The organism is Knoellia terrae (assembly GCF_048606435.1).
In the GTDB taxonomy this organism is placed as follows: Bacteria; Actinomycetota; Actinomycetes; order Actinomycetales; family Dermatophilaceae; genus Knoellia; species Knoellia terrae.
In genome coordinates, this window is the sequence record NZ_JBMBWH010000001.1 from 1 (window position 1) to 56,313 (window position 56,313).

General features: G+C 72.0%; 54 protein-coding genes and 1 tRNA gene (1 of these 55 only partly in view). 36 read left to right on the top strand and 19 right to left on the bottom strand.

Annotation, left to right across the window (positions count from 1 at the left end; genetic code table 11):
• The first annotated feature begins 69 nt into the window (after window positions 1–69).
• From ACOJV9_RS00005 to ACOJV9_RS00035, 7 genes are all read left to right on the top strand, one after another.
• Window positions 70–783 carry an AIM24 family protein gene (locus ACOJV9_RS00005; protein WP_420183132.1) on the top strand — a complete coding sequence of 238 codons (714 nt, stop codon included), beginning with the start codon at window positions 70–72 and terminating at the stop codon, window positions 781–783.
• Between the two features lie 3 nt (window positions 784–786).
• Window positions 787–2,298, top strand: a complete 1,512-nt coding sequence (locus ACOJV9_RS00010) for a DUF7059 domain-containing protein (RefSeq protein ID WP_420183133.1) — start codon at window positions 787–789, stop codon at window positions 2,296–2,298.
• A gap of 91 nt (window positions 2,299–2,389) precedes the next feature.
• Window positions 2,390–2,905, top strand: coding sequence for a CHRD domain-containing protein (locus ACOJV9_RS00015; protein WP_420183134.1), 516 nt, complete (start codon window positions 2,390–2,392; stop codon window positions 2,903–2,905).
• 89 nt (window positions 2,906–2,994) lie between these two features.
• The gene (locus tag ACOJV9_RS00020) at window positions 2,995–3,210 is read left to right on the top strand and encodes a hypothetical protein (protein ID WP_420183135.1); all 216 of its coding nucleotides are present in this window, start codon (window positions 2,995–2,997) and stop codon (window positions 3,208–3,210) included.
• A 49-nt stretch (window positions 3,211–3,259) separates the two neighbouring features.
• Window positions 3,260–3,916, top strand: a complete 657-nt coding sequence (locus ACOJV9_RS00025) for a TetR/AcrR family transcriptional regulator (protein ID WP_420183136.1) — start codon at window positions 3,260–3,262, stop codon at window positions 3,914–3,916.
• Window positions 3,910–5,646: an ABC transporter ATP-binding protein gene (locus ACOJV9_RS00030; RefSeq protein WP_420183137.1), complete on the top strand. Its 1,737-nt coding sequence runs from the start codon at window positions 3,910–3,912 to the stop codon at window positions 5,644–5,646. The genes ACOJV9_RS00025 and ACOJV9_RS00030 overlap by 7 nt, the downstream gene beginning before the upstream one ends.
• Complete coding sequence (locus ACOJV9_RS00035) at window positions 5,643–7,637, top strand: ABC transporter ATP-binding protein (protein WP_420183138.1); 1,995 nt, start codon at window positions 5,643–5,645, stop codon at window positions 7,635–7,637. Before ACOJV9_RS00030 ends, ACOJV9_RS00035 begins: the two co-directional genes overlap by 4 nt.
• Before the next feature lie 87 nt (window positions 7,638–7,724).
• Here the strand turns inward: ACOJV9_RS00035 and ACOJV9_RS00040 are convergent, their stop codons facing one another.
• A complete protein-coding gene (locus ACOJV9_RS00040) occupies window positions 7,725–8,297 on the bottom strand; it encodes an NADPH-dependent F420 reductase (RefSeq protein ID WP_420183139.1) in 573 nt (190 codons plus the stop codon).
• Window positions 8,298–8,426: 129 nt separating this feature from the next.
• Here ACOJV9_RS00040 and ACOJV9_RS00045 point away from each other — a divergent pair, with 129 nt between their 5' ends.
• From ACOJV9_RS00045 to ACOJV9_RS00055, 3 genes are all read left to right on the top strand, one after another.
• Window positions 8,427–8,909 (top strand): MarR family winged helix-turn-helix transcriptional regulator, encoded by a 483-nt coding sequence (locus ACOJV9_RS00045; RefSeq protein ID WP_420183748.1) that lies wholly within the window; start codon window positions 8,427–8,429, stop codon window positions 8,907–8,909.
• Window positions 8,910–9,023: 114 nt separating this feature from the next.
• Window positions 9,024–10,775, top strand: coding sequence for a sodium:solute symporter family protein (locus ACOJV9_RS00050; RefSeq protein WP_420183140.1), 1,752 nt, complete (start codon window positions 9,024–9,026; stop codon window positions 10,773–10,775).
• A gap of 12 nt (window positions 10,776–10,787) precedes the next feature.
• On the top strand, window positions 10,788–11,087 hold the full coding sequence (locus ACOJV9_RS00055) for a hypothetical protein (protein WP_420183141.1): 300 nt from the start codon (window positions 10,788–10,790) through the stop codon (window positions 11,085–11,087).
• A 74-nt stretch (window positions 11,088–11,161) separates the two neighbouring features.
• On the opposite strand, the gene ACOJV9_RS00060 is transcribed toward ACOJV9_RS00055, so the two are convergent.
• The 6 genes from ACOJV9_RS00060 to ACOJV9_RS00085 all read right to left on the bottom strand — a co-directional run bounded on the left by ACOJV9_RS00060 (window position 11,162) and on the right by ACOJV9_RS00085 (window position 19,097).
• Window positions 11,162–11,950 (bottom strand): dioxygenase family protein, encoded by a 789-nt coding sequence (locus tag ACOJV9_RS00060; protein WP_420183142.1) that lies wholly within the window; start codon window positions 11,948–11,950, stop codon window positions 11,162–11,164.
• Between the two features lie 45 nt (window positions 11,951–11,995).
• Entirely contained in the window at window positions 11,996–12,985 is a 990-nt protein-coding gene (locus ACOJV9_RS00065; protein ID WP_420183143.1) for an NHL repeat-containing protein, read from the bottom strand.
• A gap of 88 nt (window positions 12,986–13,073) precedes the next feature.
• Window positions 13,074–15,023, bottom strand: coding sequence for a diacylglycerol/lipid kinase family protein (locus ACOJV9_RS00070; protein WP_420183144.1), 1,950 nt, complete (start codon window positions 15,021–15,023; stop codon window positions 13,074–13,076).
• 153 nt (window positions 15,024–15,176) lie between these two features.
• On the bottom strand, window positions 15,177–15,629 hold the full coding sequence (locus ACOJV9_RS00075) for an SCP2 sterol-binding domain-containing protein (protein WP_420183145.1): 453 nt from the start codon (window positions 15,627–15,629) through the stop codon (window positions 15,177–15,179).
• A 74-nt stretch (window positions 15,630–15,703) separates the two neighbouring features.
• The gene (gene topA, locus ACOJV9_RS00080) at window positions 15,704–18,568 is read right to left on the bottom strand and encodes a type I DNA topoisomerase (RefSeq protein ID WP_420183146.1); all 2,865 of its coding nucleotides are present in this window, start codon (window positions 18,566–18,568) and stop codon (window positions 15,704–15,706) included.
• A 115-nt stretch (window positions 18,569–18,683) separates the two neighbouring features.
• Entirely contained in the window at window positions 18,684–19,097 is a 414-nt protein-coding gene (locus tag ACOJV9_RS00085; RefSeq protein WP_420183147.1) for a zinc-binding dehydrogenase, read from the bottom strand.
• A gap of 26 nt (window positions 19,098–19,123) precedes the next feature.
• On the opposite strand from ACOJV9_RS00085, the gene ACOJV9_RS00090 reads away from it, so the two are divergent.
• The 6 genes from ACOJV9_RS00090 to ACOJV9_RS00115 all read left to right on the top strand — a co-directional run bounded on the left by ACOJV9_RS00090 (window position 19,124) and on the right by ACOJV9_RS00115 (window position 24,458).
• Window positions 19,124–19,750, top strand: a complete 627-nt coding sequence (locus tag ACOJV9_RS00090; RefSeq protein WP_420183749.1) for a TetR/AcrR family transcriptional regulator C-terminal domain-containing protein — start codon at window positions 19,124–19,126, stop codon at window positions 19,748–19,750.
• A gap of 81 nt (window positions 19,751–19,831) precedes the next feature.
• Window positions 19,832–20,641: a MerR family transcriptional regulator gene (locus ACOJV9_RS00095; protein ID WP_420183148.1), complete on the top strand. Its 810-nt coding sequence runs from the start codon at window positions 19,832–19,834 to the stop codon at window positions 20,639–20,641.
• A gap of 164 nt (window positions 20,642–20,805) precedes the next feature.
• The gene (gene tmk / locus ACOJV9_RS00100) at window positions 20,806–21,435 is read left to right on the top strand and encodes a dTMP kinase (protein ID WP_420183149.1); all 630 of its coding nucleotides are present in this window, start codon (window positions 20,806–20,808) and stop codon (window positions 21,433–21,435) included.
• Window positions 21,432–22,571: a DNA polymerase III subunit delta' gene (locus tag ACOJV9_RS00105; RefSeq protein ID WP_420183150.1), complete on the top strand. Its 1,140-nt coding sequence runs from the start codon at window positions 21,432–21,434 to the stop codon at window positions 22,569–22,571. Before tmk ends, ACOJV9_RS00105 begins: the two co-directional genes overlap by 4 nt.
• A 35-nt stretch (window positions 22,572–22,606) precedes the next feature.
• Entirely contained in the window at window positions 22,607–24,151 is a 1,545-nt protein-coding gene (locus ACOJV9_RS00110; RefSeq protein WP_420183151.1) for an alpha/beta hydrolase, read from the top strand.
• Window positions 24,152–24,381: 230 nt separating this feature from the next.
• A tRNA-Thr gene (locus ACOJV9_RS00115) sits at window positions 24,382–24,458 on the top strand.
• A gap of 169 nt (window positions 24,459–24,627) precedes the next feature.
• Here the strand turns inward: ACOJV9_RS00115 and ACOJV9_RS00120 are convergent.
• The 3 genes from ACOJV9_RS00120 to ACOJV9_RS00130 all read right to left on the bottom strand — a co-directional run bounded on the left by ACOJV9_RS00120 (window position 24,628) and on the right by ACOJV9_RS00130 (window position 27,893).
• The gene (locus tag ACOJV9_RS00120; protein ID WP_420183152.1) at window positions 24,628–25,980 is read right to left on the bottom strand and encodes a hypothetical protein; all 1,353 of its coding nucleotides are present in this window, start codon (window positions 25,978–25,980) and stop codon (window positions 24,628–24,630) included.
• A 241-nt stretch (window positions 25,981–26,221) separates the two neighbouring features.
• On the bottom strand, window positions 26,222–27,031 hold the full coding sequence (locus ACOJV9_RS00125; RefSeq protein ID WP_420183153.1) for a PRC and DUF2382 domain-containing protein: 810 nt from the start codon (window positions 27,029–27,031) through the stop codon (window positions 26,222–26,224).
• Window positions 27,032–27,083: 52 nt separating this feature from the next.
• Window positions 27,084–27,893: a mechanosensitive ion channel family protein gene (locus tag ACOJV9_RS00130; protein ID WP_420183154.1), complete on the bottom strand. Its 810-nt coding sequence runs from the start codon at window positions 27,891–27,893 to the stop codon at window positions 27,084–27,086.
• A gap of 159 nt (window positions 27,894–28,052) precedes the next feature.
• On the opposite strand from ACOJV9_RS00130, the gene ACOJV9_RS00135 reads away from it, so the two are divergent.
• Window positions 28,053–28,787: a TetR/AcrR family transcriptional regulator C-terminal domain-containing protein gene (locus ACOJV9_RS00135; RefSeq protein ID WP_420183155.1), complete on the top strand. Its 735-nt coding sequence runs from the start codon at window positions 28,053–28,055 to the stop codon at window positions 28,785–28,787.
• Between the two features lie 39 nt (window positions 28,788–28,826).
• Here ACOJV9_RS00135 and ACOJV9_RS00140 read toward each other — a convergent pair whose 3' ends face one another.
• The 6 genes from ACOJV9_RS00140 to ACOJV9_RS00165 all read right to left on the bottom strand — a co-directional run bounded on the left by ACOJV9_RS00140 (window position 28,827) and on the right by ACOJV9_RS00165 (window position 33,982).
• Window positions 28,827–29,990: a YibE/F family protein gene (locus tag ACOJV9_RS00140; RefSeq protein WP_420183156.1), complete on the bottom strand. Its 1,164-nt coding sequence runs from the start codon at window positions 29,988–29,990 to the stop codon at window positions 28,827–28,829.
• 109 nt (window positions 29,991–30,099) lie between these two features.
• Entirely contained in the window at window positions 30,100–30,762 is a 663-nt protein-coding gene (locus ACOJV9_RS00145; protein WP_420183157.1) for a lysophospholipid acyltransferase family protein, read from the bottom strand.
• Window positions 30,759–31,151 (bottom strand): thioesterase family protein, encoded by a 393-nt coding sequence (locus tag ACOJV9_RS00150; RefSeq protein WP_420183158.1) that lies wholly within the window; start codon window positions 31,149–31,151, stop codon window positions 30,759–30,761. Before ACOJV9_RS00150 ends, ACOJV9_RS00145 begins: the two co-directional genes overlap by 4 nt.
• The gene (locus ACOJV9_RS00155) at window positions 31,148–32,347 is read right to left on the bottom strand and encodes a glycoside hydrolase family 15 protein (protein ID WP_420183159.1); all 1,200 of its coding nucleotides are present in this window, start codon (window positions 32,345–32,347) and stop codon (window positions 31,148–31,150) included. Before ACOJV9_RS00155 ends, ACOJV9_RS00150 begins: the two co-directional genes overlap by 4 nt.
• A gap of 111 nt (window positions 32,348–32,458) precedes the next feature.
• Window positions 32,459–33,313: an aldo/keto reductase gene (locus ACOJV9_RS00160; RefSeq protein ID WP_420183160.1), complete on the bottom strand. Its 855-nt coding sequence runs from the start codon at window positions 33,311–33,313 to the stop codon at window positions 32,459–32,461.
• Between the two features lie 27 nt (window positions 33,314–33,340).
• A complete protein-coding gene (locus ACOJV9_RS00165) occupies window positions 33,341–33,982 on the bottom strand; it encodes an inorganic diphosphatase (protein WP_420183750.1) in 642 nt (213 codons plus the stop codon).
• Between the two features lie 87 nt (window positions 33,983–34,069).
• Here ACOJV9_RS00165 and ACOJV9_RS00170 point away from each other — a divergent pair, with 87 nt between their 5' ends.
• The 11 genes from ACOJV9_RS00170 (at window position 34,070) to ACOJV9_RS00220 (ending at window position 45,206) form a co-directional block, all read left to right on the top strand.
• A complete protein-coding gene (locus ACOJV9_RS00170; protein ID WP_420183161.1) occupies window positions 34,070–35,524 on the top strand; it encodes a D-alanyl-D-alanine carboxypeptidase/D-alanyl-D-alanine-endopeptidase in 1,455 nt (484 codons plus the stop codon).
• Between the two features lie 10 nt (window positions 35,525–35,534).
• Window positions 35,535–36,587, top strand: a complete 1,053-nt coding sequence (locus ACOJV9_RS00175; protein ID WP_420183162.1) for a zinc-dependent metalloprotease — start codon at window positions 35,535–35,537, stop codon at window positions 36,585–36,587.
• Window positions 36,588–36,594: 7 nt separating this feature from the next.
• Window positions 36,595–37,587, top strand: coding sequence for a tRNA lysidine(34) synthetase TilS (gene tilS, locus ACOJV9_RS00180; protein WP_420183163.1), 993 nt, complete (start codon window positions 36,595–36,597; stop codon window positions 37,585–37,587).
• Window positions 37,587–38,552, top strand: a complete 966-nt coding sequence (locus ACOJV9_RS00185) for an ArsR/SmtB family transcription factor (protein WP_420183164.1) — start codon at window positions 37,587–37,589, stop codon at window positions 38,550–38,552. The genes tilS and ACOJV9_RS00185 overlap by 1 nt, the downstream gene beginning before the upstream one ends.
• Before the next feature lie 236 nt (window positions 38,553–38,788).
• Window positions 38,789–39,340 (top strand): hypoxanthine phosphoribosyltransferase, encoded by a 552-nt coding sequence (hpt, locus tag ACOJV9_RS00190; RefSeq protein WP_474543805.1) that lies wholly within the window; start codon window positions 38,789–38,791, stop codon window positions 39,338–39,340.
• Between the two features lie 14 nt (window positions 39,341–39,354).
• Complete coding sequence (locus ACOJV9_RS00195; RefSeq protein WP_420183165.1) at window positions 39,355–40,071, top strand: MBL fold metallo-hydrolase; 717 nt, start codon at window positions 39,355–39,357, stop codon at window positions 40,069–40,071.
• Between the two features lie 184 nt (window positions 40,072–40,255).
• Window positions 40,256–42,376 (top strand): ATP-dependent zinc metalloprotease FtsH, encoded by a 2,121-nt coding sequence (ftsH, locus tag ACOJV9_RS00200; protein WP_420183166.1) that lies wholly within the window; start codon window positions 40,256–40,258, stop codon window positions 42,374–42,376.
• Window positions 42,377–42,416: 40 nt separating this feature from the next.
• Window positions 42,417–43,037, top strand: a complete 621-nt coding sequence (folE, locus tag ACOJV9_RS00205; RefSeq protein WP_420183167.1) for a GTP cyclohydrolase I FolE — start codon at window positions 42,417–42,419, stop codon at window positions 43,035–43,037.
• 32 nt (window positions 43,038–43,069) lie between these two features.
• Entirely contained in the window at window positions 43,070–43,867 is a 798-nt protein-coding gene (gene folP, locus ACOJV9_RS00210; RefSeq protein ID WP_420183752.1) for a dihydropteroate synthase, read from the top strand.
• Entirely contained in the window at window positions 43,864–44,748 is an 885-nt protein-coding gene (folK, locus tag ACOJV9_RS00215) for a 2-amino-4-hydroxy-6-hydroxymethyldihydropteridine diphosphokinase (RefSeq protein ID WP_420183168.1), read from the top strand. The genes folP and folK overlap by 4 nt, the downstream gene beginning before the upstream one ends.
• On the top strand, window positions 44,745–45,206 hold the full coding sequence (locus ACOJV9_RS00220; RefSeq protein ID WP_420183169.1) for a DUF3180 domain-containing protein: 462 nt from the start codon (window positions 44,745–44,747) through the stop codon (window positions 45,204–45,206). The genes folK and ACOJV9_RS00220 overlap by 4 nt, the downstream gene beginning before the upstream one ends.
• Window positions 45,207–45,310: 104 nt before the next feature.
• On the opposite strand, the gene ACOJV9_RS00225 is transcribed toward ACOJV9_RS00220, so the two are convergent.
• Together ACOJV9_RS00225 and ACOJV9_RS00230 are read right to left on the bottom strand one after the other, a co-directional pair.
• Window positions 45,311–46,480, bottom strand: a complete 1,170-nt coding sequence (locus ACOJV9_RS00225; protein ID WP_420183170.1) for an NADH-quinone oxidoreductase subunit D — start codon at window positions 46,478–46,480, stop codon at window positions 45,311–45,313.
• Window positions 46,473–47,417, bottom strand: coding sequence for an SAM-dependent methyltransferase (locus tag ACOJV9_RS00230; RefSeq protein ID WP_420183171.1), 945 nt, complete (start codon window positions 47,415–47,417; stop codon window positions 46,473–46,475). Before ACOJV9_RS00230 ends, ACOJV9_RS00225 begins: the two co-directional genes overlap by 8 nt.
• Window positions 47,418–47,544: 127 nt before the next feature.
• On the opposite strand from ACOJV9_RS00230, the gene ACOJV9_RS00235 reads away from it, so the two are divergent.
• From ACOJV9_RS00235 to nadC, 5 genes are read left to right on the top strand one after another with little or no spacing between them, the layout of a single operon-like run.
• Window positions 47,545–49,332 carry a DUF2520 domain-containing protein gene (locus ACOJV9_RS00235; protein WP_420183172.1) on the top strand — a complete coding sequence of 596 codons (1,788 nt, stop codon included), beginning with the start codon at window positions 47,545–47,547 and terminating at the stop codon, window positions 49,330–49,332.
• Complete coding sequence (panC, locus tag ACOJV9_RS00240; protein WP_420183173.1) at window positions 49,329–50,264, top strand: pantoate--beta-alanine ligase; 936 nt, start codon at window positions 49,329–49,331, stop codon at window positions 50,262–50,264. The genes ACOJV9_RS00235 and panC overlap by 4 nt, the downstream gene beginning before the upstream one ends.
• An 18-nt stretch (window positions 50,265–50,282) precedes the next feature.
• Window positions 50,283–50,708 carry an aspartate 1-decarboxylase gene (panD, locus tag ACOJV9_RS00245; protein ID WP_420183174.1) on the top strand — a complete coding sequence of 142 codons (426 nt, stop codon included), beginning with the start codon at window positions 50,283–50,285 and terminating at the stop codon, window positions 50,706–50,708.
• 32 nt (window positions 50,709–50,740) lie between these two features.
• Window positions 50,741–52,486, top strand: coding sequence for an L-aspartate oxidase (locus ACOJV9_RS00250; RefSeq protein ID WP_420183175.1), 1,746 nt, complete (start codon window positions 50,741–50,743; stop codon window positions 52,484–52,486).
• Entirely contained in the window at window positions 52,483–53,373 is an 891-nt protein-coding gene (gene nadC, locus ACOJV9_RS00255) for a carboxylating nicotinate-nucleotide diphosphorylase (protein WP_420183176.1), read from the top strand. The genes ACOJV9_RS00250 and nadC overlap by 4 nt, the downstream gene beginning before the upstream one ends.
• A gap of 99 nt (window positions 53,374–53,472) precedes the next feature.
• On the opposite strand, the gene ACOJV9_RS00260 is transcribed toward nadC, so the two are convergent.
• Complete coding sequence (locus ACOJV9_RS00260) at window positions 53,473–54,288, bottom strand: DUF3109 family protein (RefSeq protein WP_420183177.1); 816 nt, start codon at window positions 54,286–54,288, stop codon at window positions 53,473–53,475.
• A gap of 40 nt (window positions 54,289–54,328) precedes the next feature.
• Between ACOJV9_RS00260 and ACOJV9_RS00265 the strand changes: the two genes are divergently transcribed.
• The 3 genes in view from ACOJV9_RS00265 to ACOJV9_RS00275 are tightly spaced (each overlapping or abutting the next) and all read left to right on the top strand, a layout consistent with a single transcriptional unit that may run on beyond the window.
• Window positions 54,329–55,255 carry a Ppx/GppA family phosphatase gene (locus ACOJV9_RS00265; protein WP_420183178.1) on the top strand — a complete coding sequence of 309 codons (927 nt, stop codon included), beginning with the start codon at window positions 54,329–54,331 and terminating at the stop codon, window positions 55,253–55,255.
• Window positions 55,255–56,082, top strand: a complete 828-nt coding sequence (locus ACOJV9_RS00270) for a sugar phosphate isomerase/epimerase family protein (protein WP_420183179.1) — start codon at window positions 55,255–55,257, stop codon at window positions 56,080–56,082. The genes ACOJV9_RS00265 and ACOJV9_RS00270 overlap by 1 nt, the downstream gene beginning before the upstream one ends.
• Window positions 56,079–56,313, top strand: partial view of a TetR/AcrR family transcriptional regulator gene (locus tag ACOJV9_RS00275; protein WP_420183180.1) — the start only. Its footprint extends 374 nt past the window's final position; only the first 235 of its 609 coding nucleotides appear in the window; the start codon lies at window positions 56,079–56,081; its stop codon lies off the right edge, out of view. The genes ACOJV9_RS00270 and ACOJV9_RS00275 overlap by 4 nt, the downstream gene beginning before the upstream one ends.

Sequence of the window (56,313 nt, forward strand, 5' to 3'; positions counted from 1 at the left end):
GCCCTCAACGGCGCGTCACCAGCCGACCGCGTGCCCAACCTCTCCGGACAGAACACCTAGGCTGGCGGCATGCGCTCCTCGCTCTTCGACCAGACCAACCTCGAGCTCCAGTCGGAGCAGACCTTCGCCCTCCAGAACCCCCAGCTGCTCCGGGTGCACCTCGGCGGGGACGTGCTCGCGGTGAAGGGTGCGATGGTCGCCTACCAGGGGCAGATGCGCTTCGACCACGAGAAGGCCGGCAGCGTCGCCAAGCTGCTCAAGAAGGCCGTCACGGGCGAGGACATCTCCCTCATGCGCGTCTCCGGCGACGGCGAGGTGTTCTTCGCCAGCGAGGCCGGCTTCGTGCACCTCGTCGAGCTGACCGGCGACGGGATGAGCGTCAACGCGCGCAACCTGCTCGCGTTCGACTCCTCGATCGCCTGGGACATCAAGCGGGTCCAGGGTGCGGGGATGATGAGCGGCGGTCTTTTCAACACCACGCTCCAGGGCACCGGCACGGTCGCGATCCACACCGTCGGGCAGCCGGTCATCCTCGAGTGCGCGCAGCAGCCGACCTACGTCGACGTGCAGGCCTGCGTCGGCTGGTCGCTCGGTCTCACCCCGCAGATCGTGTCCAGCATGAACGTGCGCTCGATGCTTCGCGGCGGCAGCGGTGAGGCCTTCCAGTACGCCTTCCACGGCCCGGGCTTCGTCATCGTGCAGCCGAGCGAGTGGGTCCCGCCGCCCACGACCGGTGGAGGCGGCGCCGGAGGCGGCATGCTCGGCAACCTCTTCGACGGCTGAGCGGTGTCTGCACCCGTTCCTCGTCTCGACGGGCGCCTCGTCGCCCTTCTTCGGGCCGACCTGCTGGCGGCCGACTTCACCGTGGCCGGCGTCCTCGAGGTCCTCGGGCCGCTGGCCAGTGGTGCGCTCTCCAGGGAGCAGCCGCTGCCCGCCCGCCGTGTGGCCAGTGCTCACAGCTCGCCGGCGGCGACCCTCATCCGCCTCTTCACGCTGGGTGACCCGGTCGACCTCGTCGACGTCGAGGCGGCGCTGCCCACCCTGCGGGTGCGCGGAGCCGTCGCCCTCGGGCTCGTCGCGGAGGAGGGCGACGCCGTCGTCGCGCGGGTGGACGTGCGTCCGTACGCCGCGGACGACGCCCACTGGTGGGTCGTCTCCGACCTCGCCGAGATGGCCACGGGTGCCCCTGTGCGCGAGGACCACGTCCTCGGGCTCGGCGGCGCTGCGACGACGCTGGCGGCGTGGACGATCCGTCGCCCCGTGCGGCGGGCCCTCGACCTCGGCACCGGTTCGGGGGTCCAGGCCCTGCACCTCACCCGTCACGCGGAGTCCGTGGTCGCCACCGACCTCTCCGAACGCGCTCTCGCCTTCGCCCGCCTCACCGCCGCGCTCAACCAGTGCGAATGGGACGTGCGGCTGGGGTCGATGTTGGACCCGGTCGCGGGGGAGCGCTTCGACCTCGTCGTGAGCAACCCGCCGTTCGTCATCACGCCGCGCTCCGGCGAGGTGCCGCTGTTCGAGTACCGCGACGGCGGTGCGGCCGGTGACGCCGTCGTGGCCGACCTCGTCCGCTCCGTGGCCGAGCACCTCGAACCCGGCGGGGTCGCACAGATGCTGGGCAACTGGGAGGTCCCGCGCGGCTCGGCGTGGACCGACCGCGTCGCCTCGTGGCTCGCCGGGACCGGCCTGGACGCCTGGGTCGTGCAGCGCGAGGTCCAGGACCCGGCCGAGTACGCCGAGACGTGGTCGCGGGACGGCGGTCACCACGCCGGCACCGCCGATTTCGATGCGATGTATGCCGCGTGGCTCGACGACTTCGCGTCTCGCGACGTCGAGTCGATCGGCTTCGGGGTGCTCACCCTGCACCGTCCGTCCGCCGAGCGGGAGCCGTTCGTCGACCTCATGGACGAGCGTGGTCCGGTGCCCCCGGCCATGGGGGAGGCGGTCCTCGTGGGGCTCGAAGCGCGGGTCTGGCTCGCCGAGCACTCCGACGACGAGGTGCTCGACCTGGCGTGGAGGGCGGCGCCGGACGTCACCGAGGAACGCCACACCGCACCCGGGGCGAGCGACCCCTCGGTCATCGTCGCCCGCCAGGGCGGGGGGCTGGGACGGGTGATCCGGCTGTCGACGGTCACCGCGGCATACCTCTCCGTCGCGGACGGTGCCCTCACCCCACGGCAGGCGGTCGGCGCCATCGCCGGCATCCTCGACCTGCACGCGGACGAGACCACGCGAGAGGTGCTCGGCTTCGTCCGGGGGGCGGCCAAGGACGGGCTGCTGGTCCGCCCGACCCACTGACCCACGGCGCGAGGCATCCGGCGGGACGTCGGCAACGAATGACGCACAGGGCCGAGCCCCCGGCCCTCCTGCGAAAGTGAGTTGATCCGCAATGAAGCGCATTCTCATCGGCGCCGCCGGTGCCGCCGGACTTGCCGTCGGCCTCGTGCTGGCTCCCATCCCGGCCCAGGCCGGACACAGCAACACCCTCATCGGTGCCCACCTCACCGGGCGTGCGGAGGTCGCCGCCGACGGCTCGAAGAAGCTCGTCGGTGACCCGAACGGTCGCGGTGAGGCCTACGTCTTCGGCGTCGACGGCGACCCGACGACGCTCTGCTACATCCTCGAGGTGAGCAGGATCGCCGAGCTCGACCAGGCTCCTGGCGGCGGACGCATGGCGCACATCCACCGCGGAGCGGCCGGCAGCAACGGCCCGGTCGAGGTCAACCTCGCCTTCCCGCAGGGCGGCCAGGCCGCGGACTGCCTCACGGAAGGGGAGGCCGGCAAGGGCCTCGACCCGGGCGAGGTCCAGCAGATCCTCGGCAACCCGTCGGCCTACTACGTCAATGTCCACAACACCGAGTTCCCCTCGGGCGCGGTCCGCGGCCAGCTCCACGCCGACGACTGAGCGCCCGACATCGCCCGACGTCACCAGCCATGGGATGCCGGGCCGCCCACGCGCCAGCGAGGACGGCCCGGCACGCCTATGTTGGAGGCATGAGCCACCACCACGACGGCACCGACAGCCACGACGACCACGCGGACCACGACGACGAGGGCGGCACCGTCTCCGAGGCGGGCTCCAGCTCGCTCGGCACGGACACCTCCCTCGGAGGCGCCGACAGCGTGCCCGACACCCCGGACGTCAACGACCCGCTCACGGGTGGCGGGAAGGACGTCAACGTCGCTCAGGAGGCGACTCCCCAGGAGTAGCCGAGGAACGCACTTGTGAGTGAGTGCTCACTCACTCATACTGGAGCGCGTGTCTCCCCGCGCTCCCGCCATGACCCCCGACGACCGCCGGGCCGCGATCATCGCGGCCACCGTCCCGCTGCTGCGCGCGAAGGGGCGGGCGGCGAGCACCCGTGAGATCGCCACCGCCGCCGGCATCGCCGAGGGCACGATCTTCCGGGTCTTCGAGAACAAGGACGAGCTGATCGAGGCGTGCGTCCACGACGCCTTCGACAGCTCGACCCTCGTCGCCGAGCTGGCCGAGGTCGACCGCACCCTGCCCCTGCGCGACCGGCTGGCCATGGCGGTGACCATCATGCAGGAGCACCTCCAGGGCGTCTTCTCGCTGATGACGGTCCTGCACTCCCCGGGGCAGCCCCTGCGCCCCCCGACGCACGACGTGGAGGCACATCGTCGGCGCGAGCAGGCCACGGCCGAGCTCGACGGGGCCTTCGTCGAGCTCATGGGCGCCGACACGGAGCGACTGCGGGTCCCGGCACGCACGATCTCCGGGTACCTGCGGATGCTCACCCTGTCCAGCGTCCACCCGATGCTCGGCGGGACGCCGTCCACACCCGAGGAGCTCGTCGACGTGCTGCTCGAGGGCGCCCTCTCCCGCAGCACGGCTGCGCCCCCCACCGCGCCCCCCACTGCGTCCACCACCGGCCGGAGGCCGACGTCGTGCTGATCCGTCTGCTGCGGACCCACCTGCGTCCCTACCGCGGGCCCCTCACGGTCCTCGTGCTCCTTCAGCTCGTCGGCACGATCGCCTCGCTCTACCTGCCCAGCCTCAACGGACGGATCATCGACGAGGGCGTGGCCAAGGGTGACACCGGCTTCATCGTCTCGGCGGGCACCTGGATGCTCGCGGTCTCGCTCGTCCAGATCGCGGTGACCGTGGCCGCGACCTACCTCGGCGCCCGCACCGCGGCCGGCATGGGGCGCGACCTGCGAGCCGGGGTCTTCGCGCGGGTCGCCGACTTCTCCGCGCAGGAGGTCTCGCGGTTCGGGGCCCCGACCCTCATCTCCCGCAACACCAACGACGTCACCCAGGTGCAGAGCGTCGTCTTCATGGGCGCGGCGATGATGGCCTCGGCGCCGATCATGATGGTCGGCGGCGTCGTCATGGCGCTGCGCGAGGACGTCGGCCTCTCCTGGCTGGTGGCGGTCGCCGTGCCGCTGCTCGCGCTGTGCGTCGCGCTCGTCATCCGCCGGATGATTCTCAACTTCCGGCTCATGCAGGAGTCCGTCGACTGGGTCAACCGGGTGCTGCGCGAGCAGATCACCGGCATCCGCGTCGTGCGCGCCTTCGTCCGCGAGGACCACGAGCGGGCCCGCTTCGGCGAGGCCAACACCCAGTACACCGGAACCGCGCTCGCGGTCGGCCGGCTCATGGCGCTGGTCTTCCCCATCGTCATGCTCATCTTCAACGCCTCGACGGTCGCGGTCCTCTGGTTCGGGGCCCAGCGCGTCGACAGCGGCCAGATGCAGATCGGCGAGCTCACCGCGTTCATGGCCTACCTCATGCAGATCCTCATGTCGGTGATGATGGCGACCTTCATGTCGATGATGATCCCGCGGGCGACGGTCTCGGCCGGCCGCATCACCGAGGTCCTCGACACCGACTCCACCGTCGTCCAGCCGGGCTCGCCCGTGCCGATCCCGGTGGGCGGCACCCCGGTCGAGCTGCGCAGCGTGGAGTTCGCCTACCCCGGCGCCGACGTGCCCGTGCTGCAGGGCGTCTCGCTCGTCGCACGGCCCGGGCACACCACCGCGATCATCGGCAGCACCGGCTCGGGGAAGTCGACGCTGCTCTCGCTCATCCCGCGGCTCTACGACGCCACGGGAGGCGCGGTCCTGCTCGGCGGTGTCGACGTGCGCGACGCGGCGCTCGAGGACGTCTGGGCCCGCATCGGCCTGGTCCCGCAGAAGCCCTACCTCTTCACCGGCACCGTCGCGTCGAACCTGCGCTACGGCGACGCGGCCGCGACCGACGAGGAGCTGTGGGAGGCGTTGCGCATCGCCCAGGCCGAGGACTTCGTCCGGGCGATGCCCGAGGGGCTCTCCTCCTCCATCGCCCAGGGCGGCACGAACGTCTCCGGCGGCCAGCGCCAGCGGCTCGCCATCGCCCGGGCCCTCGTCGCCAAGCCCGACGTCTACCTCTTCGACGACAGCTTCTCGGCGCTCGACCTGTCCACCGACGCACGGCTGCGTGCGGCCCTGAGACCGGTGACCCGGCAGACGACGGTGATCGTGGTCGCCCAGCGGGTCTCGACCATCGTCGACGCCGACCACATCGTCGTCCTCGACGACGGGCTCGTCGTCGGTGCCGGCACCCACGACGAGCTGCTCGAGACCTGTGGGACGTACGTCGAGATCGTCGAGAGCCAGCGCAGCGCAGAGGAGGCGGCGGCATGAGCGAGGGGGTGAAGACGGCCGAGGAGAAGGCCGCCGAAGCGCGCCGCGGGCCCGGCTCCAGCGCGACGAACCGGCACGGCCCGATGGCGATCGGCATCCCCGCGGAGAAGCCCGCCAGCTTCCGTCCGTCGGCGAAGCGGCTGCTCGGTCTGCTGCGCCCGGAGCGGACGGCCCTGTATGCCGTCCTCGCCTTTGCCGTGTCCAGCGTCGCCCTCAACGCGGTCGGCCCCAAGATCCTCGGGCGGGCGACCGACCTCATCTTCGCTGGCGTCGTCGGCCGTCAGCTGCCGGCGGGCGTCAGCCGCGACCAGGCCGTCGCGGACCTGCGGCTGGACGGCAACGGCACCTTCGCCGACCTCGTCGAAAGCATGCCAGACCTCGTGCCGGGCGCCGGCATCGACTTCGGTGCGGTGGGCCGGGTACTGCTGCTCGTCCTCGGGATCTACGTCGTCGCGAGCCTCCTCCAGTGGGCGATGAGCTGGATCCTCACCGGCGCCGTCAACCGGACGATCTTCGAGCTGCGCTCCTCCGTCGAGGACAAGCTCAACCGGCTGCCGCTGCCCTACTTCGACAACCAGCCGCGCGGCGAGCTGCTCAGCCGGGTCACCAACGACATCGACAACGTCGCGCAGAGCCTGCAGCAGACGCTGAGCCAGCTGCTCACGTCCCTGCTCACGGTCGTGGCGATGGTCGCGATGATGCTCTGGATCTCGCCACTGCTCGCCGTCATCGCGCTCGTGACCATCCCGGTCTCGATGGCCGTCACCGCAGCGATCGGCAAGCGGTCGCAGAAGCACTTCGTGCAGCAGTGGAGGTCCACCGGCGAGCTCAACGGCATCGTCGAGGAGACGTTCACCGGGCACCAGTTCGTCAAGGTCTTCGGCCGGCAGGCGGAGGCCCGCGAGGCCTTCCGAGCCAAGAACGACGACCTCTTCGACGCCGGCTTCGGGGCGCAGTTCATCAGCGGCATCATCATGCCGACGATGATGTTCATCGGGAACCTCAACTACGTCGTCATCGCCGTGGTCGGTGGGCTCCGGGTCGCGAGCGGGTCGATGACGCTGGGGGACGTGCAGGCGTTCATCCAGTACTCCCGCCAGTTCACCCAGCCGCTCACCCAGGTGGCCTCGATGGCGAACCTCCTCCAGTCCGGTGTCGCCTCCGCCGAGCGGGTGTTCGACGTCCTCGACGCTCCCGAGCAGCAGGCCGAGAGCGCCTCGCCGACGATGCTCCAGGGGGCGCACGGACGCGTCCAGTTCGAGGACGTCTCGTTCTCGTACACGCCCGGCACCCCGCTCATCGAGCACCTCGACCTCACCGTCGAGCCGGGGCGGATGGTCGCGATCGTCGGACCCACGGGTGCCGGGAAGACGACCCTGGTCAACCTCATCATGCGGTTCTACGAGCTCGACTCGGGGCGCATCACGCTCGACGGGGTCGACATCACGGAGCTGTCACGCCACAACCTGCGCGGCCAGATCGGCATGGTGCTGCAGGACACCTGGCTGTTCGGCGGGACCATCCGCGACAACATCGCCTACGGCCGCCCCGACGCCTCCGAGGAGGAGGTGGTGGCCGCGGCCCGAGCGACCTACGTCGACCGCTTCGTCCACTCGCTGCCCGACGGCTACGACACCGTGCTCGACGCCGAGGCCGGCAACATCAGCGCCGGCGAGAAGCAGCTCGTCACCATCGCCCGGGCGTTCCTGTCCGACCCGGCCCTGCTGATCCTCGACGAGGCCACGAGCTCGGTGGACACCCGCACCGAGCTCCTCGTACAGCAGGCCATGTCGGCGCTGCGCCGGGACCGGACCAGCTTCGTCATCGCGCACCGGCTCTCGACGATCCGCGACGCCGACCTCATCCTCGTCATGGAGAACGGCGCGATCGTCGAGCAGGGCTCGCACGCGGACCTTCTCGCCCGCGGTGGTGCCTTCGCCGACCTGTATGCCGCCCAGTTCCGTTCCGCGGTGGCCGAGCCGGTCGAGTAGGTGCGCGGGACGGCATACGACGACGTCCGCAGGGGTGGTCGAGGTCTCGACCACCCCGCGGACATGTGGGGCTGGGGAGGCGCGGAGTCAGCGCACCACGCCGAAGCCACCGGTCCACGAGACCTTCTCGCCGGCGGCGAGGGTGATCTGGAGGAAGCCGAGCGCCTCGAGCTCACGGGCGCGCTTCAGGGCGCCGGCGTCGATGACGGTGAGGCCACCGGCCTCGATGACCTCGACGACGAGGGACTTGGCGTCCGCGTCGTCGCCCGCGATGAGGACGGTCGTGGGGAGGGGGCCGACCTCCTTGGCGACGAGGGTGCCGCCGAAGGTCGTGTTGAAGGCCTTGACGACCTTCGCCTCGGGCAGGGCCGCGGCGATCTCCGCGGCGGCGGAGGAGTCGGCGGGCACGACGAGCCCGTCGAAGGTCTCGAAGTTCACCGGGTTGGTGATGTCGACGACCACCTTGCCGGCGAACTGGTCGCGGCGCGCCTCGAGGATGCCGGCGACCTCGCCGTAGGGGACGGCGAGGACGACGACGTCCCCGGTGATCTCGGCGCTGTCGTCGCGGTCGAGAACCTGAACCTGGTTGTCGCCGCTGCCGACGATGCCGGCGATGGCCGAGCCCATGTTGCCGTTGCCGAAGATGGTGGTGCTGGTCATGACGTGTTCCTCCTGGTCGGGGTGCGGTGCTTTACTTGACGTTACAACTAAACCGATGGCGCGTCCATTCCCGATTACGATCGCCGGGTGAGCGACGACGGGGAAGTGCGCTGGCTCGACCAGGCCGAGATGACCGCCTGGCTGCGGCTCATCGCCGTGGCCGAACGCCTCCCGGGCATCCTCGACTCGCAGCTGCGGCGGGACTCCGGGCTGACGCACTACGAGTACCAGGTGCTGGCGATGCTGTCGGACGCTCCTCACCGGACCCTGCGGATGACCCATCTGGGCCTGCAGACCAACGCCACCCTCCCGCGCCTCTCGCACGTCGTGCGCCGGCTCGAGGAGCGTGGCCTCGTCGAGCGCACCGAGGCGCCGGAGGACCGGCGGGCCAGCAACGCCCGGCTCACCGACCAGGGGTATGCCGCCCTGGCCGCCGCCGCTCCGGGTCACGTCGCGACGGTGCGCGAGTTCGTCCTCGACCCCCTGTCGCGCACGCAGGTCGACGGGCTCGCCGATGCGCTCGGAGCCATTCTCCGAAGGGTGGACCCCTCCGGCGACGCTCCGCGGGACCCGCGAGACGCGGTCGCGGGGCAGCCGGGCGACGACGCCTAGCGTCCTCGTGCGGCGCTGACGGGGGCGCCGCTCGTCAGGCGTTCCGGGTGGTCGCGGCGGTACGTTGGTCGCGTTCGGGCTCTCGCAGCCGCGCCCACCCGGAGGATGCCGCCGATGTCATCGACCCTCGCTCCCGTCGCCCTCGCGGCCGCCGAGCCCCTCATCGACGCGAACGTCGTCGACTACCTCATGGTGGGGCTGTACTTCGCCTTCGTCCTCGGCATCGGCGTCGCCGCCCGTCGCGCCGTCTCGGACTCCATCGACTTCTTCCTGTCGGGGCGCTCGCTGCCGGCGTGGGTGACGGGCCTGGCCTTCATCTCCGCCAACCTCGGCGCCGTCGAGATCATGGGCATGTCGGCCAACGGGGCCGAGTTCGGGCTGCCGACGGTCCACTACTTCTGGGTCGGCGCGATCCCCGCCATGCTCTTCCTCGGCGTCGTCATGATGCCCTTCTACTACGGCTCCAAGGTCCGCTCGGTCCCGGAGTTCATGCTGCGCCGCTTCGGCAAGGGCGCGCACCTCGTCAACGCGATCAGCTTCGCCGTCGCCCAGCTGCTCATCGCCGGCGTCAACCTCTACCTGCTCGGGTCGATCGTCCAGGCGCTGCTCGGGTGGCCGATGTGGCTGGCCCTCATCGTCGCCGCCGCGATCGTGCTGTCCTACATCACCCTCGGTGGCCTCTCGGCGGCGATCTACAACGAGGTCCTCCAGTTCTTCGTCATCGTCGCCTCGCTGCTGCCGCTGACCCTCATCGGGCTCAACCGGGTCGGTGGGTGGAGCGGCCTGCAGGACAAAATCACGGCCGCGGCCGAGAGCGCGCCGCCCGAGGCGGAGGTGGCCTCGGCGGAGCAGCAGCTCAACGCCTGGCCGGGCCAGATCCTCTCCGGCTTCGACAACGAGCTGCTCTCGGTCATCGGCATCGTCTTCGGGCTCGGCTTCGTGCTCTCCTTCGGCTACTGGACGACGAACTTCGTCGAGGTCCAGCGGGCGATGGCCTCGAACTCGATCTCGGCGGCGCGCAAGACGCCGATCATCGGCGCCTTCCCCAAGATGTTCGTGCCCTTCATCGTCATCCTCCCCGGCATGATCGCCGCGGTCCTGGTCAAGGAGATGATCGAGCTCAAGGGCGGCGGCACGCCGACCGGTGGAGCCAGCGGCGACGTGAAGTACAACGACGCCCTGCTGCTGCTCATGCGCGACATCCTCCCCAACGGCCTGCTGGGGCTGGCGATCGCCGGCCTGCTCGCGGCGTTCATGGCCGGCATGGCCGCCAACATCTCGGCGTTCAACACGGTCTTCAGCTACGACCTCTGGGAGCGCTACGTCCGCAAGGACCGCAGCGACGACTACTACCTGAGGATCGGCCGGCTCGCGACCGTCGGGGCCACGGTCATCGCCATCTTCACGGCGTCGATCGCCGGCAGCTTCAGCAACATCATGGACTACCTCCAGACGCTGTTCGGCTTCTTCAACGCCCCCCTCTTCGCGACCTTCATCCTCGGGATGTTCTGGAAGCGGATGACCGCCACGGCCGGGTGGGCCGGCCTGGTGTCGGGCACGCTCTCCGCCATCATCGTGTGGCTGTGCGGCAACCCCGACATGCTCGGTCTCTTCGAGCTGCCCGGCCAGGGGCTGGCGTTCCTCGCAGCGTCCACCGCGTTCGTGGTCGACATCCTCGTGTCGGTCGCCGTCTCCCTCGTCACGGAGCCCAAGCCAGTCGCCGAGCTCAAGGGCCTCGTCTACTCGGAGACACCCAAGGAGGACCTCGTCGACCCCGACGAGGCGGGCCGCCCGTGGTACCAGCGCACCCTCCCGCTCGCGGCCATCGCGGCGGTCATGGTCCTCATCCTCAACTTCGCCTTCTAGGAGGTCCACGACATGGCTACCACCACGACCAAGAAGACCGCCGGCGCCTTCGACATCCGCAACTTCATCGGGATGCTGCTCGGGCTCTACGGGATCATCCTCACGCTCATGGGTCTGTTCGGCGACAAGGAGCTCGACAAGACCGGCGGCATCAACGCCAACCTCTGGACCGGGCTGGCGCTGCTCGTCGTCTCCGCCGGGTTCATGAGCTGGGCCCGCCTGCGCCCCACGGTGGTCCCCGACCACGTCGAGCCGGTCATCGACGACCCGACCCGCCCGGCCCCGCGCAAGAAGGGGCGCGGCACCCACTGACTCCCGCCCACTTCTTGCTCGTTCGGGTCAGGCTCGCTGCGCTCGCCTGACCCGAACGGGCAAGAAGTCGGGGGTCAGGCGAACTGCCAGGACCGTTTCGACAGGCCGAACCAGAACCCGTCGACGACGCTGCGGCCGTCGATGCCCCCGCCGGCGTGCGCGGCGCCGAGGCTGACGAACAGGGGCGCCCAGTGCTCCGTGCGCGGATGCGCCTCGGCGGCGGCCGGGGCCTTGTCGATGAAGTCGAGGATGGCGTCGACGTCACCGGAGTCGACCGCCTCAGCGGCCCAGTGGTCGAACTCGGCTGATGCCGCGGGAGGCGGGCTGTCGGCTCCGGCGCGGGGGTTGAACCAGCGCAGGTTGTGCGTCGTGAAGCCCGACCCGACGATGAGGGTGCCCTCGTCACGCAGCGGCGCAAGCCTGGTCCCGATGTCGAAGAGCTGCTGCGGGTCCAGCGTCGGCATCGACAGCTGGAGCACGGGCACGTCGGCCTCGGGGAACATCTCGACGAGTGGGACGTAGGCGCCGTGGTCGAGCCCACGACTCGGGTCCTGGTGCAGCCCGCCCGCGGTGTCACCGAGGTGGGCGGCCACGGAGCGAGCCAGCTCGGAAGCCGGCGGCGCGGCATACGTGACGTCGTAGTACTTCTGCGGGAAGCCCCAGAAGTCGTAGAGGAGGGGAGTGCCGGCCTCGGTGGAGCTCACCGAGATGGGCGCCTGCTCCCAGTGCGCCGAGACCACGAGGATGCTGGACGGCCGGGGCAGCTCGCCGGTCCAGGCGGCGAGCTCACCGGTCCATCGCTCGTCGTCGGCGAGCGGCGGCGCTCCGTGGCTGAGGTAGATGACCGGCGTGCGAGTGTCCACGACCCGACTCTAGGCCCGGAGGCGGGTCGTGGACCTCGGGTCGGCTCAGCGGGCCGGGAGCCGGGTGACCCAGTAGGACGCCGTGCCCGGCGACGCCACCCCGAAGCGGGCGTTCACCGCCCAGAGCCACCCCCCGGCCAGCGTGGCCGTCGAGGGGACGTCGAGCGTCTCGTCGGTGCACGCACCGCGCCACGCCGCCACCCAGGTGGAGCCGGTCTGCGTCAGCTCGACGACCGAGACCTCCCGCTGGCCGGACCCGCGCACGTTGTAGAGCGTTCGCCCGTCGAGCTCGAGGCCGTCGCCGCCGACGATGCCAGGCCCGCCCGTGACCGGGATGGGCACCGCCACGCCGGTCGTCGGGTCCACCTGCCACAGGCCGCCGGCGCGGGAGTTGTTGAGGATGAGCGAACCGTCCGGGAGTGCGCGGATCCCGTTGGCGTTGACGGCGACCCCGTCACCCTGGGGCCACGCCCCACCGAGCGGCACGAACGTCGGTGCGGCACCGGTCGGGGCGCCCGCCGGGGTGAGCTGAAGGCGGGTGAGGCGGTCCGGCTTGATCCGGGAGTCGGTGACCCAGACGCTGTCACCGGTGACGACGAGGTCGTTGAGGAACGCCGACCCGGGGACGACGGTGTCGGAGACGACCGCGCCGGTGGTGCCGTCGACCGCCCAGACGTGCCCGATCGCGTCGACGTTGCCGGCGGCCCAGACGAGGTTCGTGCGCGAGTCCCAGAAGAGGCCGCGCAGCTGGCGACCGGGGCTGCCCGGGAGCAGCGTCGCGGTCGAGGCGCCGGCGAGCAGGTCACCGGTGACGATGCGTCCGTCGGCGAGCGACCCGACGTAGAACCTCGTGCCGGGACCCGACGTGATCCCCTCGGGGCGGATGCCGTCGGGCAGGGCGACGGTCTCGGGAGCCGGGACGGCCCGGCGGGGCTCCGCGGTGGCCGGTCCGGCCAGGGCAAGCGAGGATGCGGCGATCGAGCCGGCCACCCCGGTGAGGAGGAGGCGACGGGTGGGGCTGGAAGAAGTGTCCATTCCCCATTCTGCGCAGGTCGTTGAATGCTTGTCTAGGGTTTGTTCGGGCCCCTCATCGCCCTCGTGGGCCGGCCGGCCGGGGGAAGCGTCAGTCGCTCTCGACGGCGCGGGCCCGCTCGAGGTCGCGCTCGAGCAGGGCGCGCGTCGCCCGCTCCTGCTCCGGCGACTCCCACGGGATCGTGGCGAGGTCGCGCTCGGCCGCCGCGACGACGGAGGCGAGGCCGGACGTGGACACGAGGTCCACGGCATGCGCCTCGAGGGCGCCGCCCACGGGGGTGTCGACGAGGACGATCCCCTCGGCCCGCAGCGCGTCGCGCTCGGCCTGCGGGGTGTCGACGACGTCGTGGATCAGCACGAGCCGCACGGCTTCGGGATCGGCGGCGAGCATGCGCCGGCCCACCTCGACGTCGCCTTGACCGCTGTCACCGAGGAAGACGACGTGCGTCTCGGGCATCAGGGACCGGAACCGGAGGAAGTTCTCGAGCTTCGCGCCGGCCATGGAGTCGTGGCTGCGCAGCCCGGTGAACGTGCCGGAGAGCACCGAGTGCGGCGGCAGCCCGAGCGTGCCGAGCCCGCGACGGGTGTGCTGCTCGACCAGCCCTGCCGGGTCCATCGGGCGGGCCGTCACGAAGGTGAGGTCACCGGGCGCCTCCGGGTCGGCGGCACGACCGGCGTCGAGGGCGCGGTAGAGCGCGACGACACCGGGGTAGACGGTCCCGCGGGGGTAGCGGTCGTCGTGCAGGGCGCACTTCAGCGTGTCGTCGATGTCGCTGAGGACGTGGAGGTCGGGCACCTCGATGCCGACCGCCTGGGCGCGGACGTGCTCGAGGATGTCGCCCCGGATGCCGTCGTCGTCGACGACGTCGAAGACGAGGTGCTCGAGGTCGCGGTGGTCCTGGCCGGAGTTGAGCAGGCTCTTGAAGCGGGTGAGGTCGGCTCCCTCGAGGGCGAGGAAGGCGTCGCGCACGAGGACCTCGTGGGCGTGACCCGCCCTCCACCGGCCGGGGCGTCGCAGGGCGTGCGCCAGCGCCTCGGGCGTCGGTTCGGCCAGCAGCTGCTCGCTGCTCGGTGGTTCGCCCGGGTCCAGTGCCGGGGTCGCGGGCGTGCGGACGAGGACCGCAGCCGGGCTGACGCCCAGCTCGAGGCGGACGGCCTCACCCACGGGGTCACCGTCGACGTGCACGGACGTCGGTGCGTCGAGGTCGATGACGACGTGGCGGGCGCGGTGGCTGCGCATGCCCGTCCACCTGCCGCGCTGGCGAGCGAGGACGCCCGCGGCCACGCCGACCCAGCCGACCACCGACCGCGGTGCGACGACGAGCACGTCGAGCCGGCCGTCCGTCATCGACGCCGTCGGCATGAGGGGGAGGCCGAGGGGCAGGACCCGGCAGTTGCCGACGAGCAGGGTGCGCACCTCCTCTGGCCCGGCGTCCCTGCCGTCGAGCCGGGCGGTCAGCCGGGTCTGGCGACCGACGGTCCGCCGCGCCAGCGCCGCGAAGTAGGCCGGCCAGCCGAGCCGGTGCTTCTCGTGCTCCTGGACGGAGGCGAAGGCCTCGGCATCCATGCCGACGCCGGCCACGACGGCCACGTCGTGGGTGTGGGTGGTGCCGTCGGCCCGCGTGAGGACGAGCCAGGCGAGGTCGCTGTCGCGCACGGGTCCCTCGAGCGCGACGTCCGCGGCGGCGTCGAGGGCCTGACCGTGGACTCCGATCGTCCGGGACCACAGGTTGGCGGTCCCGACCGGGACGACGCCGACGGTGACGCGGTCCGCCTCCGGACCGGACCGCGACAGGGCGGACGCGACCTCGCGGACGGTGCCGTCGCCGCCGACGACCACGAGCCGGTCCACCCCCTCGTCGAGGAGCTCGCCGACCTGGGTCCCTCCCGGTGACTCCACCGTGGTCTCGCGGACGACGGGTTCGGGCCAGCCCCGGCGCCGCGTGGCACGGCGCACCGCGGCCAGCGCCTCCCCGCTGCGCTTCTTGCCGGGGTGCACGACCACCCCCGTCCGGTTTCCGGTGGGCTCGGTCGTCGTCATCGGACACCGGCGTCGAGAGCGAGGTCGCGGGGGTCGCCCTCGAGGGGAACGTCAGGGAAGTGGTTCACGCCGGCCACCGTATCCATCCGGGGAGCGCAGCCTGCTCCGAGCGGGCCAGCACATCGCGACGGTCGGCGGGCTCAGCGCCGCGGGTCAGCCCTTCGGCGTGTCGAACCAGTTCTGGAAGGCCATCGCCACGCTGAGGTCGCCGCGGGCCTTGACCTTGCCGGTCATGACCATCATCGTCGGGTTGCCCGAACCGGTGATGAGCTTCGCGAACTCCGCCGGGCCGAGCATGATCGAGGTGGTCGGCTCCACGGTCGGGTCCTTCTCGATGGTGCAGGTCCCGTCCTCGACCACGACGGCGTAGGTGTCGCTGCTGTTGTCCGGGCCGCCGGTGATCCGCCAGTTGACGCGCGCGTCGGCGCCCTTGGCCTTCTCGGCGTTGAACAGGCTCGGGAAGCGGGCGAAGATCGCGTCGAGGATGGTCTCGCGGTGCGTGCCACCCATGACCGCGTTGATCTCCTTGTCGGAGGCCTTCTTCACGGTCTGGGCGAACTCGGACGCGCTCATGGTGGCAAAGGACGTGGGGTCGATGTCGGTCATCGCCAGGTTCCTCTCGGGTGGTGGGCGGGAAGTCAGCATCGACCCTACTCGTCAGTAGCGGTCGCCCGCGCAGGTCAGGCCTTCTTCGTGGCCTTCTTCGCGGCGGTCTTCTTGGTCGTCGCCTTCTTGGTGGCGGCCTTCTTCGTCGTCTTCTTCGCCGCTCGCTTGCGGGTCGTCGGGCCCTTCGCGCGCTTCTCGGCGAGCATCTCGAAGGCCCGCTCGGCGGTCAGCGTCTCGAGGTCGTCGTCGCGGCGCAGCGTCGTGTTCGTCTCGCCGTCGGTGACGTACTCGCCGAAGCGGCCGTCCTTGACCACCACCGGCTTGCCGGAGACCGGGTCGGGCCCGAACTCCTTGAGCGGCGGCTTGGCGGCGGCCCGACCGCGCTGCTTGGGCTGCGCGTAGATCGCCTCGGCCTGCTCGAGCGTGATGTCGAACAACTGCTGCTCGGACTCGAGCGAGCGCGAGTCGGTGCCCTTCTTGAGGTAGGGGCCGTAGCGCCCGTTCTGCGCCGTGATCTCGACCTGCTTCTGGGTCTGCGTGCCGTCCTCGGCGGTGGCGGTCTCGGTGACGACGCCGACGACGCGGGGGAGCGAGAGGAGCTTGAGGGCCGTCTCGAGCTCGATGGTCGCGATGTCCATGTCCGCGAACAGCGAGGCGGTCCGCGGCTTGACCTTGGCCTTGTCTCGCGACTTCGTCGCACCGGACGTCTCCTCGGTGTTCTCGGGGAGCACCTCGGTGACGTACGGCCCGTAGCGCCCGGCCTTGGCGACGATGTCGCGACCGGTGCCGGGATCCCGGCCCAGCACACGCCCGTCGTCGGCCGCGGTGTCGAGCAGCTCCCGCGCCTTCTCCGGCGTCATCTCGTCGGGGGCGATGTCGTCGTTGATCGTCGCGCGACGCGGTGTGGCCTCGCCGTCACCACCGGCGCCCGAGGCCGAGCCGGCCTCGGACGGCGCGCTCCCGGCATACGACTCGGAGACCTCACCGGTGACGGGGTCGACACCGGCGGGGGCCACCTCCTCGACGTACGGACCGTAGCGGCCGACGCGCACGACGATGCCGTCGCCGATCTCGATGGTCGAGATGGCGCGGGCGTCGATGTCGCCGAGGTCCGCGACGAGGTCGCGCAGGCCCTCGTGCGAGCGGGCCTCGTCGCCGAAGTAGAAGCGCTTGAGCCAGGCGGCGCGCTGCTCGTCACCGTTGGCGATCTGGTCGAGGTCCTCCTCCATCGACGCGGTGAAGTCGTAGTCGACGAGCCGGGTGAAGTGCTCCTCCATGAGCCGCGTCACGGCGAAGGCCAGCCACGACGGCACGAGCGCGTTGCCGCGGTTGGAGACGTACCCGCGGTCCTGGATCGTGCCGATCGTCGAGGCGTAGGTCGACGGGCGCCCGATCCCCTTCTCCTCCATGGCCTTGACGAGCGTGGCCTCGGTGTAGCGGGCGGGCGGCGAGGTGTCGTGACCGTCGGCCTCGGCGCGCAGGGTCTTCAGCGCCGTGCCCTCGCCGAGGCGGGGAAGGCGGCGCTCCTCGTCGGAGCTCGCGTTGCGCTGCTCGTCCCGACCCTCCTCGTATGCCGCGAGGAAACCCCGGAACGTGATGACCGTTCCGCTCGCGCTGAACTCCACCTGCTGGGCCGGGGCCCCGGGGGCCAGGGTGGCGCCGAGCCTCACCGTGGCGGTCGAGCCGCGGGCGTCGGCCATCTGCGAGGCGATGGTGCGCTTCCAGATCAGCTCGTAGAGGGCGAACTCGTCACCGCGCAGCTCGCCGGCCACCTGCGCCGGGGTGCGGAAGCGGTCGCCGGCGGGGCGGATGGCCTCGTGGGCCTCCTGGGCGTTCTTGACCTTCTTGGCGTAGTTGCGCGGGGACTCCGGGACGTAGTCGCCGCCGTAGAGGTCCCGGGCCTGCTGGCGGGCAGCGGTGAGGGCCGACTGCGACAACGCCGTCGAGTCCGTGCGCATGTAGGTGATGTAGCCGTTCTCGTACAGGCGCTGCGCGACCCGCATGGCGTTCTTGCTCGAGAGCCGGAGCTTGCGCGAGGCCTCCTGCTGGAGGGTGCTCGTCGTGAAGGGGGCGCTCGGACGGCGGGTGTAGGGCTTCTCGGTGACCGACACGACGCTGACGTCTGCGGCGAGGACCGCCGAGGCGATGCCGGTGGCAGCGGTCTCGTCGAGGTGGGCGACGTCGCCCTTGAGCCGGCCGTCGTCGCCGAAGTCGCGACCGGTGGCGACCCGGCGGCCGTCGACCGACGAGAGGCGGGCGGTGAAGGCGGAGGACTCGGCGTCGGGGGTGAACTCGCCCTCGACGTCCCAGTAGTTGGCGGAGCGGAAGGCCATCCGCTCGCGCTCGCGCTCGACGACCATCCGGGTGGCGACGGACTGGACGCGGCCCGCGGAGAGGCCGGCCTTGACCTTGCGCCACAGGACGGGTGACACCTCGTAGCCGTAGAGGCGGTCGAGGATTCGGCGGGTCTCCTGCGCGTCGACCAGGGCCGTGTCGAGGTCGCGGGTGTTGGCGGCGGCGCGCTGGATGGCCTCCTTGGTGATCTCGTGGAAGACCATCCGCTTCACGGGGACCTTGGGCTGGAGCGTCTCGAGCAGGTGCCACGCGATGGCCTCGCCCTCGCGGTCCTCATCCGTGGCGAGGTAGAGCTCGTCGGCGCCCTTGAGGAGGCGCTTGAGCTCGGAGACCTTCTTCTTCTTGTCGGCGTCGACGACGTAGTAGGGCTCGAAGTCGTTGTCGACGTCGACCCCGAAGCGGCCGAACGGGCCCTTCTTGATGTCGGCGGGCATCTCCGACGGGGTCGGGATGTCGCGGATGTGGCCGACGGACGCCTCGACGTCCCAGTCGGGTCCGAGGTAGCCGGCGATCGTCTTGGCCTTCGCGGGGGACTCGACGATGACGAGCTTGCGGCCCGTGCCTGACGTGGCGGTCGAACTCATGGCGCACCTGTCCTTTGCTGGTCACCTCGTGCAGCGGATTCGTCGCTGCTCCGACGAGGGGATCGCCAGTGACGGTACAGGTGGCCCGCCCGGGGCGAGAAACGACCGGTCGAGGTCAGGGAAGGACGACCGACTTCCCGCGGGCGTGGAACTCGCCCCGGCGTGGCAGCGCCTCCGGCACGTCCGCCAGGGCCCACCGCTGCTCGACCAGCGGTTCCAGGCGCCCGGCCGCGACCTGCTCGGCCAGCCAGGCCATGTCCTGCGTGCTTCGCGTCGCGACCTTGAAGGCCGGTGCGCGCTCGGGGCGACCGGCGAAGGCGACCGGGACGCTCAGCATGCGGGGCAGCGGCCGGACCCACCGGGACTTCGGCGCGGTGACGGAGACGTAGGCGCCGCCGGGCACGAGCAGCCGGCGGCAGTCCCGCAGCGACAGCGTCCCGGCGTTGTCGAAGAGGACGTCGAACCGGTCGCCGAGGGCGACCCGGTGGCCCTCGCGGAGGCCGCCCCAGTCGCGCAGCCCCTGCAGCACCGTCTGGGCGGCGTGGTGCCGTCCGACTGGCCGACTCCGAGGGTCTCGCCGCGGTCTCGATGAGACGCCTGGGCACCGAGCCGGGGGTCGAGGCCATGTCCCTCTACCACCACGTCTCGGGCAAGGAGGCCCTGCTCGACGCGATGGTCGAGCACGTGGGCGCCGAGCTCAACGCCGAGGTGGCCGGGATCGCCCTCCCCGACCGGGCCGACGACTGGAGGGCCGTGCTGCGGACCCGGGCGCTCGCCGCCCGCACGGTGATGCTGCGTCACCCGTGGATGCCCGTGGTGCTCCGGACCCGGACGACGATGAGCCTCGAGGTCGTCAGGTACTACGACGGCGTCGTCGCGGTCCTCGCCGCGGGTGGCTTCGACCACGACCTGACCCACCACGCGCTGCACGCCCTCGGCAGCCGGGTCGTCGGGTTCACCCAGGAGCTCTTCGACCCGGGCGACGCCGGTGGCGACACCTCCGAGGAGGTGCTCGCCCAGATGGCCGCGACCGTCCCGCACCTCATGGCGATGCTGGCCGCGGTGGCGCACACCGACGGGCCGGACCAGACGCTCGGGTGGTGCGACGACCGCACCGAGTTCGAGTTCGGCCTGGACGTCGTCCTCGACGGGCTCGAGCGGCGGCGCCCCCGCGACACCTGAGCGGCCCCGCCCGAGGTGGGCGGACGGCATACGGCGTCAAGGGCTTGACCCTCACGCGACGTGAGGCGCCACGGTGGGTCCATGACCGCAACGGGACCGATGCTCGCGAGGGAGCGGGAGACTGTCGACATGGACGAGGTGCTCACGGTCGGGCAGGTGGCCCAGACCTGTGGCGTGACGGTGCGAACCCTGCACCACTACGACGAGGTGGGGCTGCTGTCGCCCTCGGAGCGGACGCCGGTCGGCTACCGGCTCTACACCGGGGCCGACCTCGAGCGCCTGGCGACGATCGTCACCTACCGGCGGCTCGGGCTCTCGATCGACGAGGTCGGGTCCCTGCTCCGGGGTGACGTCTCGGTCGTCGAGCACCTGCGCCGGCAGCGCGACGTGGTCCTGGGCAGGGTCGACGAGATGCAGCGTCTCGTCGACGCCATCGACGCGAGACTGGAGAGAGAGATGAGCGAACGACCCGCCACGACCGAGGAGCTGAAGGAGATCTTCGGGGACGGCTTCACGGACGAGTACCAGGCCGAGGCGGAGGAGCGCTGGGGCGACACGGATGCCTGGAAGCAGTCCGCGGCCCGCACGAAGCGCTACAGCCCGGCCGACTGGGAGCGGATCAGGGCCGAGGGCGAGGCGGTCGACGACGCGTTCGTCGCGGCGTTGACGTCGGGTCGGCCCGCGACCTCGACCGAGGCGATGGACGCCGCCGAGGCGCACCGCGTGCAGATCGCGACGTGGTTCTACGACCTGGACCACGGCTTCCACCGCGGGCTCGCCGACATGTACGTCGCCGACCCGAGGTTCACGAAGACCTACGACGATCTGGCGCCCGGCCTCGCGGCGTACGTGCGGGACGCGATCCACGCGAACGCGGACCGCCACGCCTGAGCCTCGACTTTCGCTCCCATGCGGGAACCTGAGGGGTCCGGAGGGTTCGTTTCCCTCCGGACCCCAACGGTTCCCTCCGGATGAGCTGGCCCGCGAGATGCCGCCGTATGCCGGGTGGTCCCGCCGCGTCCAGCGTGTCCGCCCGCTCGCCTAGGCTCGGGGGCGTGACCGACGGACTTCTTCTCGCCTTCGAGGGCGGCGACGGCGCGGGCAAGTCGACCCAGGTGCGCCTGTTGGCCGACGCGCTGCGCGCGCTCGGGCGTGAGGTCGTCGTCACCCGCCAGCCGGGCGGGACGCCGCTCGGCGCGGCCATCCGCGACCTCGTCCTGCACGGCGACCACGTGTCCCCGCGTGCCGAGGCCCTGCTCTTCGCGGCCGACAAGGCGCACCACGTGGACCAGCTCATCCGGCCGGCGATCGAGCGCGGCGCCGTGGTGGTCACGGACCGCTACACCGACTCGTCGGTCGCCTACCAGGGGTCGGGGCGTGACCTCGGTGCCGTCGAGGTGCACGACCTCCAGATGTGGGCGGTGGGCTCGCTCGTGCCCGACCTCACCGTCATCGTCGACGTGCCCAGCGAGGTGGGCCGCCGCCGCCGCGGTGAGGTGCAGGACCGCCTCGAGTCCGAGGGCGACACCTTCCACGACACCGTCCGCCAGCACTTCCTCGCCATGGCGCAGGGGTCGCCCCAGCGCTACCTCGTCGTCGACGGGACCTCCTCCCCCGAGGGCATCCACGACGCCGTGATGGGGCGGCTCACCTCCTCGGGCCTGCTCGCGGTCGGCGCCCCGTGACCGTCTGGCGCGACGTCATCGGTCAGGAGGCCGCGGTCGCGACCCTCTCGCGCGCCGTGACCGACCCCGGGTCGATGACCCACGCCTGGCTGCTCACCGGGCCGCCGGGCTCGGGCCGTTCGGTCGCGGCGCGAGCCTTCGCCGCGGCGCTGCAGTGCCCGAGCGGCGGCTGCGGGGAGTGCCGCGAGTGCCGGACGGCCGCCGACGGCACCCACGCCGACGTCGACGTCATCGCGACCGAGGGCCTCTCGATCAAGGTCGAGCAGGCCCGCGACCTCGTCGCGCTGGCGGCGCACCGGCCCTCCGTCGGCCGCTGGCGCGTCATCATCGTCGAGGACGCCGACCGGCTCACCGAGCGGGCCGCCGACGCGCTGCTCAAGGCGCTCGAGGAGCCGGTGCCCCGCACCGTCTGGATGCTGTGTGCGCCGTCGGTCGAGGACGTCATCATCACCATCCGGTCACGCTCGCGGCAGGTCCGGCTGCGCACCCCCTCGGTCGAGGCGGTCGCGGACCTGCTCGTCCGCCGCGACGGTGTCGACCCCCCGATGGCCATGTATGCCGCCCGCGCGGCCCAGTCGCACGTCGGCCTTGCGCGGCGGCTGGCGCGCGACGAGCACGCGCGCATCCGACGCCACGACGTCATCTCGCTCGCCTCCAGGATCCGCACGGTGGGTGACGCCGTCGACGCCGCGTCGGACCTGTCGACGATCGCGACCGAGGAGTCGCAGGCCTCCTCGGCCGAGCGCGACGCCGCCGAGAAGGCCCGGCTGCTCGAGGTGCTGGGCGCCGACCTGTCGGCCCGCACCCAGCCACCGCACATCCGCTCGCAGGTGTCCTCCCTCGAGAAGGAGCAGAAGGCCCGGGCCACCCGCTTCTCGCGCGACATGGTCGACCGCGCGCTCGTCGACCTGCTGTCGGTCTACCGTGACGCCCTGGTCCTGCAGATGGGCGCACCCACCGCGCTCGTCAACGAGGACTCCCGCTCGGTCGTCCAGCAGGTGGCCCAGGTGCTGCCGTCGGAGCGCGTCCTCGTCGCGATGGACGCGATCGGCACCGCCCGGGAGCGGATCGCGGCCAACGTCCAGCCGCTGCTCGCCCTCGAGGCGATGGCGCTCGACCTGCGGCTGCCTCGCTGAGTCCACCTGTCGGCTCGGGAACGTAAAGTCGCTCCATGCGTCGCGCCTCCCTCACCGCAGCCCTCGTCTCCGTCGCCCTGCTGGCGTCGGGCTGCAGCACGGTCGAGGACCTGTTCGCCCCTGACGCGCCGGCGCCGTCGTTCTCCCCGCAGGCGCCGCCCGCCGGCATGGAGGGCCTCGACGCGTTCTACGAGCAGCGGCTCGCCTGGGAGGAGTGCGACGGCGGCCAGTGCGCGCAGCTCGAGGTGCCGCTGGACTACGCGAAGCCCGAGGGCGACACGATCGAGGTCGCGCTCCTGCGGGTGCCGGCACGTCGGCAGTCGCAGCGGCTGGGGTCCCTCGTCGTCAACCCCGGCGGGCCCGGAGGCTCGGGCGTCGACTACGCGCGGGCCGCGGACTTCATCGTCGGCGCGGGGGTGCGCCAGCGCTACGACGTCGTCGGGTTCGACCCTCGCGGGGTGGGACGGTCGGCGCCGATCGACTGCGTGAGCGACACCGAGCTCGACGCCTTCCTCGGCTTCGACCCGACCCCGGACGACGCCGGCGAGGAGGAGACGTTCGCCGCCAACGCCCGGTCGTTCGCGGAGAAGTGCGGGGCCAACGCCGGGCCGCTGCTCGGTCACGTCTCGACCGTCGACGCGGCCAAGGACATGGACGTCCTGCGCGCCGCGTTGGGCGAGGACACGCTCGACTACCTCGGCAAGTCCTACGGCACCTACCTCGGCGCCACGTACGCCGATCTCTTCCCCACGCTCGTCGGCCGCTTCGTCCTCGACGGGGTCGTCGCCCCCGACCTCACGTCGCAGGAGGTCAACCTCGGGCAGGCCAAGGGGTTCGAGACCGCCACCCGGGCGTGGGCGGAGTTCTGCGTCGACAAGGGGAACTGCCCCCTCGGCGACTCCGTCGACGAGGTCATGTCCGGCATCCGCGACTTCCTGGCCCGGGTCGACGACGAGCCGCTCCCGGAGACCGGTGACCCTGCCGTCACCCGGCTCACCGAGGGCTGGGCCTCCACGGGGATCGCCGCCGCGATGTACGACCAGGGCATGTGGGACACGCTCGTCGAGGCCATGCGCGACGCGCTCAAGGGCAACGGTGCCGAGCTCATGGGCCTGGCCAACAGCTACGCCGACCGCCAGCCCGGGGGCGGCTACGCGGGCAACATCATGGAAGTCATCTACGCGGTCAACTGCCTCGACAAGCAGGAGTCCGACGACGTCGCCGCCCATGCGGCAGCGGCCGAGGCGGCGCGCTCGGAGGCGCCGACGTGGGGACCGTTCCTCATGTGGTCCTCCCTCCCGTGCGGCTCCTGGCCGGTGGAGACCGAGCGGTCGTCGGAGCCCCCGGCCCCGGTGAGCGCCGAGGGTGCGCCGCCGATCGTCGTCGTCGGCACCACCCGCGACCCCGCCACGCCCTACGAGTGGTCGGTGCGGCTGCACGACCAGCTGGCCCAGAGCACGCTCATCACCTACGACGGTGACGGGCACACGGCATACATGCGGTCCAGCGACTGCGTGGACGAGCCGATCGACGAGTTCTACCTCGAGGGCACCGTTCCCCGCGACGGCCTCCGCTGCTGAACCCGGCTTCCGTGCGCGCGACCTGCGGACATGCACGGGGTATGCCGTCCGCTCCCCTTGCGTGCGCGCTGGGGTCTGCGGCCCGATCCCGCGTCGTGCTGTGCATGTCCGGCGGCCCGGTCCGGGGTCGGACGAAGGGCCGGTCGGAGGGGCCGCGGTGGCCGGTTTCGCGATGGGCCGGGAGATTTCGTATACTCGTGCGGCGTGCTCGAGCACCACTCGCGCACCACGCCGCTTTAGCTCAGTCGGCCAGAGCGATTCACTCGTAATGAATAGGTCATCGGTTCGATTCCGATAAGCGGCTCCACGCACCACCGCAGGTCAGGCCCTCGGGACATCGCTTCCGGGGGCCCTCTGCATGTCCCGGTCGGCACGGGGAGGTGACGACGGAGGTGCGCCGCCCGCACCCGGGCGGACGGCACACCTCTGTCACGTGCTGCGCGCCTGAGCGGCGCGTCGGTTCCTCGCAGCGGTGGTCAGCCGCGTTCGATGCGCACGGCCGCAGGGGCGGGTGAGGTCGGCTCCTTGCGGGACTGCCGGCCGCCGTCGGAGACCGGCTCCTCCCACACGAACTCGAAGCTGCCGAAGACGTCCATGATCAGGGGCGCCTGTCCGGCCGCGTTGTGGACGCGGAACAGCTCCTCGAACCCGAGCGGCACGAAGGTCGAGTTGGCTGCTGTCTCACCGAGCGCCGCGTTGACGTTGCTGATGGCCGGCTTCGGCATCTCGTTCTCGTACGCCGTCACATACGTGGACGCCGTCGGTCCGGCAATCGTCGTGTTGGCCACCAAGGCATAGGTGTCGATGCCGGCGACGGTCGCGGGCGCAGCGTGGAGCCGGGCCTCGTTCGCGCCGAGGGGCTTGGCCGGGCCACCGATGCCCGATCGCGTGTCGATGATGCGGCGCGGGGGCAGCGCCCGGAACCGCAGACCGTCCATCTCGGTGGCGTACAGCCCGACGACGTCGATGATCACCTGGACGGAGCCCGGGCCACCGTTCTTGACGCTGAAGCCGACCTCCGTCCCGGACACGCCGGACGAGCCGACGCTCATGTTGGCGATCACCTGACCCTGTCCGTAGTTGACCGTGGAGAACGTTGCCGGCTCGTGGCTGAAGGCGGTGCCGGCGGACACGAAGCCGGGACGGCTGCCCTGCAGAACCGTGATGTTCGTGGCGAGGGCGGTGATGTTGGAGGCGTAGGGGCCGAAGTCCATCCAGATGGTGACGTCCTCGCCGGAGGAGAGAGCCCCACCATCCTGGCGGGAGTCGAACGCCCGCTCCGGTTCCAGGGTGAAGTACCCGGCTCCCGGGCCGGTGGTGGGCGCCACCTCTCCGTGGTAGTAGCCCATGACGTCAGCCAGGATGTGCGTGGTCCCGGTGCTGTTGTAGATCCGGACCCGCCCGTCGCTGCCGACGGGCACGGTGACCATGTTGGCGCGGTTGCTCCGCGCCACGACGTTGAGGTTCGACGTCGCCGGACGGGGCGTCCCGGACGGGTATGCCGTGAGGAACGTCTTGGTGCTCGGGGCGACGGCCGTGAGGTTGAGCACCACGGCGGAGACGCCGCTCGGGACACCTCCGCGGCCGGCGACGAGCAGCGAGACCTCGCCACCGGCACCGACGAGCGCCTTGGGCGCCCCGTTGCCGGTGCGCGTGTCAAGGATGCGAGTCGGGTTGATCCCGACGTACGTGCCCTGCGCCCCCTCCAAGCTCGATGCTGCGGACGTGCTGGCAACCTGCGCGGGCTGTGCCGCGGCGGTTCCCCCCATACCTGCTCCCACCATGGCAGCGGCGGCGATGCCGACCACGACCGGGGTCCTTGCGAACATGCTGTCTCCCTCGACTCGAGCCACGGACGTGTGCGTGGCTGGACGAACGTAGCTCCTCCTCCGCACCGCAACCCTCCGAATGGGCCATATCCGGCCCGCTGGATGCGACGGTCACGGCATTGACGCGCTGGCCGGCCCGCGCCGAAGGCGGCAGCCGTGGGCAGGCGACCGACAGCACCGACCCCCGCCTCCCCTGACGGGGAGACGGGGGTCGGAAACCTCGAGGTGGTGCGAGGTCGAGTCAGCGACTGCGGTCGGACTCCTCGACGCCGTCGGCCTCGATGTGCTCCTTGCGGACCTCGCCGGAGACCTCCTGCTGCTCGGTCACCTGCTCCTTGCCGAGACGCACCCGCTCGACGGGGACGGCCTCGGTCGTGACGACCGGGCGCTCCTCGTGCAGGGTGACCTCGTGCTCCTCCTCGGAGATCTCGGGACCGGACATCGCCTCACCGCGGTTGCCCTCGGTGATCGGCTCACGCTCGAGTCGGACCTCCTCGCGGGTCACCGGAACCGTGATCTGCTGCTCCTCGGTGGTCACGTACTTGCGGAGCCGGGCGCGACCCGTCTCCCGGGTCTCGGTGCCGACCTTCAGCTGCTCCTCGGACCGCGTCATCGCGCTGTCCGTGTCGGGGCCGGAGGTGTCGCCACGATCGCCCTGGTCGGTGCGGTCACGGACCTCACCGCCGTCGTACGCGGTCCCGGTGTCGTCGAGGCCGCCGTCGTCGGCACGGCCGGCGTCACCGACGCCGTAGTGCTCGTAGAGCCGCTGCTCCTCGTCCGGGCTGAGGTGTCCGTCGTCCGGGCTCACGTGGGGGGCGTCCTTGACGACGTCCTTGGTGAACGGGACGGTGACCCGACCCTCACCGAGGTCGGCCGAGCCGAGCGGGACGAAGCTCTCGTTCATCCCGAAGAGGCCGGTGTTGACCGTCACCCACTCGGGGCGACCGGTCTGGTCGTCGACGTACACCTGGCCGGCGCGGCCGATCTTCTCGCCGTCGCTGCCGTAGACGTCGCTGCCCATCACGGACTGGATCTGGTTCTCGTCAAACATGAGTCCTCCTGTGGTGCGTGGTGCTGTGGGTGGGATCGGTGTGCGGGGTGAATCAGTACTGCGTGGTGGTGCTGCCACTCGAGCCGGTGCCCTGGTCGTAGACGCGGGTCTGGTCGTCGCCGGCCTCGACCCTGGCCGCCGCCCTGGCCTGCTCGGCCTGCGCGCGCACGCTCGGGGTGTCGGCCGCCTCGGCCTTGACGCGGGGCAGCTCCTCCTCGGCCTTGACGAGGTAGGACTCCCAACGGGCCTGCATCGGCTTGATGAGGCCACCACCGACGCCGACGATGAGGATTCCGCTGATGGTCGCCAGGACGGCGACGAGCACCGGCAGCGTGACCGTGGTGGCGATGCCCACCTGGTTGAGGGCCGCGATGACGCCCAGGCCGATGATGAAGAACGCGGCGATGTTGGCCAGGGTCCGGCCGTAGGAGAGGCCGCCGAGGGTGTTCGAGAGCAGCTCACGGACCGCGGTGGCGATGGCTGCGGCGACCACGATGATGATGATCGCGACGATGGCGCGGGGCAGGAACGCGATGACGCTGGCGAGCAGGTCGCTGATCGGGTTCGGTCCGAAGACGCCGAAGGCCATCTGCAGCACGAACAGCAGCAGCATGTAGTAGACGAGCTTGCCGACGATGTCGGAGGCGTCGTACTTGCTGTTCGCGAGTGCCTTCTTGATGCCGCCGCGCTCGACGGCCCGGTCGAAGCCGACCCGCTCGAGGATCTTGTCGACGGCCTTGCCGATCGCCTTGGCGACGAAGATCCCGATGATGAGGATCAGCAGGAACGCGACGAGCTTGGGCAGGAAGACGGCGATGGTGCGCAGTGCGTCGCCGGCTGCGTCTCTCAGTTCGTCAGTCATGTGTGTGGGGTTTCCTTACAAGGTAAATTTTCTCGGACCTGAGGGACGCTACCCGGACTGAACAGCGGAGATGTCGATGAGCGCCAGGGCAAATTCCATCGCCCGGGTGAGGCGGGACCCGGCGACGTAGGCTGAAGCGTCAGACCCAGGGAGGCAGACATGGAGGACATCGCCAGCGCCGACGCGGTGGGGGAGGGCCCCGAACGACGGTGGGGCCGACTCAACCGTCGGCTCATCATCGACCAGGCCGTCGCCATCATCGACGCCTCCGGACCGGGGGCCCTGACGATGCGGCGACTCGGCCAGGACCTCGGCGCCGAGGCCATGTCGCTCTACCGCTACGTCAACGGACGGGAGGACCTGCTCGAGGCGGTGGTGGAGCAGCTGGTGGGTGAGCTGAGGGTCGATCCGGGCGGGCACATGCAGCCGATGGACGGATGGCAGGCCTTCCTCCAGTGGATGGCTCACGAGGTTCGCCGGCTGGCCCTGGCGCACCCGAACGCCTTCCCGCTCATCGCGACCCGTCACCCGGCGGCACCGTGGTTGCGGCCGCCGCTGCGAAGCCTCCGGGTGGTCGAGGACTTCCTCGACGGCCTGACGTCGCGGGGTTTCACCGACGAGCAGGCCGTGGCCGCCTACCGGTCCTTCACCAGCTTCCTGCTGGGTCACCTCCTGCTCGAGTCGGCCACCCGGGGCGCCAGCACCGCCCCCGTCGAGGAGCCCCTCAACGAGGGCGACGCCGACGTGCCCAACGCCGACGTCGACGTGGACCTGACCGACTACCCGGCGGTGGCCAGGCTGCGCGGCACGCTCTCCGAGGACCACACGGAGGACGAGTTCGAGAAGGCGCTCGAGGCGCTGCTCGAGCGGATGGACCTGTCCCTCAGCCAGTGAGGTGCCCGGCGGCATCCCGCCGGGGAGACGCCGCGGAGGTCAGGCCGTCCGGGCCTGCACCCGCTGCTGCGTGAAGGCAGCCAGGGCCGTCGTGATGGGGACGGCGGCCACGAGCCCGAGGGTCGCCACCGCGCTGCGGACGATCTCCTGCGCGACGACCTGGTCGGTGACGACCCCGCCGAGCGAGTCGTCGCCGGCCACGATGAGGATGAGCAGCGGCAGGGAGGAGCCGGCATACGCCAGGACGATCGTGTTGACGACCGAGGCGATGTGCGACCGGCCCACCCGGCTCGCGGCACCGTAGAGGTCGCGAAAGCCGTATGCCGGGTTGGCCTGGGCGAGCTCGGTCACCGTGGCGGCCTGGGTGACGGTCACGTCGTCGAGGACACCGAGGGAGCCGATGACGATCCCGGCGAGCAGCAGCCCCTGCATGTTGATCCCCAGCGACATCCCCACCGAGGTGGAGATGTCGTCGGTCATCCCGGTGAGGTGCAGCGCCGAGACGGTGACCGCTGAGAGGATCCCGGTCAGCGTGAGGCAGGTGAGCGTGCCCAGCACGGCCACCGTCGTCGACAGGCTGAACCCGTGGGTGAGATAGAGGACGGTGAGCATGATCGCTGCCGAACCCACGATGGCGACGAGCAGGGGTGACTCGCCGCCGAGGATGGCAGGGACGACGAAGAGGACCAGCAGCGCGAACGTCACCCCGAGCCCGGCCAGCGCGGTCAGTCCCCGCCACCGCCCGAACGCCACGAGCGCCAGGGCGAAGGCGATGGTGAGGACGGTGAGGCCGCGACCGCGCTGGTGGTCCACGATGGCGTACTCGACGCCCTCGGGGGCCTCGAGCCGCAGCAGGACGACGTCCTCGCCCTCGGCGATGGGCGGCGCGCCCTGCCCGGTGGGGAGCGGCGCCTCCACCACCTCGGCGTCGGCGGCGTCACCGAGACGGACGCGCGCCGTGCCGCACCGCTGGTCGCCGGCCGGCTCCTGATCCGGTGGGCACGGCTCCGTCTCGACGGAGGTCACCCGGCCATTGAGCTGCTCGGCGCTCGACTGCTGGTCGACAGGGGCGACGTCCTCGGTCGGCCACAGCCAGGCCAGGGCGGCGAGGGTGATGACGGCGATCGGCACGATGACGGCCAGCGCCAGGCGACGCATCGAGAGCGACTCCTCGACTCCGTGCCGCGCGTGGTGTCCGCCCATGGCCGCCGTCCTCGTGGGGAAGCGCCGGCCGGGTCGGTCGACGTCACGCCGATGCTATGCTGACGTGGGCGCGGATCGGCGGCGCGGCAGCGCAGCGCAGGTCAGCGACTCAGCGGGCCTGCCACATCGTCTGGGCGGCGGCGACCTGCTCGCGGATGGCGGCCATGATCGCGTCGGTCGCCTCCCGCGCCGCCACCTCGTCGGTGCGCCCGGCCCATCGGGTGAGGTCGACCGGCTGGCCCACCGAGAGGCACGCGGTGTGCCGGTGCCAGATGTGCTCGGTGCCCTGCTTCGGGCCCCAGGTCCCCACCGGGATGACCGGCGCCTCGGGGTGCCGCAGCGCCAGGCGCGCCGCCCCGGTGCGTGCCGGTCCGGGCATCTGGTCGGGCTCCCGCGTCAGCCGGCCCTCCGGATAGAGCGCGACGAGCTGCCCCTTGCCGAGCCGCTCGGACGCCCGGTCGAGCGCCTCCCTGGCCGACGCGGAGCCGCGCGCCACGGGGATCTGACCGGTCGCCCGGGCGAGCGCCCCGACACCGGGCCACCCGAAGACCTCCTGCATCGCCAGGAAGTGCGGGAAGCGACGGTGCCCGATGACGACGCGTGCCACCGCCAGCGGGTCGGTCATCGTCAGGTGGTTGGCGACGACGATCACCGGCCCGGTCGCCGGGACCGAGCCGGCCGTCCGGAACCGCACCCGGTGCGCCGCCTTCGCCGCGACCCAGACCAGCGCGAACCCGGCGGCGTTGCGTGCGTGCTGTCGCGGCGTCGTCACGCGAACCTGCCGAGGTAGCGGTCGACGTCGACGACGACCCGCGTGATCTCACCGGTCGCGACGAGCGTCCCGTCCGTATGCCGTCCGCTCACCCGGAAGCGCTGGAGCCGCCCGTCGGAATAGGACGGGTCCGACGTCACGGTCACCTCGGCGCCGACGGGCGAGGCGGCCAGGTGCTGGAGGTCGACCCGGGTGCCGACGCTCGACTGGCCCTCACGCAGGACCGGCTCGACGGAGGCACAGGCCGCCTGCTCGAACCAGGCGAGCAGCCGGGGCGTGGCGAGCACGGGCAGGCTGCCGGAGCCGAGCGCCTGCGCCGTGTTGGCCGGAGTCACCGTGAAGGCCAGCTCGACCGAGACAGGAGCCGCCGGCCCACCGGTCGTCCTCACGGTGCCTCCAGCTCGTCGAGGGTGAGCAGCACGAGCGCGGCGGTCCAGAGCAGGGGAGCGGGCCCGGCCGGCTGGCCCGACCGGTTGACCTTCTCCGGGAGCGAGCCCCAGGGCGTGCGGTGGGAGTCCAGCCAGTCCAGCCAGTGCTCGGCGGTCTCGTGGCGGCCCACGGCGGCCGCGGTGTAGGCGACGAGGGCGGTCTCGGGCGTCCAGGACGTCCCGTCCTGCTTCCACCCGACACCCGGGGCCAGCCCACCGGAGGTGCGTATGGCCTCCCGCTGGTAGGCCAGCCACCGCTTGGTGGTGCGTGGGTCGTCGGGTCCGAAGGGCGGCATCATCATGGCGATCGCGGCGTCGAGCCCGCCACGGTCGCCGAAGCGCTCGAGCGAGGGCCCCATCGACGAGAAGACCCGCTCGGTGAGGCGCTTGGCCGCCTGACCCGCGGCCCAGCGCTCGGCCGAAGGCCCTCGGTCGGCCGTGGCCCGGAGACCGGCGACCATCGGCGCGACCGTCCCGAGCGACGTCTCCGACACCCAGATCTCCCAGTAGTCCGGCGAGGGCGGCGGCAGTCGCCACCCGCTCCACGTCAGCTGGAGGAGGTTGGTGAGGCATCGTGACCGCAGCTCGTCCGCCGAGGGGGGCAGCGCCGCGGGCGAGAGGGACCCCAGGGCCCACAGGACCCAGCCGCACCCGTCGGACTGCGGACCCCGGGGGACATCGACGACGCGCTCGCCGGTGAGCAGGTAGCGCGCGTCGAAGCCCTTCTTGGGGTCGAAGGGCAGCCGGGCCAGGAAGTCGACGATCGCCCCGGCCTCCTCGGAGTGCCCGGTGCGGTCGAGCGCGAGCGCGATGAACGCGCCGTCGCGCGGCCAGAAGTAGTCCCACTGCAGGGCCGCCCCTGCCGCCGGCGCCTTGCCGGAGTCGAGGCCGCTCATCGCCTGGTGCAGGTCCATGAGGGCCCACCGGCCCATCGACTCCCACTCGGTGCCCGCACCCGGAACCGTCCCCAGCGCGACCCACTCACGGGCCGCCCGCACGAGCGAGGCACCGCGGGGGTCTCCGTCGACGATCCGGTACTGCGGAGGTGTCGCCAGCTGGGGCTCGGCCCAGACCTTCTCCTCCGAGGGCCGGGAGCCGCAGGCGACGAGGAGGGCGCAGCAGAGTGCGGTCAGCACCACCTGCACGGCACGGCGCACGTTCCCACCTCCTTGGTCTGCGAGGAACCTACGCTGCCCGCTGCGTGGTGTCCCGGGAACGTGCGCGGACGGCAGACGAACGCCGTATGCCGTCCCGCGCACGTCCCGTCGCTACATCTCCTCGTGCGTGTCCGGGTCGCCGTCGAAGAGCCGGCCGTCGGGGCGGCCGAGGGCGGTGATGGCCGACATCTCGTCGTCGGTGAGCGCGAACCCGAAGACGTCGAGGTTGGCCAGCTGGCGCGAGGGCGTTCCGGACTTCGGCAGCGGGATCGCCCCGAGCTGGAGCTGCCAGCGCAGGATGACCTGGGCCGGCTCGACGCCGTGGGCGGAGGCGGCGGCCGCGACCGGGTCGGCTTCGAAGGGCGCCTGGCGCTTGCCCAGGGGGCTCCACGACTCGGTGCGGATGCCGAGGCGCTCGTGCTCGGCCCGCAGCTCGGCCTGAGGGAAGAGCGGGTGCAGCTCGACCTGGTTCACTGCGGGCACGACGCCGGTGTCGTCGATGATGCGGGCGAGGTGCGCCGGCGTGAAGTTGGAGACGCCGATGCTGCGCACGAGCCCTCGCTCGCGGCAGTCGACGAGCGCGCGCCACGCCTCGACGAAGCGGCCCACCGACGGGTTGGGCCAGTGGATGAGGCCGACGTCGAGCTGTTCGAGGCCGAGCTGCTCGAGGCTCGACTCGACCGACGTCACCGCCTTCTCGTAGGCGTGGTCGCGGCCGGGGATCTTGCTCTGCACGACCAGCTCGTCGCGGGCCACGCCCTCAACGGCGGCCCGGCGGATGGCCTCGCCGACCTCCGACTCGTTCTCGTAGTTGACCGCCGTGTCGAGGAGGCGGTAGCCCCCGGTGATCGCCGACGTGATGGCCGCGATGCCCTCCTCACCCTTGAGCGGGTAGGTGCCGAAGCCGATCGCGGGGATCGTCGTGCCGTCGTTGAGCTCGTGAGTGCGCGGGATGTCGGAAGCCATGCCGCCCAACCTACGACGCGGGAAGGGTCAGCTGTCGGGGTTGTCGCTCAGCGGCCGGTCCTTGGTGGCGAGCTCCTCCTTGGCCTTCGCGGCCGCGTGGGCGTGCTCCTCCTGGGTGCGGGCCGCGGAGGCCGCACGCGCGTCGGACTCGTGGGCGGCCGGCATGCGCCAGCGGGCCGTGGACAGCCCGGCCTCCCTGGCCCGCTCGACGGCCTCGGTCACGCAGCGCTCGGCGTCCTCGCGGCCGGCCCAGTGGGCGCCCTCGACGGACTTGCCGGGCTCGAGGTCCTTGTAGGTCTCGAAGAAGTGCTGGATCTCGAGGCGGTCGAACTCGCTGATGTGCTCGAGCTCGGTGATGTGCGCCTTGCGGGGGTCACCCGCGGGGATGCAGAGGATCTTGTCGTCGCCACCGGCCTCGTCGCGCATGTGGAACATGCCGATGGGCCGTGCGCGGACGAGGCAGCCGGGCCACGTCGGCTCGTCGAGCAGGACGAGGGCGTCCAGCGGGTCGCTGTCCTCACCCAGCGTGTCCTCGACGTAGCCGTAGTCCGACGGGTACGCCATCGACGTGAAGAGCATGCGGTCGAGGCGGATGCGGCCGGTCTCGTGGTCCACCTCGTACTTGTTGCGGTGTCCCTTGGGGATCTCGATGGTGACGTCGAACTCCACGGTGGTGGCCTCTTTCGGATCGGTGGTCATGACCTACGCTCGGGCCAGTGTCCCGCATGCACGAGCGGGCACGCGGAAAGGGGTCGGATGCGCCGGGCGGTCGTGGCAGTGGTCACCTGCCTGCTCGTCGGCAGCGTCGGCTACGCCGCGGCGGACGTCGTCGACCTCGCGCCGGGCATCCTCACCTACGACGGGGCACCGGTGAACCCCCCGACGCCGACCGGTTCGCCCTCGGCCACGCCCACCTGGCCCCCGCTGCCGAGCGCGTCTGGAGGCCCGACCGCCACCGGCCCCAGCGCCTCCCCCTCGTCGACCCCGCCCGCGCCGACGACGGCCGGGCTCACCGCCGCCCTCGCGAACCTGGCCAAGGACCCGCGGCTGGGTCCCAGCGTCGGCATCAGCGTCCGCGACGGGCTGACCGGCGAGGAGCTGTATGCCGTCGACCCCTCGACCGCCCGCGCACCCGCCTCGACGCTCAAGGTGCTGAGCGCGTATGCCGTGACCGAGCACCTCGACCTCGACGCCCGGATGACGACGAAGGTCGTCACCGGGGACGACCCGAACGAGCTCGTGCTCGTCTCCGGCGGTGACACCCTCCTGCGCGACGGGGCCTCCGACGAGTCGCTCGTCGCCGGTCGCGCCGGCATCGCCACCCTCGCGGACGAGGTGGCGACCTCGCTCACCGGCCGCAAGGTCGGCGCCGTCACGCTCCGGGTCGACGCCACCTACGCCGCCGGCCCGAGGTACCCGACCACGTGGAAGAAGGAGGACGTCGCCGCCGGGTTCACCCAGTCGGTCTCCATGCTCGACCTCGTCTCCCAGCGTGCCGGCGGCGGACGCGCCGCACCGGCCGTCCCGGAGGCCGGGGTCGCCAGGGCCCTGGCCAAGGCCCTGACCGCACGCGGCCACGCCACCACCGTCGTGCCGGTCACCGGCCCGGGCACCCCGGCGCCGGCGGGCGCGGAGGAGCTGGGGGCCGTCGAGTCCGCGACCTACGGGCAGCACCTCGGTGTCGCCCTCGAGCGCAGCGACAACGCCCTCACCGAGAACCTCGTCCGGCAGGCGATGGTCGCGCAGGGCCAGTCGGCGGCGGACCCGCTGGGGCCCGCGCGCTTCGTCGTCGCCACCCTCGCCGCCGCGGGCGTACCGACGGCAGGGCTCCGCGTCCTCGACACGAGCGGGCTGTCGCCCGGCCAGACCGTCACGGCGACCGCCATCGCCGACGTCCTCGCCCTCGCCACGACCAACGCCGAACCGGAGCTGCGCGAGGCCATGGCCTCCCTGCCCGTCGCCGGGCTCAGCGGCAGCCTCGCCGACCGCTACCGGTCGACGGAGACCAAGGTCGTGGCCGGCATACCGCGGGCCAAGACCGGGACGCTGAGGGGCATCTCCAGCCTCGCCGGGACGACCGTGGACGCCGACGGACGCCTCCTCGCCTTCGTCATCCTGGCCGATCGTGTGCCACCCTCGGCAGGAACGCTGGGCGCACGTGCGGCGTTGGATCGCTTCGTGACCGCGCTGACCCGGTGCGGCTGCCCCTGAGGAGGACCGCGTGAGCAACAGCTACGTCGACTGGGAGTTCGCCAAGACCACCGGCCGGACCCTCGTCCCCGCCGGCCCGGCCGTGTCGGCGGAGGAGGCCGCGGCCGAGGTCGGCGCCATCCGTGCGACCGCACACCGCGCCCACGGGCCGGTGGCCGAGACCTCCCGCCTGCAGACGCCGGACGACGCCCCCGAAGCCCTCGTCGTGGACCGCCCGACGTGGATCGCGACGAACGCGGACTCCATGGGAGCGATGCTGGGCCCGGCGTTCGAGCAGATCATGACCAAGGGCGGGTCCGCCTCACCGCCGAGCGGCTTCGCGACCGCGATCGGCGGCAAGGTCACCGGCGCGGAGGCCGGGGCGCTCCTCGCGTTCCTGTCGAGCAAGGTGCTGGGACAGTACGACCTCGCGCCCGGTGGGAGCCCGGCACTGCTGCTCGTCGCCCCGAACATCGTGCAGGTCCAGCGAGAGCTCGACGTCGACCCCGAGGACTTCCGCGCCTGGGTCTGCATGCACGAGGAGACGCACCGCGTGCAGTTCACCGCCGTCCCGTGGCTGCGTGACCACATGGTCGCCGGTGCGCGCACCCTCGCGACCGAGATGGCGCCTGACCAGGACCGGCTGCAGCAGCTCTCGAAGTCGTTGCGCGAGAAGCTCCCCGAGCTCCTCAGCAGCGGGTCCGGGGGCATCACCGACCTCGTCATGACGCCCGAGCAGCGCGAAAAGCTCGCCGAGCTCACCGCGGTCATGTCCCTGCTCGAGGGACACGCTGACGTCGTCATGGACGACGTGGGTCCGGCCCACATCCCGACGGTCAGCGAGATCCGCGCGAAGTTCAACGAGCGGCGCAAGGGCGTCGGCGCCTTCGACAAGCTGCTGCGCCGCCTGCTGGGGCTCGAGGCCAAGATGCGACAGTACCGCGACGGCGCCGTCTTCGTCCGGGGCGTGCAGGACAAGGTCGGCGTCGACGGCTTCAACGCCATCTGGACCTCGCCCGAGACGCTGCCGCGCCCGCTCGAGATTACCGACCCGGCTGCCTGGGTCACGCGCGTCCACGGCTGACCCGACCATGTCCGGTCCGCACCCCGCGACCGCGAAGGTCCGGCGTGCCGTCCGCGCCGCCCTCGCCGACCTCAGCCTGCCCGGCACCGTGGTGCTCGTGGCGTGCAGCGGGGGTGGGGACTCGATGGCGCTCGCCGAGGCGGTCGCCCACGAGCAGCGTCACGCGGCCTGGCGCGCCGGCGCGGTCGTCGTCGACCACGGGCTGCAGGCCGGGTCCGGCGAGGTGGCGGCACGCACCGTCGACCGGCTGACCGACCTCGGGCTCGCGCCGGTCGAGGTGGTGCGGGTCGAGGTCGCGCCCGACGGGGCGGGCCTGGAGGCCGCGGCCCGGGCCGCGCGCCACGCCGCCCTCGAGGAGGCGGCCACCCGGCTGGGGGCCGCGGCGGTGCTGCTCGGCCACACCCTCGACGACCAGGCCGAGCAGGTGCTGCTCGGCCTCGTGCGCGGCTCCGGTGCACGCTCCCTGGCCGGTATGCCGTTCGCCCGCGGCCTGCTTCGACGTCCGCTTCTCGGGGTGACCCGGGCGGAGTGCCGCGAGTCCTGCACCGCCGAGGGGGTCGGGTGGTGGGACGACCCCATGAACGAGGACACCCGCCATGCCCGGGTGCGGGCCCGCCGGGCCGTGGCGGACCTCGAGGCCGACCTGGGGCCCGGGGTGGTGGCGGCCCTGGGGCGGACTGCCGACCAGCTCCGCGAGGACGCCGACCACCTGGACGCCCTCGCCGACGCGGCCGCCCGCGACCTCGGCCCGGGGCCGTGGGCCGCCGAGGACCTCGCGGCCCTGCCCCGGGCGGTCCGCACCCGCACCTGGAGGAGGCTGCTCGTCGCGGCGGGTGCGCCGGCCGGACAGGTGAGCACCCGGCATACGGACGCCTGTGACGCCCTGGTCACGCACTGGCACGGGCAGGGGCCGGCGCACGTGCCGGGGAGGCTGCGGGTGGTGCGGCGTGAGGGGAACGTCGTCGTGCAGACCGCACCGGACGACGAGGACGGCGCCTGATGGTGAGCTACCGGATCACCGAGCGGGACCTGACGACCGCGACGTTCGGCGTCTCGGTCCTCAGCGAGACGACCCTGTCGCTGCGCGCGGTCTGGCGGCCGAAGGTCTACCCGCACATGGCGCCGTGGCGGCGGGCCGTCGAGCCGCGCCTCGCGCAGGTCGACCTCGAGATGCTGCTGGCGCTCGTGGCGCCGGACTACTCCACGCCGGAGTTCCTCAACCCACGCCCGGTGGCCGCGACGACGGAGTTCGCCGACGAGCTGGCCACGGTGGCACGCACGTCCTCCCGGATCGTGGACCGGGACCTCGACGACCTCTACCCCTCCGGGCGTCCCGCCGCCCTGACCGGCCCGGCGGCCCGGGTGCTCGAGCGGGTTGTCGCGGCCCTCGACGGCTACTGGCACACCTGCGTGCGCCCCTGGTGGTCGCCGATGAACGCGAACCTGTGGGGCGACATCACCATGCGTGCGGTGACGAGCAGCCGCATCGGACTGCGGCCCATGCTCGAGGAGCTGAGCCCGGCGCTGACGATCGGCGAGCACGAGATCCACGCCTGGAACCCCAGCGGCCCGCACTTCGACGCCGACGCGCGGGACCGCGGGCTGGTGTTCGTGCCCACGCATTTCACGCCGCACGCGTCGTACCCGTTCAACGCGGACGCCCCGCCCTACATCCTCTACCCGGCGCTGGGACGAGGTCGCCTGCACCAGCCGCCGTCCGCCCCGGAGCGGGCGGCGAAGCTCCTCGGTGCGACGAGGGCGAGGCTGCTGACCACGCTGGGCGAGCCCATGTCGAGCACGACGGTCGCGTCCCGCCGGGGGATCAGCGTCTCCGCGGCCAACCAGCAGCTGCGCTGGCTGCGCGACGTGGGACTGGTCACGAGCATCCGCGACGGCCGGTCGCTGCTGTACTTCCGGACCTCGGCGGCGGAGGCGATTCTCGGCGACCTCGGTCCGCCGACCTGAGCACCCCTCCTCGCCCAGGTCGGCGCGAGGGCCAGGGCACGCCAAGGCTTCACCCCCGGTCCACCGTTGGCCAATTCTGAAGCAAAAGTCTTCATCGTCCCTGCTCAGAGGGTCGCGACGAGAGCCGCCCGACGAGGTGGGGTCGAGAACCGGGCTCCCGGGTGTCCGTCCCGTCGGCCGGTCCGGTTGACTGTCCCCACGACGGACCGTCGCCGACACGACAGGGAGAGTGCACCGTGGACGCTGCCCACATGGGGGCCGACCTCGAGCGGGTCCTCATCACCGAGGACGAGATCCATGCCCGGCTCGCCGAGCTGGCGGAGGAGATCGCCGCCGAGTACGCCAACAAGGACGTCCTGCTGGTCGGGGTCCTCAAGGGAGCCGTCATGGTGATGGCCGACCTCATGCGGGCCCTGCCGATGACGGCCCCGGTCGACTGGATGGCGGTCTCGTCCTACGGCTCCGGCACCAAGAGCTCAGGTGTGGTCCGCATCCTCAAGGACCTCGACGCCGACATCTCCGGCAGGCACGTCCTCATCGTCGAGGACATCGTCGACTCGGGCCTGACCCTCTCGTGGATTCGGGCGAACCTCGAGTCGCGCAACCCCGCGTCCGTCGAGATCGTCACGCTGCTGCGCAAGCCGGGGGCCGCCAAGGTCGAGGTGGACGTCAAGTGGGTCGGCTTCGACATCCCGAACGAGTTCGTCGTGGGCTACGGCCTCGACTACGCGGAGCAGTACCGCGGGCTGCGCCAGGTCGGGACGCTCGCACCGCACGTCTACAGCTGACCGACGGGACCGCCATGGCTGCCGAGCTCGTCGTCCCCCTCGCTCCCGGCGTGTGGCGCATCCGGCTGCTGCGCGACCTCGTCAACGGCTTCATCTTCCGCGACGACGACGGCCAGGTGACCCTTGTCGACATGGGGCTGAGGTCGCACGGCCCCAAGGTCATGGCGGCGCTGACCTCGATCGGCTCCGGCCCGGGCGACGTCACGCGCCTGCTGCTCACCCACGCGCACCCGGACCACGCCGGCGGGACGGCGCACGTCTCGCGCGAGACCGGGCTCCCGGTCGACATCCACGAGGCCGACGCCGAGTTCGTCCGCGCGGGTCAGGCTCCACCGCGCGACGAGTCGCTGCGGATCGGCGCGCTCGCCAACCGGATCGGCCGCGGACGTCGTGACTTCGAGCCGATCGAGGTGGGCGAGACGTTCGTCGACGGGCAGGTGGTGCCCGTCGCCGGCGGTCTCGAGGTGGTCCACACCCCGGGGCACTCACCCGGCCACGCGGCATACCTCCACCGCGACAGCGGCGTCCTCATCACCGGCGACTCGATCTTCAACGTCCGTGGCCTGCGCTGGCCGATCAAGGCGTTCTGCACGAACTTCGTCATGACGACGCAGACGGCGGAGCGGCTGACGACGCTGGACTACACGACCGCGGCGTTCACCCACGGCGCCGAGCTGCGGGACAACCCGCGGGTCGCGATCGGTGACTTCCTCGCCCGAGCCCGCCGCTGAGCGTCCGCCGGGCCGTCGTCGGACCCCGGAACACCGCGCATCCGCCGCTCGTTGTCCCGTCGGACGCGCCCCGTGCAGCCGCCCTGGTGGCGGGTAGCGTGTACCCCCAGGCCTGTGGCGCGCGAGCGCGCACGGAGAGCTCGTCGATCAGGAGGACATGGGGCTTTCGGCCCCATCCACATTCATGAATGCCAAGCGCGTGTTCAAGACCCCACTCTTCTGGGTCCTGGCGGTCATCGCCATCACCGTCGTCATGTTCTCCCTCGGGGGCGACGGCGGCTACGCGACGATCGACACGGCCAAGGCCGAGAAGCTCATCACCGACAACAAGGTGGACAAGGCCGAGCTGACGAGCGACAACATCCTGCGGCTCGACCTCAAGGCCGACTCGCCCTACAGCGACGCCGACGCCAGCATCTCGGGCGCCGACAAGGTGCAGGCCGAGTTCGTCGAGGCCCGCGCCGAGTCGCTGGTGGAGCTGGTCAAGGCGAACCCGCCGGCGGACGGCTACAACGACAAGCGGGAGACGCAGAACCCGTTCTGGACGCTGTTCATCAGCATCTTCCCGATCCTGCTGCTCGTCGGTCTCTTCTGGTTCATGATGAGCCAGGCCCAGGGCGGCGGCTCACGCGTCATGCAGTTCGGCAAGTCCAAGGCCAAGCTGCACAGCAAGGACACGCCCAAGGTCACCTTCGACGACGTCGCCGGAGCCGACGAGGCCGTGCAGGAGCTCCACGAGATCAAGGAGTTCCTCGCCGACCCGGCCAAGTTCCTCGCCGTCGGCGCCAAGATCCCCAAGGGGGTCCTGCTCTACGGCCCGCCCGGGACCGGCAAGACCCTGCTCGCGCGCGCCGTCGCCGGCGAGGCGGGGGTGCCGTTCTACTCGATCTCCGGCTCGGACTTCGTCGAGATGTTCGTCGGTGTCGGCGCCTCGCGCGTCCGTGACCTCTTCGAGCAGGCCAAGGCCAACGCCCCCGCCATCGTCTTCGTCGACGAGATCGACGCCGTCGGTCGCCACCGCGGCGCCGGTCTCGGTGGCGGTCACGACGAGCGCGAGCAGACGCTCAACCAGCTCCTCGTCGAGATGGACGGCTTCGACGTCAAGACCAACGTCATCCTCATCGCGGCGACCAACCGCCCCGACATCCTCGACCCGGCCCTGCTCCGTCCCGGCCGCTTCGACCGGCAGATCGCCGTCGAGGCCCCCGACATGCTCGGTCGCCACCGCATCCTCGAGGTCCACTCACAGGGCAAGCCGATGGCGCCGGGCGTGGACCTGCTCGCCGTGGCCCGTCGCACCCCGGGCTTCACCGGTGCCGACCTCGCCAACGTCCTCAACGAGGCGGCGCTGCTGACCGCCCGCTCCGACCAGAAGCTCATCGACGACTCGACGCTCGACGAGGCCATCGACCGCGTCATCGCCGGTCCGCAGAAGAAGACGCGGATCATGTCGGCCAAGGAGCGCAAGATCACCGCCTACCACGAGGGTGGCCATGCGCTCGTCGCCTCGGCGATGAACCACACCGACCCCGTGACGAAGGTGACGATCCTGCCGCGCGGCCGGGCGCTGGGCTACACGATGGTCATGCCGCTCGACGACAAGTACTCGACGACGCGCAACGAGATCCTCGACCAGCTCGCGTTCGCCCTCGGCGGCCGCGTCGCGGAGGAGATCATCTTCCACGACCCCACCACCGGCGCCGCCAACGACATCGAGAAGGCCACCGCGATGGCCCGCAAGATGGTCACCGAGTACGGCATGAGCGACCGGGTCGGCGCCATCAAGCTGGGGCAGAGCCAGGGTGAGGTCTTCCTCGGCCGCGACATGGGTCACCAGCGCGACTACTCGGAGAAGGTCGCCGGCATCGTCGACGAGGAGGTGCGTGGCCTCATCGAGGCGGCGCACGACGAGGCGTGGCACGTCATCAACGACAACCGCCACATCCTTGACCGTCTCGTCCTCGACCTGCTCGAGAAGGAGACCCTCAACGCGGCGGAGCTCGCCGACATCTTCTCCGGCATCTCCAAGCGGCCGCTGCGGCCGACCTGGCTGTCGAGCGAGCACCGGGCCATCTCCGACCAGCCCCCCGTGCTCACCCCGGCCGAGAAGGCGGCGCTCAACGGTCACGACCGGTCCGGCGCCCCGGCAGGGGCCCACGTCAACGAGGGCGACCCGTCGACGACGGCGGCGATCGACCGTGCCGCGACGGACGGGGCGCACCCGGCCGCCGAGGCGGCCGAGCACCCGCCCACCCAGGTCATCGAGGTGCCCGAGGGCCAGCGTGTCGACCCCGACGCCCACTGAGGGCGGGGCGGACGCGGTGGGCGAGTCCGTGAGGTCCGGTGTGCCCGACCTGACGGAGCTGGCCGTCGAAAGCACCAGCGTCCCCCCGAGGCAGGTGGACCACGAGCGGGCCCGCGCCGCGGTCCGCGAGTTCCTCGTCGCGATCGGGGAGGACCCCGACCGTGAGGGCCTGCTCGACACCCCCGACCGCGTCGCGCGGGCGGCCACCCAGCTGTTCGCCGGCCTGTCACAGGACCCGGTCGAGATCCTGTCGGCGCGCTTCTCGATCGACCACGAAGAGCTCATCATCGTGCGCGACATCGAGATCTACTCGACCTGCGAGCACCACCTGCTGCCCTTCCACGGTGTGGCGCACGTCGGCTACATCCCGGCGCCCGACGGCACCGTCACCGGCCTGTCGAAGCTGGCCCGGCTCGTCGACGTCTTCGCCCGGCGCCCGCAGGTGCAGGAGCGCATCACGACGCAGGTCGCCGACGCGCTCGTCGACCACCTCGGCGTGCAGGGCGTCATCGTCGTCATCGAGGCCGAGCACCTCTGCATGTCCATGCGGGGCGTGCACAAGCCCGGGTCGCGCACCATCACCTCCGCGGTGCGTGGCCAGCTGCGCGACCCCGCCACCCGGGCAGAGGCGATGTCGCTCCTGCTCGGCGGCAAACGGTGATCCCGCTCCACGCCGGTCCCCGACCGCTCGTCATGGGCGTCGTCAACGTCACCCCCGACTCCTTCAGCGACGGCGGTGAGTGGTTCGAGCCCGAGGCGGCCATCGGCCACGGGCGCGAGCTGCTCGCCGCGGGCGCCGACCTCCTCGACATCGGTGGTGAGTCGACCCGTCCGGGTGCCGAGCGTCCCTCGGTGGAGGAGGAGCTGAGACGGGTCCTGCCGGTCGTGCGCGAGCTCGCCTCGGCCGGTGCGGTCGTCTCGATCGACACGATGCGCGCCGAGGTCGCCGGCGCGGCGCTCGACGCCGGCGCCTCGCTCGTCAACGACGTCAGCGGTGGCCTCGCGGACGACGACATGGCCGGCGTCGTGGCGGACGCCGGCGCACCGTTCGTCGTCATGCACTGGCGCGGACACAGCGCCGACATGCAGTCGCGCGCGATCTACGCGGACGTCGTCACCGAGGTCTGCGCCGAGCTCTTGGAGCGGTTGGACGCCCTGCAGGACAAGGGCATCCGTGGCGAGAACCTCGTCGTCGACCCCGGCTTCGGCTTCGCCAAGACCGCGGCACACAACTGGTCCCTGCTCCGGCGGCTCGACGAGGTCCTGGCCCTCGGCCACCCCGTCCTCGTCGGCACCTCGCGCAAGACGTTCCTCGGCCGACTCGGTCTCGCCGAGGGGGCGGACCCGCATCCCCCCACCGAGCGCGACCTCGCGACGGCGGTGACGTCGTTCCACGCGGCCCGGCACGGGGCCTGGGCCGTCCGGGTCCATGACGTCGCCTCGACGATGCGGGCGCTCGACGTGGCCGACGCCCTGGGGGGGGCCCGATGAGCGACCGCATCACCCTCAAGGGCGTGTCCGCCCAGGGTTTCCACGGCGTCCTCGACTTCGAGAAGCGTGACGGGCAGACCTTCGTCGTCGACGTGGAGATGGACGTCGACCTCACCCAGGCCGGGACGAGCGACGACCTCGTCGACACCGTCAACTACGCCGAGGTGGCCACCGACGTCGTCACGCTCATCGAGGGCGAGTCGCTCGACCTCATCGAGGCCCTGGCCGACCGGATCGCCGCCAAGGTGCTGACCCGTCCGCTCGTCGAGTCGGTCGTCGTCACGGTGCACAAGCCGCAGGCGCCGGTCGGCCACCCCTTCACCGACGTCGCCGTGACCGTCGAGCGGGTGCGCGAGACCCCGGTCGTCATCGCGATCGGCTCGAACATGGGTGAGCCGCTCGAGACGGTCCAGAACGCCGTCAGTGCCCTGTGGATCGCCCTGGACCTCAAGGCCGCCTCGCGGGTCTACGAGACGGCCCCGGTGGGCGGCCCGGCGCAGTCCGCCTATCTCAACGCCGTCGTCGTCGGCACGACGCAGATGTCGCCGCAGCGGCTGCTGCGCACGATGCAGGACATCGAGCTCGAGCACGGCCGGGTCCGCAAGGAGCGCTGGGGCCCGCGCACGCTCGACCTCGACCTCATCCAGTACGGCGACCCCGTCTTCGACACCGACGTCCGCCTGGCGACCGACGCCCTGACCCTGCCCCACCCTCGCGCCCACGAGCGCGCCTTCGTCCTCGTGCCGTGGGCGGACGCGGATGCCGAGGCGACCCTGCGGGTCGACGGCCAGGTGCGACGCGTCTCCGAGCTCCTCGCCGAGGTCGGGCGAGAGGGCGTGGTCCTCGGACCCGACGTCGACCTCCTGGAGGACGGGTGGTGACAGGTCGCGGCGTCCGCGCCGGCACCGCGCTGCTCGTCGCGCTCGCAGTCGGTGGCGCGTCGTGGCTGCTGTGGGAGCTCACCACCGGCGAGGGCACCCTCGTGCCCCGGCCCTCCTGGTTGGCTGCGACGCTGCTCGTTGCGATGGCCGCGTTCGTCCTCGGGTTCGCCTGGCCGGTGCGCGCCTACCTCGGCGGCCGCTCGACGCGCCGCCTCGACCCGCTGCGCGCGGCCCGCATCGTCGTGCTCGCGCAGGCCGCCACCCTCACCGGTGCCGCCGCCGTCGGTTGGTATGCCGGCCAGCTCGCCGTCGTGGCCGGTGACCTCTCGCTCGTGGCGAACCAGGACCGGCTCTGGCGCCTGGGGGTGCTCGTGGGTGCCGCCGTCGTGCTGGCGCTCGCCGGGCTCATCGCGCAGCACTGGTGCCGGGTCGACCCTCGCGACGACGACGAGGACTGACCCGCACGAACGGGTTCCCGAACCGGTTCGTCGCTCGTGGACCGGATCGATCGGGCCTGCGAGCCACACCTCGGTTCGCGAACCCGAACGGCCCGCAGGACGGGCTACTTGTCGACGTCCCCGACGACGAAGAACGTCGAGCCGAGGATCGCGACCATGTCGGAGACGAGCGTCCCCGGCAGCAGCTCGGTGAGCACCTGCACGTTGTTGAACGACGCCGAGCGCAGCTTGAGGCGCCACGGCGTCTTCTCGCCCCGCGAGACGAGGTAGTAGCCGTTGAACCCCAGCGGGTTCTCGGTCGCGACATAGGTCTCGCCCTCCGGGACCTTGAGCACCTTGGGGAGCCGCTGGTTCACCGGGCCGGGAGCCAGGGACCCGAGCACCGACAGGCAGTGCTCGACGAGGTCGAGGCTGACGTGGACCTGCTCGAGCAGCACCTCGAGGCGCGACAGGCAGTCTCCCGCGGTGCGCGTCACGACCCGGCCGGGTCCACCCTCGGCGAACAGGCCGGCATACGCGAGATAGGGCTGGTCCCGCCTCAGGTCCACGTCGACCCCCGAGGCGCGGGCGATGGGTCCGGAGACGCCGTAGGCGTGGACGGTGGCGGCGTCCAGCACGCCCACCCCACGCGTGCGGGCGTTGAGGATCTCGTTGCCGACGAGCATCGACTCGAGGTCCGGGAGCCGTCCGCGCACGGCCTGCACGGCGTGGTCGACCCGGCCGAGCCAGCCCGCCGGGACGTCCTCCTTGAGACCACCGACGCGGTTGAACATGTAGTGCATCCGCCCGCCGGAGGCCTCCTCCATCACCGCCTGCAGCTCCTCGCGCTCGCGGAACGCGTAGAAGACCGGCGTGATCGCGCCGAGCTCCAGCGGGTAGGAGCCCAGGAACATGAGGTGGTTGAGGACCCGGTTGAGCTCGGCGAGCATCGTCCGCAGCCACACGGCCCGCTCGGGCACCTCCATGCCGAGCATCTCCTCGACTGCGAGGACGACGCCGAGCTCGTTGCTGAACGCCGAGAGCCAGTCGTGGCGGTTGGCGAGGACGACGATCTGCCGGTAGTCCCGCACCTCGAAGAGCTTCTCCGCACCGCGGTGCATGTAGCCGATGATCGGCTCGGCACGCACGATGCGCTCCCCGTCGAGCGTGAGCCGCAGCCGCAGCACGCCGTGGGTGGCCGGGTGCTGCGGGCCGATGTTGAGCACCATGTCGGCCGTCGCGAGGCCACCGGCGCCGACGGCCACCGTGGTCGTCCGCGACGTCGACTCAGGCATGGCCCCGAGTATGCCGCGTCATCGCCCAGGAGAAGCCGCCGAGCCCGTCCGGGTCGGTGAGCGCGGCGATGCTGCTGCTGCGCCCCAGGTCGCGCACGTAGCCGAGCGGGTCGGTGCTCGCCCCGGCGTGGTCCGGGGTCGACGCCGTGAAGCCGAGTCGCCGGAGGAGGTCGCGCTGGGTCACGACCTCGTCAGCGCCGAGGCTGTCCACGGCGACGTGGGCGGTGAGGTCGTGCTGCCCGTCCGGGACGGCGTCGGTCAGGACCCCGGACCGGTATGCCGTGAGGCTGCCGCGCGCCGGACGGGTGGTCCTCGTGTGCCCGTAGTCAACGGCGACGGTGAGGCCAGATGCACTGCGGGACAGCAGGTCTCGCCAGGCGATGTCACGGCTGAGCCCGATCTCCACCCTCTCGCCGGGTGTCGTCGTGGCCCACCACGCGTCCGCCCAGGCGAGCTCCACGCCGTCGATCGGGTCGCCCAACGACTCGGTGCCGGACTGGTCCACGAGGACCTCGCGCAGGGTGCCGTCGCCGTCGACCTCCGCAACGGTGCACGGGACGACGTCGAGCCACTCGTGGGCGAGGACGAGGGCCTCGAGGCCGCCCAGGCCGTCGGGGAGCCCGGCGCCGCCGGGGGAGCGCAGCCACGCCACGGCCTCCGGGAGGCCGGCCGGGCGGTCCACGACGTCCACCCCGAGGAGCTCGAGCTCGGGGCGCTGGTCGTGCAGGTGCGCGAGCAGCTCCCCGCGGCCGCACGCGAGGTCGACCACACGGCATACGCCGCTGTCGTCGGCGAGGCGCGCGACCACCTCGGCGAGGACGGCACCCAGCTCCCCGTGCGCGGAGGTCGTGAAGTGCCCGGCGGGTCCCTCGTCGCGCCGGTAGAAGCCGTCCGGTCCGTAGAGCGCGTCCTGCCACGCCTCGCGCCACCTCTGCATGCCTGAATCCTGCCTCGTGTGCCCCAGCGGAAGCCGGAGGTTCCTCTGGGGCACACAAGGCAGCCGGTGGGAGGTCCTGTGGATGACGCGGCGGCCGGGTCCCCGTTCTTGGACAGCATCACGGGTCATGAGGCCGCTTCCACCCGAGGTCGTCGCGCTCGCCAACCGCCAGAGCGGGGTCGTCGCCCGCCGGCAGCTGCGGCGAGCCGGCTTCACGCGCAAGCACGTGGACGCGCAGCTGGCGGCCGAACGGTGGCGGGAGCGCAGCCCCTCCGTGGTCAGCACGTTCACCGGGGACCTCACCCGCGAGCAGCTCGCGTGGCTCGGGGTGCTGCACGCCGGGCCGCCGGCGATCGTGGGTGGCTACAGCGCGCTCGAGCTCCACGGGCTCGCGAACTGGCACCGCCCGGACATCACCGTGCTGGTCCATGACGAAGAGCACCTCGAGCCGCTTGCCGGGGTCGACTGGTTCCGGACCCGACGGCCCTTGGACCTGTGGCACTCGGGGAGCCGGGAGCTGCCCATGGCTCGGGTGGAGCCCGCGGCCCTGCTGTGCGCAGCCTACGAACCGAGCTGGCGGACCGCCCAGGGGCTGCTGGCGGCGGTCGTCCAGGAGCGGCTCACGACGGCCGCCGGGCTCGGCGCGCAGCTGGAGCGCATGAAGCCGCTCCGGCGTGCGCCCCGCTTCCGGGTGCTGCTGGCGGAGATCGAGGGTGGCGCCGGCTCGCTCGCGGAGATCGACGTGACCCGGATGTGCCGCGACCACGGCCTGCCACGCCCGACCCGCCAGCGGCGTCGCAAGGACCACGCCGGCCGGTGGCGCTACACCGACTGCGAGTGGGACCTGCCCGACGGCACCGTGCTCGTCCTCGAGGTGGACGGCGCGTTCCACATGAAGGTGGAGCACTGGGAGGACGACATCCAGCGCCAGCGGCGGCTCACCACGGACTCGCTGCCTTGTGTGCCTGAGCGGAACCTCTGGCTTCCGCTGGGGCACACAAGGCCTAGGTTTGGGGGCGTGAACGCAGGCGAGCACCCCGCGCGGCTCTCGATCGGGGTCATCGGCGCCGGTCGCGTCGGTGCCGTCCTGGGTGCCGCGCTCGGCCGCGCCGGCCACCACGTGCAGGCCGCGTATGCCGTGAGCGACGAGAGCCGGGACCGTGCGGCCGCGCTGCTCCCGGGTGTCCCGCTCAGGGACGTGCCCGACGTCATCGACGGCGCCGATCTCGTGCTGCTCGCCGTGCCCGACGACTCCCTGGCCGAGCTGGTGAGCGGTCTCGCGGCCACCGACGCGTGGCAGGCGGGACAGATCGTCGTGCACACCTCGGGCCGGCACGGCACGAGCATCCTGCGGCCGGCGATGCGCTCGCACGTCCTCCCGCTGGCGATCCACCCGGCGATGACCTTCACGGGGACCGCCCTCGACCTCGGCCGGCTCGAGGAGTGCGCCTTCGGCATCAGCGGCCCGGAGGCGCTGCGCCCGATGGCGGAGGCGCTCGTCGTCGAGATGGGGGGTGACCCGGTGTGGGTGGCCGAGGAACAGCGCAGCGCCTACCACGCGGCGCTCGCGCACGGCTCCAACCATCTCGTCACCCTGGTCGCCGAGGCGATGGAGGTGCTGCGGGCCGCCGGTGTCGAGAACCCGCGCGCGGTCCTGGGCCCACTCAGCCGCGCCGCCCTCGACAACGCCCTGCGCCTGGGTGACGCAGCGCTCACCGGTCCCGTCGCCCGCGGCGATGTGGGTACCGTGGGCACGCACCTGCGCGAGCTGGACCGGATCTCCCCCGAGATCCGCACGACCTACGTCGCCATGGCCCGGGCCACCGCGGTGCGTGCACTCGAGAGCGGGCGGCTCCAGCCGTCGGCCGCCGAGCCCTTGCTCGACATCCTCGCCGACCAGGAGCCACCCCCGTGACCCAAGCCCCGACCACGCCGCTGGTCGTGACCAGCCGCGACGACCTGCGCGCCGCCCGTGCCGCGCTCAGCGGCGACGACGTCGCGGTCGTCATGACGATGGGGGCGCTGCACGAGGGGCACGCCGAGCTGATCCGCGAGGCGCGGCGGGCGGCCGAGCACGTCATCCTCACGATCTTCCTCAACCCCCTGCAGTTCGGTCCCAAGGAGGACCTGTCCCGCTATCCCCGCACGTTCGACGACGACATGCGGATCGCCACCGACGCCGGGGTCGACCTCGTCTTCGCGCCCACCCCCGACGTGGTCTACCCCGACGGCGACCCCGGGGTGCGCGTCTCGGCCGGTCCGCTCGGCGACGTCCTCGAGGGCACGTCACGTCCCGGGCACTTCGACGGCATGCTCACCGTCGTCGGCAAGCTGCTGCACCTCACCGGTGCCCGCCGGGCCTTCTTCGGGCAGAAGGACGCGCAGCAGCTCCTCCTCATCCGGCGCATGGTGCGTGACCTGGACTTCCCCGTCGAGGTGGTCTCCGTCCCGACGGTGCGGGAGAGCGACGGGCTCGCCCTCAGCAGCCGCAACACCTACCTCACCCCCTCCGACCGTGAGGTCGCCCTCTGCCTCAGCCGGGCGCTCGCTCGAGGCGGTGAGGCCGCAGCCCTCGGCCCCTCGGCCATCCGCCGCGCCGCCCGCGCAGTGCTCGTCGAGGAGCCGCTCGCCCTCGTCGACTACCTCGTCCTCGTCCACCCGAGCACCCTCCAGGACGTGCCCGAGTGGTACCGCGGGGAGGCCCTGCTCGCCGTCGCCGCCCGCGTCGGCACCACCCGGCTCATCGACAACACCCCGATCCTCGTCGGGCCGGGTGGCGGACGCCTCGACGTCTTCTCGCAGCCCGACCCGAACGGCACGACCCCCGCCGGCCCCGCCGCCGGCTGACCCCAGGAGCCCACGCCCATGTACCGCTACATGCTGCACAGCAAGATCCACCGCGCGACGGTGACCCAGGCCGACCTGCACTACGTCGGCTCGCTCACCATCGACATGGACCTCATGGAGGCCGCGGACCTGCTCCCCGGACAGCAGGTCGACGTCGTCGACGTCGACAACGGCAACCGGCTGACGACCTACGCCATCGAGGGCGAGCGCGGCACCGGCATCCTCTGCATCAACGGCGCGGCCGCCAGGCTCATCTCGCCCGGCGACACCGTGATCATCATCGCCTACGCGTCCATGACCGACGAGGACGCACGCAGCCACGACCCGCACGTCGTCTTCGTCGACAAGGACAACAGGATCGTCGAGGTCGGCGACGACGGCGGTGACGTCCCGGAGGGCTACGGCCTCATGACGTCGGCCGTGACGAAGCGCTCCCACGGGTGACCGCGGCCTCCCCGACTCCGGACGCCCTGAGTATGCCGTCCGCCCCCGACCGCGCCTCGGCCCCGGACCGCGCCCCTGCTCCCGACCGCCCGCCGGTCCACATCCCGCGGGCGCTCACCGCGCCCGCGCCCGGCTGGACCACCTCCGCCGACGTCATCGTCGTCGGCTCGGGCATCGCCGGGCTGACGTGTGCGCTGCGGCTTCGGGAGCAGGTCGACCGGGTGCTCCTCGTGACCAAGACCGTCCTCGACGAGGGCTCGACGGCGTGGGCGCAGGGCGGCATCGCGGCCGCGCTGCACCCGGAGGACTCCCCGGCCGAGCACCTCGAGGACACCCTCGTGGCCGGTGTCGGGCTCTGCGACCGAGAGGCCGTGGCGGCGCTCGTCACCGAGGGTCCGCCCCGGGTCCACGAGCTCGTCGCCCTGGGTGCGGAGTTCGACCTCGACGCGGAGGGCGAGATCAAGCTGACCCGGGAGGGTGGCCACCACCGCGACCGCATCGCCCACGCCGGCGGCGACGCCACGGGGCGCGAGATCTCCCGCGCGCTCATCGCCGCGCTGCACCGCGTCATCGACGACCCCGGCATCGAGGTGGTCGAGCACGCCCTCGTCGTCGACCTGCTGCAGGACCATGCCCGGGTCGGGGCACCGGTGACGGGCGTGACGCTCCACGTCATCGGTGAGGGGCAGCTCGACGGGGTGGGTGCGGCATACGCACGCGCCGTCGTCCTCGCCACCGGTGGGCTCGGCCAGATCTACACCTCGACCACCAACCCGCCGGTCGCCACCGGCGACGGGATGGCCGCGGCGCTGCGTGCGGGGGCTCGGATGACCGACCTGGAGTTCGTCCAGTTCCACCCGACCGTGCTGTTCCTCGGCGAGGGCTCGACCGGCCAGCAGCCGCTCATCTCCGAGGCGGTCCGCGGCGAGGGGGCCTTCCTCGTGGATGCCCAGGGCCACCGGATCATGGAGGGACGCCATCCGCTCGAGGACCTCGCGCCGCGCGACGTCGTGGCCCGGGCGATCCTCGAGACGATGCGCGAGCAGGACACCGACCACGTCTTCCTCGACGCGCGACACCTCGGCGCCGACTTCCTCGCGGCGCGCTTCCCCTCGATCGTCGCGAGCTGCCGGTCGCTGGGCTTCGACCCGGCGACGGACCTGCTGGCGGTCGCGCCGGCGCAGCACTACGCGTCCGGCGGGATCGAGACGGACCTGCACGGGCGGTCGTCGCTGCCCGGCCTCTACGCGTGCGGTGAGTGCTCGTGCACCGGGGTGCACGGCGCGAACCGGCTCGCCTCGAACAGCCTGCTCGAGGGCCTCGTCTTCGCCAGCCGGATCGCCCTCGACATCCCGGCGCGCATCGCGGCCGGCGAGCTGCCCGACGCCGTGGTCCCCGCCTCGCCGAGTCGTGCCGGCGACACCTCGCCCGGGGCCCTCGTCGACAGCTCGCAGCGCCTGACCGTCCAGCGGGCGATGACGCACGGCTCCGGGCCGGTGCGCTCGGCGGACGCCGGGGCGGCCACCGCGGCGACGCTCGCCGAGCTGGCCGCGTTGCCCCCCTCGACCGCCGCGCCGGGTCCGAGGTCGTGGGAGACCACCAACCTGCTGCACCTGGGTCTGGCGCTGACCGAGCTCGCGCGCCGGCGCGAGGAGACGCGCGGGGGCCACGTGCGCAGCGACTTCCCCGACCGCGACGACGCCCGGTGGCTCGTCCGCCAGAGCGTCACCGTGGCACCCGACCGAACCCTCCACCTCACCGAACGGACCCCGCCGTGACAAAGCACGCGACCGACCTCACCTTCCCCGAGGCGGACGCCCGCCGTGTCGTGACGGGCGCCCTCGACGAGGACCTCGGTGGCCCCGACGGCGTCGACGTCACCACGACGGCCACGATCCCCGAGTCGCAGACCACCCACGCGGCCGTCGTCGCGCGAGAGGACGGCGTCGTCGCGGGGGTGGCGGTCATCGCGCTGACCCTCGACGAGGTCGCCCGCCGGCTGGGCGCCACACCGGTCGAGGTGACGGCCAAGGTCGCCGACGGCGACCGCGTGTCGCGTGGTGACGTCGTCACGGAGCTCTCGGGGTCGACCCGGGTCACCCTCGTCGCCGAGCGGACCCTCCTCAACGTCGTCAGCCGCCTCTCCGGGGTCGCGACCCACACCCGGCGCTGGGCCGACGTCCTGGAGGGATCGGGCGCAACGGTGCTCGACACCCGCAAGACCACACCGGGCCTGAGGGCCCTTGAGAAGTTCGCGGTGCGCGCGGGTGGCGGCACCAACAAGCGGATGGGCCTGCACGACGTCGCCATGATCAAGGACAACCACAAGCTGGCCGCCGGAAGCCTCGCCGCGGCATACGCAGCGGTGCGCGAGCAGTTTCCGCAGGTGCCGGTGCAGGTCGAGGTGACCACGACGGCCGAGGCGCTGGAGTCCGTCGCGGCGGGAGCGCGGTTCCTGTTGTGCGACAACATGTCCACGACACTGCTGCGGGAGACCGTCGAGGCGGTGCGTTCGACCGGCGAGCAGGTCGAGATCGAGGCCACCGGAGGCCTGACCCTCGAGGTCGCCGCCGGCTACGCCGCGACCGGTGTCGACTACCTCAGCGTCGGCGGGCTCACCCACTCCTCGCCCATCCTCGACCTGGCCCTCGACCTCCGAGCCTGACGCGAACGTTGCCGACATCTTGTGACCTATTGGTCGAAAAGTGCGCACGTCCGGGGGTGTCGCCGGTGAGCGGGAGGACGACCACGGTGTGTCTGGGGGTCAGCGGCCCTTGCGGAGGGCGGGGGTGCCGGCGGCGACCGTCGCGGGGTGGACGAAGAGCGGCAGCAGCCGGCGGGAGGCCGGGGTGCGCAGCGCCTTGACCGCGGCGAGGTGGGCCTCGCAGCGGAGGACGAGCTCGAGGTAGGCCGGCTCGCCCATGAGCTCGACGAGCTCGGCGCGGTTGCTGCGGTAGACCGGCTCGGCACCGACGTGCGCGTCCGGGTTGCCGGAGCAGTACCAGTCGAGCTCGTGCCCGCCCGGCCCCCAGCCGCGCCGGTCGTACTCGCCGATCGACACCTCGAGGTAGCTCGTCTCGTCGGTCTGCTCGACCGTGCGGAAGGTCCGCCGGATCGGCAGCTGCCAGCAGACGTCCGGCTTCTGCGTGTGCGGGGCCTCGCCGGTGAGGACGGCGTGCTGGTGCAGGGCGCAGCCCGCCCCCGCCGGGAAGCCGGGACGGTTGAGGAAGATGCAGGCACCGTCGACGACCCTGGTCTTGCGGGCGCCGTCCTCGTCCTCGGTCCAGGCCGAGACCTTGGTGGGGTTCTTGCGGTCGGGCCGCATCTGCCACTCGTCCTCACCCAGCTCCTTGACGACGGCCGCCACGCGGGCGAGGTCGTCGTCGTCGGAGAAGTGGGCGCCGAGGGTGCAGCACCCGTCGTCGGGGCGGTCGGCGTAGATGCCCTCGCAGCCCGAGCCGAAGATGCACGTCCAGCGCGAGGTCAGCCAGGTGAGGTCGCACCGGAACCGTTGTGCCGGGTCGGCGGGGTCCGGGAACTCCACCCAGGTCCGGGGGATGTCCAGCGGGGTCTCGGCCACCGGCTCACCCTATGTCGCGGACGCCGACTACCGTGGACCCATGCGGCTCGGGGTGATCGACGTGGGTTCGAACACCGTGCACCTCCTCGTCGTGGACGCCCACAGCGGGGCCCAGCCGCTGCCGGCCAGCTCCCACAAGCGCGAGCTCCGGCTCTCCGAGCACGTCACCGACTCCGGCGCGATCGCCGACTCGGGCCGCGACCAGCTCTGCAGCTTCGTCGAGGAGTGCCTCGCGGTCGCCGACGACTCCGGCGTCGAGGACCTCATGGGTTTCGTCACCAGCGCCATCCGCGAGGCGCCCAACGGTGACGAGGTCCTCGCCGAGGTCAAGAACCGCACCGGGGTGCTGCTCGAGGTCCTCTCCGGGACCGACGAGGCACGCCTGACCTTCCTCGCGGCCCGCCGGTGGTTCGGGTGGTCCGCCGGCACCCTGCTCGTCGCCGACATCGGCGGAGGCTCCCTCGAGATCGCGCAGGGGATGGACGAGGACCCCGACGTCGCGATCTCGCTGCCGCTCGGCGCGGGACGCGTCACCCGCGACCACCTGGCCGGCGACCCTCCGGGTGAGGCCGCCGTCCGGGCCACCCGCAAGCACGTGCGCGCCACCATCGCCCGCGAGCTCCGCCCGCTCGCCAAGGCCGGTGCACCGGACCGCGTCGTCGGCACGTCCAAGACGATGCGTTCGCTCGCCCGCGTCACCGGCGCGGCTCCCAGCTCCGAGGGCATGTATGCCGTCCGCTTCCTCGAGCGCGCCGCCCTCGACGCCGTGCTGCCGAGGATCGCCACCATGACCGCCGCCCAGCGCAGCGGCCTCCCGGGTGTCTCGGCCTCGCGGGCCCGGCAGCTGCTCGCCGGAGGCATCGTGGCCTCGGCGACGATGGACCTGCTCGGGGTCGACCGGCTCGAGATCTGCCCGTGGGCGCTGCGCGAGGGCATCATCCTGCGCAGGCTCGACGGAATGCACTGATGGCGCCCCGTGACGGGGTGGCCATCCCGGACATCCCGGTCACGCTGTCCACCGCGTCGGTCTACCCGGAGAACTGCGCGTCCGCCTTCCAGTACGCCGCCCGCATGGGCTACGACGGCGTGGAGGTCATGGTCTGGACCGACCCGGTGACGCAGGAGGCCGGCGCGCTGCGCGCGCTCTCCGAGCTGCACGGCGTACCCATCCTGTCGATCCACGCCCCGACGTTGCTCATCAGCCAGCGGATCTTCGGCGTCGAGCCGTGGGGCAAGGTCGACCGGTCGCTCGAGCTGGCGCACGAGGTGGGCGCGAGGACGGTCGTGCTGCACCCGCCGTTCCGCTGGCAGAAGGAGTACGCACGGGACTTCACCGACGGCATCGCCACCCGCGAGCACGACTCCGGGATCACCATCGCCGTCGAGAACATGTACCCGTGGCGTGTGGGCAACCGCGTCATCGAGGCCTACCTGCCGCACTGGGACCCGGTGCCCCAGCCGTACGACCACGTCACCCTGGACCTCTCGCACACCGCCACCGCCGGCTCGGACGCCCTGGAGATGGTGGCCGCGCTGGGGCCGCGCCTGACGCACCTGCACCTCGCCGATGGGATCGGGTCGATGAAGGACGAGCACCTCGTTCCCGGCCGGGGGTCGCAACCCTGCGCGGGGGTGCTGGATGCGTTGGTGCACAACGGCTTTGCCGGCTCGGTCGTCGTCGAGATCTCGACCCGTCGGATGACGGCCGAGCAGCGTGAGATGTCGCTCGTCGAGTCCCTCGCGTTCTGCCGGCTGCACCTGGCCGCCGCCCTCGAGGTCGAGGAGGACGCATGAGCCCGCGGGGGCGTCGGCCCGGCGGAGAGGACACCCGTGCAGCGATCATCACCGCGGCCCGGTCGGAGTTCGCCCAGCGCGGCTACGACGGCACGTCGATGCGAGCCGTCGCCCGCGGGGCAGGCGTCGACCCACGGATGGTGCACCACTACTTCGACGGCAAGTCCGCCCTCTTCGCCGAGGTGCTCGCCCTGCCGGCGGACCCGGCCGTCCTCGTCGAGAGGATCGCGG

Coding starts and splice junctions, on each gene's coding strand:
- ACOJV9_RS00125 (WP_420183153.1), bottom strand. CDS start 27,031: ATGTTTGACGAGAACCAGATCCAGTCCGTGATGGGCAGCGACGTCTAC.
- ACOJV9_RS00095 (WP_420183148.1), top strand. CDS start 19,832: ATGACCGCAACGGGACCGATGCTCGCGAGGGAGCGGGAGACTGTCGAC.
- folP (WP_420183752.1), top strand. CDS start 43,070: ATGGGCGTCGTCAACGTCACCCCCGACTCCTTCAGCGACGGCGGTGAG.
- ACOJV9_RS00135 (WP_420183155.1), top strand. CDS start 28,053: ATGGAGGACATCGCCAGCGCCGACGCGGTGGGGGAGGGCCCCGAACGA.
- ACOJV9_RS00235 (WP_420183172.1), top strand. CDS start 47,545: ATGAGGCCGCTTCCACCCGAGGTCGTCGCGCTCGCCAACCGCCAGAGC.
- topA (WP_420183146.1), bottom strand. CDS start 18,568: ATGAGTTCGACCGCCACGTCAGGCACGGGCCGCAAGCTCGTCATCGTC.
- ACOJV9_RS00160 (WP_420183160.1), bottom strand. CDS start 33,313: ATGGCTTCCGACATCCCGCGCACTCACGAGCTCAACGACGGCACGACG.
- ACOJV9_RS00070 (WP_420183144.1), bottom strand. CDS start 15,023: ATGACGACGACCGAGCCCACCGGAAACCGGACGGGGGTGGTCGTGCAC.
- ACOJV9_RS00035 (WP_420183138.1), top strand. CDS start 5,643: ATGAGCGAGGGGGTGAAGACGGCCGAGGAGAAGGCCGCCGAAGCGCGC.
- ACOJV9_RS00250 (WP_420183175.1), top strand. CDS start 50,741: ATGCCGTCCGCCCCCGACCGCGCCTCGGCCCCGGACCGCGCCCCTGCT.
- ACOJV9_RS00225 (WP_420183170.1), bottom strand. CDS start 46,480: ATGCCTGAGTCGACGTCGCGGACGACCACGGTGGCCGTCGGCGCCGGT.
- panD (WP_420183174.1), top strand. CDS start 50,283: ATGTACCGCTACATGCTGCACAGCAAGATCCACCGCGCGACGGTGACC.
- ACOJV9_RS00140 (WP_420183156.1), bottom strand. CDS start 29,990: ATGGGCGGACACCACGCGCGGCACGGAGTCGAGGAGTCGCTCTCGATG.
- ACOJV9_RS00195 (WP_420183165.1), top strand. CDS start 39,355: ATGGCTGCCGAGCTCGTCGTCCCCCTCGCTCCCGGCGTGTGGCGCATC.
- ACOJV9_RS00270 (WP_420183179.1), top strand. CDS start 55,255: ATGGCGCCCCGTGACGGGGTGGCCATCCCGGACATCCCGGTCACGCTG.
- ACOJV9_RS00185 (WP_420183164.1), top strand. CDS start 37,587: ATGGTGAGCTACCGGATCACCGAGCGGGACCTGACGACCGCGACGTTC.
- folK (WP_420183168.1), top strand. CDS start 43,864: ATGAGCGACCGCATCACCCTCAAGGGCGTGTCCGCCCAGGGTTTCCAC.
- tilS (WP_420183163.1), top strand. CDS start 36,595: ATGTCCGGTCCGCACCCCGCGACCGCGAAGGTCCGGCGTGCCGTCCGC.
- ACOJV9_RS00005 (WP_420183132.1), top strand. CDS start 70: ATGCGCTCCTCGCTCTTCGACCAGACCAACCTCGAGCTCCAGTCGGAG.
- ACOJV9_RS00130 (WP_420183154.1), bottom strand. CDS start 27,893: ATGACTGACGAACTGAGAGACGCAGCCGGCGACGCACTGCGCACCATC.
- ftsH (WP_420183166.1), top strand. CDS start 40,256: ATGAATGCCAAGCGCGTGTTCAAGACCCCACTCTTCTGGGTCCTGGCG.
- ACOJV9_RS00050 (WP_420183140.1), top strand. CDS start 9,024: ATGTCATCGACCCTCGCTCCCGTCGCCCTCGCGGCCGCCGAGCCCCTC.
- ACOJV9_RS00020 (WP_420183135.1), top strand. CDS start 2,995: ATGAGCCACCACCACGACGGCACCGACAGCCACGACGACCACGCGGAC.
- ACOJV9_RS00265 (WP_420183178.1), top strand. CDS start 54,329: ATGCGGCTCGGGGTGATCGACGTGGGTTCGAACACCGTGCACCTCCTC.
- ACOJV9_RS00110 (WP_420183151.1), top strand. CDS start 22,607: ATGCGTCGCGCCTCCCTCACCGCAGCCCTCGTCTCCGTCGCCCTGCTG.
- ACOJV9_RS00055 (WP_420183141.1), top strand. CDS start 10,788: ATGGCTACCACCACGACCAAGAAGACCGCCGGCGCCTTCGACATCCGC.
- ACOJV9_RS00075 (WP_420183145.1), bottom strand. CDS start 15,629: ATGACCGACATCGACCCCACGTCCTTTGCCACCATGAGCGCGTCCGAG.
- ACOJV9_RS00230 (WP_420183171.1), bottom strand. CDS start 47,417: ATGCAGAGGTGGCGCGAGGCGTGGCAGGACGCGCTCTACGGACCGGAC.
- ACOJV9_RS00045 (WP_420183748.1), top strand. CDS start 8,427: ATGACCGCCTGGCTGCGGCTCATCGCCGTGGCCGAACGCCTCCCGGGC.
- ACOJV9_RS00065 (WP_420183143.1), bottom strand. CDS start 12,985: ATGGACACTTCTTCCAGCCCCACCCGTCGCCTCCTCCTCACCGGGGTG.
- ACOJV9_RS00170 (WP_420183161.1), top strand. CDS start 34,070: ATGCGCCGGGCGGTCGTGGCAGTGGTCACCTGCCTGCTCGTCGGCAGC.
- ACOJV9_RS00015 (WP_420183134.1), top strand. CDS start 2,390: ATGAAGCGCATTCTCATCGGCGCCGCCGGTGCCGCCGGACTTGCCGTC.
- ACOJV9_RS00040 (WP_420183139.1), bottom strand. CDS start 8,297: ATGACCAGCACCACCATCTTCGGCAACGGCAACATGGGCTCGGCCATC.
- ACOJV9_RS00120 (WP_420183152.1), bottom strand. CDS start 25,980: ATGTTCGCAAGGACCCCGGTCGTGGTCGGCATCGCCGCCGCTGCCATG.